The organism is Acinetobacter sp. ANC_7503, assembly GCF_056780035.1.
In genome coordinates, this window is the sequence record NZ_JBWYJA010000001.1 from 1 (window position 1) to 57671 (window position 57671).

Genomic DNA, 57671 nt, shown 5'->3' on the forward strand with positions numbered 1-57671 from the left:
AGTTGGAAGAGTCAGCAAGATATACTGATGAAACACGTGATGCACTTCAACAAGAAATTAATGAAGCTTTACAACTCGTTGCTGATGGTCGTGATCCATCAAAAAATGTAACTAAAGAAGAAGTTAAAAAAGCAACTGATGAATTAGACGCTGCAGATGCTGCATTAAAAACCAATGCACAACAAGAAGCAGCTGAAAATGAGAAATTATTAGCAGAATCAATTGAAGATCTTGAAAAACTCGTTGAACAAGCAGAAAACAAGGTTGTTCAAAACGAAACAGCTCGTGATAAGTATACTGAAAACTCTTTAAGTGAATTAACTAAAGAGATTGCAGATGCTAAGGCTGTAATTTCGCAATATAAAGATCCTAATCAACCGAATCCAAGTCTTGAAGGATCTGTATTGCCAGCGCAAAAAGAACTTCAATCAGCGATTGATGGCTTAGTAACTGTAGTTGAAATTCTAGCTGTTGATAATGATGTGAATATAGTGGCAACAGTTGATCCATCAGTTATATCATTTATTGAGTTGGTTGAAGGTCAACCAGTATTAAAGACAGATGTCGTTCAATTATTTGAAGATACAGGATTCGATGGTAATTCAGCAACAGGATTTGGAGTAGCAAAAGTTGGTATTGGTGGTGCTGCCGATGTCAGTGCGCTAGATTTTGATCAATATTTGTCATTCAATATTAAAGAAAATAACACTGCTGATATTAGTTTAAAAGCTGTTAGCGGTGGGATAAGTCTTGGCAATAAATTTAATCTAATTGTATTGAAAGAAGTAGCACCAGATGTTTGGGAAGTCGATCAGCTGTACACAGATTGGTTAGAAGTTGTTGCATTTGGTGGTTCAAAAACAGGCTCTATAACTTTAGATGAAGGTAATTATCGCGTACTAATCCAAAGTAATAGTGGTGTTGCAATTGCTTCAGGTAATCGTCTCGAAGTTCAAGAGCTTAAAATAAACGACGGCAATAACCCAACGAATCTTAGTGGATCAATTTCAGGTAATATTTTATCTGATGTTAATCAGGTTGAAGGCCAATCTGGTCATGATATGTATTACTTAAATACACAAATTGCTGTAAAACCACAGGATTCAACTTCGCAATTTGTTGAAGTTGGACTTAATGGGACTAAAGAATACGCTGGGCAGTATGGAACGTTGACTGTAAAATTCGATGGTTCATATACTTACGTGATTGACAGCTCGAAGAAACCTTCAATTGGTGCAGTTGAAACTTTCATTTACCAAATAAAGGATCCTGAAACAGGTAAGACATCTGAAGCTAAATTGAATATTACTATCAACAATAAAGATGTTGACTACACCGTTATTGATGAAAATTTTATCGTAGATTTGGTCCCTACAGAATTACCTATTCCTGAAGGTGAAGTACTGTCTAAGATTGATCAAGTTATCGTTGCGAGTGTTGGACTTGGTGGTGTAGCCTCAGTAAATGTTGCTAATTTTGAAGATGCCATTGAAATAAATGTTAGTGAAGGTAATTTAAGAGAAGTAAGTTTTAAAGCCGCAGGTGGTGCCCCAATCGGCTTAGGTGCAATTCCTGTATCGCTTGAAATTTATAGACTTAACGAAGATACTGGGCTTTGGGAGCTCTATTCAAATACTCCTGATTGGTTCACAATCGTTGGTGCTGTAGTTGCTTATGGTGAATCTCAGCAAAATGTTGACGTAGTTTTAGAACCAGGCCAATATAAAGCCATTACGACTGGTAGTACAGTTGGTATTGCTGTTTTACCTACCATTACATTAACACCAGTATCGGATAAGATTATTTCTTACGAAACTGTCGTTGAAGGTCAAAAAATAAATGGCGATGTGACTACTGAAAATTTAGATGATTTCATTGTCATCAAAGTAAATGGTTTCAATACTTCTCAAGATTCAGAAGTTCAAGGAAAGTTTGGTAAGCTAACGGTCAATCCTGACGGCACTTATGTATATACATTGAATAAAGATGTTAAAGTAAGTCAATTAGATGTAGAAACATTCTCAATTCATTTGAAAAATCCTAATACAGGTGAGTTAGCAACTACTACATTAAATATTCGTTTAGATTCATTTTTATCAAACGACGACATTAATGATGTGATTAATGTAGAGGCAGAAATCGCTGAGCGTACTTATAGTGAAAATCTTGGTGCAACTAGTGGCTCATCTGTTTCGAAAGCATTTAAAGTCGAAGGAATAAAATCAGGTGATGTTGTCTACTATGAGAAAGATCTTACAGCTGACGTTACATTCACTGTTGGAACAACATTAGCAATTAATGGTGATGGTCGTAAAATGACTTACATCGTCAAAGATAAAGCTGGGAATCCAGTGGCAAGTGGCGATGTAGAAGTGTCTAAAACTACAACAAACACAATCAAAGTTAATAATCTTCCTGCAGGATCTTATACTTTGGAGTTGAATGTTACAGGTTCTTCATATTTCTCTGGTTCTGTTAAAATGGAACAAGTTATTACTGAATATCTACCTACAGACTCACAATCACTTGAACCTGTTACTGGTAACATTTTCGATAATGATCTTGGTTCTGATTCAGTAACTTCAATTCAAGTTCAAAACCAAACTGCTTATACGAAATTTGGTAATGATAAGATCAAAATTCAAGGTGAGCACGGCGTACTTGAAATAGATCATACCGGCAATTATACATACACACCATCTAAGAATTCTTTTGGTGAGGACAAGTTTACTTATGTGACTACTTCGGTTAATGGAAGTCAAGATACGGCTGAACTTGTCTTTGGCTATACTCAAACTATAAATGGCGATGAAAATGCGAATGTAGTAAGCAGTGGTGGGTTAAATGATACTTTCAACCTTGTTTCTGGTGCGGATAAATTAATCTTCAACTTACTTGATGAAGCCGATGCAACGGGTGGAAATGGTTTTGATACGTGGTCAGATTTCGAAGCAGGTGTCGATGTAATTGATGTATCTCAACTATTTGTTGATGCTAATACTTCAACTACATTCTCAACTGATTCGACTGATCAAGTTGCGGATATCTTAAGTAAATACATCACTGTTAAAGATTCTGTAATTTCAATCGATCGCGATGGTGAAGGTACACAATTTGAAGCTACTCAATTGCTGAATATTGGTCCTCAAAATGCAGATCTGACGTTGGAGCAGTTACTTCAAAACGGTCAAATCATTTATTAATTCTTTAAAAATACGCATACTACGGTATGCGTTTTATCAAAAAAGGCGAAACAATGTTTCGCCTTTTTTATGTCAATTTAATCTTTTAATTCAGGAGGGAAACCATCTTCAGTCAAAACTTCAGCGATTTTTTCAAAGCTATATGTTGTACGAATATCTGCAATTTTGTTGGCAACATCTACATTGACGCTTGCATTAGGATCAAGTGACAATACAGATGCAGTGACACCTTTAGCACAACCCGAACAACTAATATTTTCAATAAATAATTTCATAATAACCTCTTGCGTTAGTTAACATCTATCACTGTCACGATTGAATATGTTCAATTTTATTCAGAATACTGCAGTTTGAAGTCGAATCATTAGAGCACATCTGACTCGCAGCCTTTAATTTTAAAATCATTGATTGCATCGAATGAATTTGTTCTGTCAAAAAGTGGATATGTTGATCTGTAATTTTTTTCACATCAGCACTTTTTCTGTCAGGATTTTTCCAAAGCTCAACTAAACTTTTGATTTGATCGATCGAAAAACCAAGATCTTTAGCATGTTTAATAAAACTTAAAGTCGAAAGGTCTTGCTCTGTGTAAACACGATAACCGCTAGCGCTTCTGAGCGGAACAGAAATGAGATCGATTTTTTCGTAATATCGAATCATTTTAGCAGTTAAGCCTGAACGTCGTGCTAATTCGCCAATATTCATGATCTTTCCTTTGTTTTAAGCTGCTAATTTAATTTCAAAGTTTTGAGTCTTAAGGCATTCGCTAATACAAATACCGAAGAAAGTGCCATTGCGATCGCAGCCAAAACAGGTGAGAGCAGGATACCTGTTAAGGGATAAAGGATACCTGCAGCAATTGGAATCAGACAAATATTGTATAAAAAAGCCCAGAACAGATTTTGATGAATATTTCTAATAGTTATTTCGCTTAATTTGATGGCTTTAGATAAGTTATTCAAATTTGATGACATTAAAATAAGGTCAGCCGTTTCAATGGCGACATCCGTACCTGAACCTATCGCAATACCGACTTGAGCTTGCGCAAGTGCTGGAGCATCATTAATCCCATCACCAACAAAAGCAACATTTCCATATCGCGTTTGAAGGGTCTCAACAATGTTTAACTTTTCATGTGGTTTGACCTGTGCATAAACTGCATTGATATTAAGTTGATTCGCCACATATTGCGCTGCATTTTGATGATCGCCAGTAATCAAAGCAATGTGCTTGTCGTTCTTTTTAAGTTGAGTCATAACCTCGTAGGTTTCAGGTCTTAATTGATCCGTGATTAAAATAATTGATGCAAGCTCACCATCGATGGAGACCGCGATGGGTGTTTGAGCTTCATCTAGTAATCTTTGATGGTGAGAGAGTGCATGAGAAATCTTAGCATTTTCTCGAGTAATGAACTCTACAGATCCAATTTTAATATCCTGACCATTCAATTGTGCTTGAATTCCGAATCCTGAAATACTCTTAAATTCTGAAATTTCGATCATCTTTATATGATGATCGGATGCATATTGAACAATCGCTTTAGCAATTGGGTGCTCGGAATGATATTCAACGGATGCAACAATTTGTAGAACCTGCTGAAGTGTAAGTGGTGCGAAAATCTCGATATGACTAATCGCAGGTTGCCCTATTGTTAATGTTCCAGTTTTATCAAATGCAAATGTTGAAATTTCTCGAAGTTTTTGAAGTGAAGTCGCATTTTTAAATAAAATTCCGTGTTCAGCAGCACGTCCCGTCGCAACCATTATCGACATCGGGGTTGCAAGTCCCATCGCACAAGGGCATGCAATAATCAAAACAGAAACGGCGTTAATCAAAGCATAGCTGAGATTAGGTTCAGGTCCAAGCACAAACCAAGCGATGAAAGTAATCATCGAAATCAAGAGGATAACTGGAACAAACCATAAGGTGATTTTATCGACTAAAGATTGTATGGGGAGCTTTTGTGTCTGAGCATTTTCAACCAACTGAATAATTGAAGATAAAATACTACTTTCAGCAGTATGCTTGGTTTCAATGACAAGAAATCCATTTTGGTTGAAGGTTCCCCCAACAACTTCTGAACCCATCAATTTGTGGATTGGAAAAGATTCTCCACTGATCATTGACTCATCTACAAAGCCTTCACCTGAAATAACCACGCCATCTACAGGAATTTTTTCACCAGGCCGAACTTCAACCTGCATACCGATTGTAATTTTATCAATCGGTATATCTTTAGTCTGGAGGTCAGATACTCTAACTCGCGCTGTTTTAGGTTGTAAGCCAATCAGATGTTGAATCGCTGCAGAAGTTCGACCTTTAGCTCGTGCTTCTAGATATTTGCCTAACAAAATAAATGTAATAATGAGTGTTGCAGGCTCGTAATAGACATGTACTGACTGTTGTGGTAATAAACTTGGAAAGAACGTAGCAACAATAGAATATAAATAGGCAGCTCCTGATCCTAAACTCACTAAAGAATTCATGTCAGGATGTAAATTTATCAGTGACTTGATACCTTGTGTGAAAAAATGCCGTCCAGGTATAAAAATAACTAAAGTCGCAAGAATAAATTGGAATAACCAACTCTGATTCTGACTGATGTAAGTACCTATAAGATGATGAAATGAAGGCAAGAGGTGCGAGCCCATTTCAATGATAAATATAGGTAAACTGAGTACAAGTGCGATAATAAAATGCTTGAGAATTTTTTTTGATTCAAGTTCGCGATTTGGAAGTGCTGTGATCGTTTGCTGTTCAAGTACAGCTTCAAACCCTGATCTTTCAATACGCTCAATAACTTGATCAACAGGAACTTGATAAAGTAGATCAATGCTTGCTATCTCAGTTGCCAAACTTACTTGTGCTGCTAATACACCTGGTATTTTTAGTAAAGAACGTTCAACTCGGCTCACACATGCAGCACAAGTCATGCCTAAAATTTTTAATTTTATTGTTGCCCATTTTTTAATTTTAAAACCTGTTTTATTTACGGCTTGAATGATTTGTTGATCTGTTACGTCTGTTGTTAACACAATTTGAGCTATTTCAGTGGCGAGGTTCACACTGGCATCTTGAATACCATCGACTTTTTTTAATGAGTTTTCAACTCGGCTTACACAAGCAGCACAGGTCATTCCTTCAATTTTGATTTGAATAGATTTAGTTGAAGTAGATGACATACTTAACTCCATATGCTGATTGAAATAAGGTCACGATCATTCTAAACCTTCCCATTGTGGTAAGGTCAATAAGATTTGTTTCTTGTTTCATCATTACTGATTGGAATCCAAATTAGGCGTATGTTCTTTCCTCACTTAAATTAAAAACAATATTCCAAAAATCCATTTAAATTGAATAAATTTTCTTAAATAAAAAATCATCAAAACAAATCAGAATAAAAAATAACCAACAAAAAGAATTATCGATATGATCTAAAGCATTCAATTTAATTGATTAACAATCTTCAAAATTTCAGATATTTATAAAAAATGGGTAATGATATGAATGATAAATTAAGTTTTGGTTTATTCGCGATTTTATTGAGTACCATGGCATTAAGTTCTAATGCGCACAGCGCAGATTATAAATGGAAGATAAGAGGTGCGATTAGCAATATTGATCCCACATCTTCTCCAGGTAGTATTTTTAATCGAACAGCACCCGTCACAATAGATGATGCTTGGGGAGTCACTGGTACGATCTCTTTTTTTTATACACCAAATATCGCATTTGATGTATTAGTCGGTTTGCCACCAGAGCATAAAATTAATGTTGCTGGTAATGAAGTCGCAAAAACAAAACATTTACCTCCAATTTTCAGTGTGCAATATCACTTCTTACCCAATGAAAAGTTACAACCTTATGTGGGTCTGGGCTTAAATTACACCTATTTTTTTAATGACCGATTATATAGTGGTGATAAGTTCGATCTCTCAGATTCTTTTGGTTGGGCTGGTCAAATAGGCGTAGATTACCAATTGAACCCTCAATGGAGTGTTGGTGCTGATATCCGATATGCGGATATCAAAACTGATGTAAAAGTAAATGGAGAAAAGGTAGGAAGTGTGGACGTAGATCCAACGGTGTATAGTTTAAATATCGGATATAGATTCTAAATATTAGGGTTTAAAAAAAGGAGTCAATGATAAGACTCCTTTTTTATAAATATCAACAACAACCTTCAATTAGCCATTGATGATCCCAGTAACACCAGTCACGATCATATCAATGGCAATCGTACCGATAAGCAATGCAGCAACACGACCCACGATATCTACATATAAGTCGATATAATTAGAATATTTATGCTGTAAATTATCATGCAAATATTTCATTAATATCAAAAGACTACAGGTTAAGAATAAGGTCATAAAGATGACTGTGATCGTCTGCCATAAACTTAATTGAATGCCAGTGATTACAGATGCAGAGATTGTTCCTGGACCGATCATAAAAGGCATGGCGATCGTACCAGCCAAATGGTTTGGTGCTCCACGCATGACCCCAATCGTATCAGCACCTTCAAATACATAACGGTATCCAATCACCAAGAAAATGATTCCACCAAAAATTTGGAAAGATTCAAATCGTGCATGAAGTACATCATTAAAGAAGGCTTCACCTGTTTTAGCAAAAATGACAAAAACCACAAAGCTAATCAAACTACCTTGGATCAGCGCCATATTAAAAACTTTTGCATCTGAATTTCGAATAATCCCAAGCATATAAATGCTCATTAAAAAGGGATTAAGCAACGAAAAAAATAGAGCAAAGGCGTTTAGACTTTCTGACATGGTCATTTTCCTTGTTTAGATGAGCTACTACTAACTAAATGTCACGATCAGGAAATTGTGGACGTTTACCTGGACTGATGCGGTTAATATGAAGGTACATCATATGACGTTCATATTTGTCCAAAATGTCGTTAATCACTTGTTCTTTGTTGTAACCGACCAAATCATTACCTTGCGAACCTTCAAATAAGTAACTTTCTAAACGATAGTAATAACGCTTTGTTCGTTTAGCACGGGTACTAAAGTTTGGGGTGTCATAACGAACGGGCCAAATCTCATATACGAAATTTTCTTCTTCATTCAAGTGAATAATCAGATCCAAATGATAAAGCTCAGCATTATCTTCAAGAGGCTTGGTATTCACATCGACTTTGACACCTTTGGATAAAAGTTCCTGTGCCACGGCATCCATTGCAGGTTTACACACATCATCTAACATTTTTAATGTTTGTTCATGGCTTGGATGAAGCATTACGCGACTGAGTCGCTTTTTCCAATTGAGAATATCCACATTGCCCACGACTGGCGCGGCATTTAAGCTAGTACTGGCTTGTCTGAAATCTTCCAATCTCAAGGATTTGTATAAACCCGCCATTACAAAGAATATGACAAAGCTAAAAGGCAGACCCATGATGATGGTTGTGTTCTGTAAGGCAGTAATACCATTTGCCATCAGCATCGCCAAGGTGAGTAAACCAATGGCTATAGCCCAAAATACGCTGAGCCATCTTGGAGAGTCATGCTCGATATTGGTGAATTTTGTCGTGAAATTACCCAATACAAGAGCGCCTGAGTCTGCAGAAGTGACGTAAAATAATAATCCTGTAATTGTTGCGATACCTGCTAAGAAGGTAAAACCAGGATATTGTGCAAGTAGGTCATAGAAACCATGAGCTGGATTTTCTAAAACGGTTGTTGCAAGTTGTGCATTACCATCAAAAATTACATTGTGGAGCGCACTATTTCCAAAGATGGATAGCCAAGTCAATGTAAATAGTAGAGGAATAATCAACGTACCAAATACAAACTCACGAATGGTACGACCACGAGAAATTCGTGCTAAAAACAGACCGACAAATGGCGACCATGCAATCCACCAAGCCCAAAAGAAAAGCGTCCAACTGTTCATCCATTCTTTAGGTTGTTCGAATGGAAAACTCATTAAACTTAATTTCGGGAATTGACTGAGGTAATCACCTAAATTTTGGATTAAGCCTGCGAGTAAGAATTCTGTATTACCAATCAAAAGAATAAAGAGGAGTAATCCAATCGAGACATAGATATTGATTTCGGAAAGTACGCGAATCCCTTTATTCACACCTGCCGTTACTGAAATGACAGTAATGACCACCGCGATCCCGATTAGACCAGCTTGAATCCACAAATTTTCAGGTAGATCGAAAAGAACATGAAGACCATAATTGAGTTGTACGACACCAATACCACAGGTAGTTGCGATACCAAAAATCGTACCTAATACGGCAGCTGTATCTACGGTGTGACCTATAGGGCCGTTAATTTTTTTCCCAAAAATAGGGTAGAGAGCTGAACGGATCGTAAGGGGAAGGTTATAACGATAACTGAAGTAACCTAAGGCTACACCAACCAATGCATACATGCTCCAACCAGTTAAACCATAATGAAACAAGGTCCATACCATGGACTGACGTGCTGCTTCAAAGGTTTGTCCTTCACCCACAGGTGGGTTCATGTAATGCGATAAAGGTTCAGCCACGGAAAAGAACATGAGATCAATACCAATACCCGCAGAAAAGAGCATTGCAGACCAACTCAATAAACTAAATTCAGGCTTAGAGTGTTTAGGTCCTAATTTAATTTCGCCATATCGAGAGCATGCGATAAATACAATAAAGACAAAATAGAGTGTCGCAGCCAACAGGTAATACCAACTAAAGGTTCTGCTTACCCAATCGAGGGTTTGTGTAATGACGTTATTAGCAGCTTCATTAAACAAAATTGTGGTGATCGAAAACAAAAGTATCAATGATGCTGATACATAGAACACGACCTTATTCAAACTATCCTGCTTTTGATCATTTTTGTTATGCATAAATCCGTGACCATTCAATGAGTAATGAAATGATCTACAGCGCAGTTCGATTTATATCCTGATAGAAGCTTGCTTGATCCACAATTACAAACTTTTGCAAATACAAAACAAACTGAGCTGTACATCATGGAAGTAATAGCACTATAATTTTTATTGATTGAACGTTCAATTAAAAAAACGTTTACTAATGTTACAGCGTTCTTATTGATAAACGCTAATTATAATCTCCTGTAAGTTTAGGTCATCTTATGCCAAAAGTTGGTATGCAACCCATTCGTCGTCAACAATTGATTGATGCCACTCTCTCCACTGTAAATGAGCTCGGTTTTGCTGATGCATCCATTCAACAGATCGCGCAAAGAGCAGGTGTCTCCACGGGTATTATTAGTCATTATTTTGGTGGCAAGAATGGATTGATTGAGGCAACCATGCGCTATTTACTACAGCAACTTGGAGAAAGTGTAAGGGATCTAAAATCAGAGGTTGGACATTCTCCAGAAGATCGTTTAATGGCGATTGTTAAAGCGAATTTTGCTACTCCTCAGACCAATCAAGCCGCGATGAAAGTATGGCTCGCGTTTTGGGCTATTAGTTTGCATCAACCCGATCTACACCGATTACAGCAAGTGAATCACTGTCGTCTACATTCAAATTTAAAACATGAGTTTTTAAAACGTTTAAGCCCCCTAAAAGCTGAACAAGCAGCTCAAGGGTTGGCTGCATTAATTGATGGGTTCTGGTTAAGGGGCGCATTAACAAGAAGTGAGATTGATACTGATCTTTCTATCCGTCTTTGCCATGCCTTTATCCAACAGCAACTTACACAATAATTTTTAATATTTACTATATCTGAGGCTAATCGTATGAATAAATTCCCATTACAACGTCCTTATATTCATGGACAATTCGTCGATGCTCAATCAGGTCAAACTTTTGATTCGATTAATCCAGCCACGGGGCAAGTTCTCGCGACCATTCAAGCATGTTCTCAACAGGATGTGGATCAAGCCATTCTATCTGCCAAACAAGGACAGAAAGTTTGGGCTGAAATGACTTATATGCAGCGTTCAAGAATTTTAAATAAAGCTGTAGCTATTTTACGTGAAAGAAATGATGAACTTGCCACCATTGAGTCCTTAGATAGTGGTAAAGCATATAGTGAAACATCGACTGTAGATATTGTGACAGGGGCTGATGTACTCGAATACTACGCTGGAATTTTACCTGTACTCGAGGGTCAACAGATTCCTTTAAGAACAGATTCATTTGTCTATACACGCCGTGAACCTTTGGGAATTGTAGCTGGTATAGGAGCATGGAATTATCCAATTCAAATTGCCTTATGGAAGTCAGCACCTGCTTTGGCGGCGGGGAATGCAATGATTTTCAAAGCCAGCGAGATTACCCCATTAACAGCCTTTAAATTGGCAGAAATTTATACCGAAGCTGGAGTGCCAGATGGGGTATTCAATGTTGTAACAGGGGGCGGTGATATTGGTGCCTATTTAAGCCAGCATGTAGATATTGCGAAAATTTCATTTACTGGTGGTGTGAGCACTGGAAAAAAAGTGATGGCTCAAGCTGCTGAATCGAGTCTTAAAGAAGTCACGATGGAGTTGGGTGGGAAGTCACCATTAATTATTTGTGAAGATGCTGATTTAGACTTAGCTGGAGATATTGCAATGATGGCAAATTTCTATAGTTCTGGACAGGTTTGTACGAATGGGACACGAGTGTTTGTTCCAGAATCATTACAGCCAAAATTTGAAGAAAAGCTATTAGAACGTATTCCTTATATCCGCTTAGGTAATCCGCTCGATCCAGAAACAAATTTTGGACCAGTATCTAGCTTTGCGCATATGAATAAAATTTTGGCATTCATCGATTCTGCTAAAAGGGAGGGAGCACGTTTAGTGTGTGGTGGTTCTAGAGCAACAGATGATCATTTAAAAAATGGTGCTTTTGTACTGCCTACAATCTTCAGTGATTGTCGAGATGAGATGACCATTGTTCAAGAAGAAATCTTCGGTCCTGTGATGAGTATTTTGACATATACATCAGAAGAAGAAGTGATTCGTCGCGCTAATAATACTTCTTATGGATTGGCTGCTGGCGTGGTTACCCCTGATATTGTCAAAGCACATCGAATCATCCACCAAATTGAAGCAGGTATATGTTGGATCAATACGTGGGGTGAATCGCCAGCTGAAATGCCAGTCGGTGGCTATAAGCATTCTGGTGTAGGAAGAGAGAATGGTTTAACAACTTTACAACACTACACGCAAATCAAATCGGTACAAGTGGAATTAAGTACATTTCAATCTGTATTTAAAGCCTAAGGATAACACTATGACATATGATTACATTATCATAGGTGCAGGTTCAGCTGGGAATGTACTTGCAGCGAGACTCACCGAAGATCCAGATATTAAAGTTCTGCTCCTTGAAGCGGGTGGCCCTGACTACCGTTTAGATTTTAGAACTCAAATGCCTGCTGCTTTGTCTTATCCTTTACAAGGTCGACGTTATAATTGGGCATATTTGACCGATCCAGAACCACATATGAATAACCGCCGTATGGAATGTGGACGTGGTAAAGGTTTAGGTGGTTCATCATTAATTAACGGTATGTGTTATATCCGTGGGAATGCCATGGATTTAGAGCAATGGTCTCAAATGAAAGGACTCAGTCATTGGCGCTATGCTGAATGTTTACCTTACTATAAAAAAGCAGAGTCTAGAGATATTGGTGCAAATGAATATCACGGTGATCAAGGCCCAGTAAGTGTTGCTACGCCAAAGTCAGACAATAATGAGTTATTTCATGCAATGGTTGAAGCGGGTGTGCAAGCTGGATATCCACGTACGGATGATTTAAATGGATACCAACAAGAAGGCTTTGGTCCAATGGATCGTACGGTGACACCTCAAGGCAGACGTTCCAGTACCGCTCGTGGCTATTTAGATATGGCTAAAGGTCGTCAGAATTTAACGATTATTACGCATGCCACAACCAATCGAATCTTATTTGAAAAAAAACAAGCTATCGGTGTTGAATACATTCTTGGTCAAGATGCAACTAATTTACACAAGGTCTATGCTGAGCGAGAAGTATTGCTGTGCGCAGGTGCTATTGCATCACCTCAAATTTTACAGCGTTCGGGGGTTGGAGCTAAGTCATTATTAGAGTCACTGGATGTAAAGGTTGTGCAAGATTTACCGGGAGTGGGTGAAAATCTGCAAGATCATTTAGAAATGTATCTTCAATACCAATGTAAGAAGCCCGTCAGTCTTTACCCTGCATTAAAATGGTATAACCAACCTAAAATTGGCGCTGAATGGCTGTTTTTGGGTAAAGGAATTGGTGCAAGCAATCAGTTTGAAGCAGGTGGATTCATTCGCTCTAGTGATGAGTTTGAGTGGCCGAATCTCCAGTATCACTTTTTACCAATTGCAATTAACTACAATGGTACCAATGCAATCAATGAACATGGTTTTCAAGCACATGTTGGATCTATGCGATCGCCGTCAAGAGGAAGAATTCGCTTAACCTCGAAAAATCCTTTTGATCATCCGAGCATTTTATTTAACTACATGAGCACTGAACAAGATTGGCGCGAATTCCGTGATGCAGTGAGAATTACACGAGAAATTATGCATCAGCCTGCATTAGATCAGTATCGAGGTAGAGAAATTAGTCCAGGTTCAGCATTAAAAACAGATCAGCAAATTGATGAATTTGTAAAAAATCATGCAGAAACAGCGTATCATCCTTCGTGTAGCTGTAAAATGGGTGAAGATGATTTAGCTGTTGTAGATGGTTACGGTCGTGTCCATGAAATAGATGGGTTGCGAGTGGTCGATGCTTCTATCATGCCGCTGATTATTACTGGTAATCTCAATGCAACGACGATCATGATGGCCGAGAAGATTGCTGATCACATTCGTAATCGACCTGCTTTAACCCCTTCAGATGCACCATTTTATCGTGCAGAAACTTCACCCTTATTTTCTTAATTATAAATTTTATGATGATTAAAACGACTCAAGCAGTGCTGTTGAGCACTGCTAGCTTTATTATTTTACCCAGTTATGCAAACTCTACGAATCAAGAAACAAATTCACCAATTCAATTTGATGGATATGTCACATTAACCTCCAAATACATTTCACGTGGTTTAACAAATGCACCAGAAAATGATGACCTCGCAATTCAAACAGGTCTAAACCTCAGTTATAACAACTTCTATGTCGGGTATTGGGGGTCTACATTAGGCTACTCTTATGCTGAACTTCAAGGTGATAAGCGCCGTAAAACTGATAAATTAGAGCACGACTTTATTGTCGGCTATAGTTTTGATACTGGTAGGACAAATTGGAATATTTGGAATGCCACTTATTTCTATCCGAACACGTCAAATACAACTTCCAATGAAATGGGGGTAACTGCCACACACCAATTCAATGATAAAAACTCTTTATCAACCAGTTTATCTGCATATATATATGATGTCGTGTATGCAAACCAAGGGGATACTTATCTAAACGTAATATATACCCACCAACTCAATGATAAATTATCTGCTACAGCAAGTGCTGCAGCGAGCTATTTTAATGATAATGGGAAATATGAAGGTCTAGAGCTCGGTGATACAAAACGAGAATTTGCTTATCGCTTCTCATCTATCGGGCTAGATTATGCCTTGACACCAGAACTCGGATTGAGTGGACAATATATTTTTGGTGGTAAGAACCGCTATAACGAAAAACAGAAAAATTTAGGTGTAGTGGCTTTCACCTATAGTTTCTAATTTAAGAAAATCTTCAAATGCTTAGGCTTAAATTTTGAATACCAAAATAGCCTAAGCAAAATGTAATTTTTAAATTAGACTCATCAATAAATAAAATCTCGACACATAAAAGATTATTAAAAAAACTTATCAACTTAGTATTTATTTAATGAGTAATAGAAGTGAGGATTGACCAAAATAAGGTCATGAATGTCACGAGGAGAGTAAAATTTTACGCAAAATTTTTCAAGAATCTATTTAGAAATAGTTGTTGTGAAAAAAGTTCACTAAGGTTTTTTGAGGTTACATAGATGACTATACTCAAATACTCAATCATTTCAGCCAAATTCATAAATCAACTAGATACTCATAACTTATAACTAGTGAAGGGCAATGCATTGAAAAATAGAACTATGAATGTTCATATTAAACATAAGGTTAGAATTTGATTCTCTCCAATATTAAAAAAGGGCTTTTGATTTCTATCTTCAGAGATAAACAACTAAACGTCTAATCTCATTTATTAAGTTTTAATATTTTGAAGAATATTTTTCTCATCCTTAACGGCGCTATCGGAAAAATAGTAAAGATTTATGAAAAATAGTGTTAATTGTTTTTATTTTATTGCTGTCATCAATATTAAAAATATACCTTAGATAAATATCTCCCTAAAATCATTGAACTTATTTCGCTTTTTGAGCCAGTATTAAGAATGCTTTTAACCTGAGTGAGCTGGTTTATCTATGAGTAAAATCTCTAATTTAGATATCAAATTGTACTAAAATTAGTACGAGTCACTCAAAGAAAGCAAAAAAATTAAAATTTCAGCATTAAAATTCAGAGCTTTAAATGCTAAAGCTCTGAATTTAATAAGTTAACGTGTAATTTTCCAGGTTTGATATGAATTATTGCTTTGACATCCAATCATTTGTAGGCGTGCCATACTATTTGCACCATCAGCGGCATCAAGGCATAGACCTGTTTTTAAGTTGATATATTGGCTTGTGTGGCGACTATACATCCATCGTTGACTACTATCATTATTGCACGGCGCAACTTTAACGAAATTATCTGTAACATCGCCCATCAAACACGCATCCCGATGAGTTAAATATAAGCGATGGGTGTGATCCGTACTCAGACGTTGATTGCCGTTGTTGGGATCGCATGAATACAATCCCATTTGTTGACCACCATTCAAGCTATCTGCACAAAAACCTCGTGCACCATTTTTCAAAATGAAAGGTTTTTGCTGGGTGTAATTGGCATTATTCACAGTAGAAATGCAAGTAGAATCATCCGTGCAATGCGCTGATGCCACTTGTACACAATTTCCATAAGTTTTAGTCGTTTGTGATTTAGACTTAATTGAAGAGTTTGCTATTGCAGAATAGGTGGCAGAAACAGATGTATGAACATCATTACAACTGTTATAGCCATAAATACCGTTGGGTTGTTGGTGCTGTCTGAAATTTTCGGTAAATGTAGCTAAACTATCAAAACCACCCCAGGTCTGAGGCACATTGATTTTTGCAATTTCAAGTTGTTTACCAGTACCCATGTCTTTAACAAAAGCTGAGACTGTACTGTCATTATTTTTCACAATCTTAAAATTATATTTCGTGCCTTCTTTCCATTCATAAGGTAAGTCACATTGAACGCCATCACCTTCATGATCAAATTGTCTGCAATAGGCAGGGTATCCTGATTTCCAAGATGTCGTTTTCCAGATTGAGAAATTTAAATACTTCTCATCATTGCTTCGTTGCTGTAATCCAACATAACCGATATTTCCATTTTTTAATGAAAATTGATTGGCCCAAAATGTATTACCATCATTTCCTGGCTCATTGGTAATGATGATTTGATTTTCAAGTGTTGCAAAGCCATTAGCAGGAATATTGTTCCAATGGTAGTCAGTAGAAACCATTCCGCCTGCAACCACGGCATACGTATTCGAAACTCCAAGTAACAGGTAAGTACTTAAAGTGGTACGAATAATAAGATTGATTAAATTCATTGTTATATGCTCATATGATTATAAAAATTAAGTCACAGATTCTTTAGTTTTACTTATGATTATATAGTGATGAATACAACTTATAACCACTATAAATAAATTTTATTAAAGTTTAACTAAATAATAAACATATTGAAATGTTATAACATAACAATTATGATTTAGGTTATTTCAAAAATCAAGATCATTCATTGATTGCAATAAGCGATCAAATGATGTGGTTGAACATGAAAACGAGTAACTCACCATGAATATTGATTCTTCACAACCGTATAAATTACCTGTCACTGTGCTATCTGGATTTCTTGGTGCAGGAAAAACCACACTTTTAAATCATATTTTAAATAATAGAGAAGGAAAACGTGTCGCAGTAATTGTGAACGATATGTCAGAAGTCAATATTGATGCGGCTTTAGTCAGAGAAGGTGGGGCGGAATTATCACGAACGGAAGAAAAACTCGTTGAAATGAGTAATGGATGTATTTGCTGTACTTTGAGAGAAGATTTATTAGTAGAAGTAAGACGATTAGCGGAAGAGAAAAAATTTGATCAACTCGTCATTGAATCTACCGGAATATCAGAGCCTCTACCTGTAGCCGAAACATTTACCTTTGAAGATGAAGACGGCGTATCTCTAAATGAGTACGCTCGTTTAGATACCATGGTGACCGTAGTCGATGCATTCAATTTTTTACGTGATTATCGTTCATATGATCTTCTTCATGATCGTGGCGAATCACTTGGAGAATTTGACCAACGTACTGTTGTGGATTTACTGATAGATCAAATCGAATTTTGTGATGTTATTATTCTAAACAAAACTGATTTAATCGATGAGCATCAGAAGTCCCAGCTTTATGCGATTCTCAAAAAGCTTAACCCTAGAGCAAAAATTGAGTCATCTACATTTGGTCAGGTTGAACTCGATAAAATACTCAACACACAGCTTTTTAATTTTGATGAAGCCTCACAAGCACCTGGTTGGTTAAAAGAGTTGAGAGGAGAGCATAAGCCTGAAACTGAAGAATATGGAATCGAAAGTTTCGTATATAGAGCAAGAAGACCCTTTCACCCACAACGTTTTTACAATTTTATCCATTCAGAATGGAAAGGTGTTATACGCTCAAAAGGATTTTTTTGGCTTGCTGCGGAACCAACAATGGCTATGTCTTGGTCACAAGCTGGAGGTATGGCTCGGCATGGTCAAGCAGGATATTGGTGGGCTTCGGTACCACAAGAGGAATGGCCACAAGATACGCAATCTATTCAGGCAATTGAATCGAGTTGGCATCCGGAAACGGGTGATGCCAGACAGGAAATTGTTTTAATTGGTCAAGAGATGGATAAAGAGCAATTAATCCAAAATTTTGATCAATGTTTACTTACTGATTCGGAGATGAGTTTAGGACCAATCGTTTGGTGTAATTTCTTTAACCCATTTGAAACTGAAAAAGAATTACTCGCCTAAATTGAGCAAGGAATTCCTTAACATATTAAGAGTAATCTGAGTTGTCCTGCATTATCTTTTGGAGCACGGTGAACACAAGGAAGTACTTTCTGATCAGGATGATCTACAGCCAAACGCCAGAGATGACCAATTCCTAAATTTAAAGGTGTTGCACCATTTTTAGGTTGATAGTGAAGATCCATATAGGTCTCTGCAAGAAAATCGTCAAACTCATGGTCTTCGCCATCAAACAATGATTTAATTTTTTGACGGATTTCTGGGATATGAATTTTTTGTTCAACCTGATCATTGGAAATAATATCGCTAGCCGCCCCGTAATAGGTACACAGATATGTATCCGTTGCTAATGGCGATCGATCTACATGAAAAGAATATACATCAGTGCTGATAAAATCCAATTCTTCATCACGCTGATATTCTTTGATTAAGTTTAAAGACGGCGATGCACCCAATTCGGTGAGCAACATTATATCATTAATAATAACGTCTCTCGCTTTGCTTGCAGAGTCTGAAAGTTTGAGTTGCTCTAATTGTGCGATGGAAATTTCAGTAATATCTTCTATGAGTGTAAGTTTTTCAACGATTTCTTTGAAATTGTAATCTAAATGCCTATACCAACATAAAGCATTGACATGGTCTTCAAAAACTTCATTCGCTAATGCTTGGAAAGTATTCACCAATTTGGCTTGAGGATATGAGTGAATGAGTTCGAGCATATGATCTAAAACTTTTTAAAAACATATTATAGCTTTTAGCTCTAGACTTGATAAGACTGGATTTAGATGATTGATCGTCGTTCAATGTAGTAGGAGAGTGGGGCTTCCACCCATAACTACACGATGTGAACAAAAACGATAGATACTCATTAAGGCTATTCTACAATTGGGTATAAAAAGTTAAACATAGCTTAAGTTTTTTGTTGGCTAGAATTTATGTTTAGCTCTTTGACGGAGAACATACAAATATAAGCTTTCTACTTTTTCACGTGCCCATGGTGTAGTCCGTAGAAATCGTAAAGATGATTTAACACTCGGGTCGATGCAAAAACAACGAATTTCAATTTTACGACTTAATCCTTCAAAGCCTCCGTAGTAATCCAATAACTCATCTAAAATGTCAGCAAGTTTTTTGCCATGTAAAGGGTCATTGGAGGTGTTCATAGTAGATCAACTGAATTGTGTAAGATGAGCATTATAACCTGAGCTAGACAAAAATTGAGAACGTTGCTGTATATACTCAATGGTCCATCAAAAATTACAGATTGTGTTTTAGTTTTTTTAATTTTTCAAATTGAATTCTAATCATTCGTTGTTTTATGCAATGTAACAAGACATTAGCTAGTATTGGTGCGCTGTTAAAGATATCCTATTTAACATAAAATGAAGTTATGCGACTTCAGAATGACAAAAGAGAATTATTATATGAAATTAGATGGTCTGGTTCCTTTATTTAATAGTATGAGAAGCCAAGGCATTCAACGATATAAATTTAATTTTAGAAAAAATAATGTAATTTTTGATGTGTTCTTTTTTATTGATGAATCACCGTTTATTCTCTTATTTGGTGTTCGTATAAAAAATTTTAGTTTTGTTGTTGAAGTCCAAAATGGCTTTTTAATCAATGATAAACTTCCTAGAGAGACTTATAAAAAACTTTGTGAAGTTTTAGGTATTAAATACGATCCTTTAAATAAGTTTTCCCCATTTGCTTTTTTTAATGAGTTCAATAAGGCTATTCCAGCAATTGCTTTAGAAACACAACGTGTATCATCTCAAGACATAGCTATATATAAAAGGGATGTAGAAGATGCAGATAAAATTTACTTTTATGGTTGGAATGATAATACCAAAGATGGTGGGCAAGTTACAGAAAAAAATCTTTTAAAGACACGAGAGTATTTGGGTTATAAAGCCTATGAATGGTGTCGAAAGAAAAATATTAGCAGTCGATGGACTGACCGAGAAGAATATGCAAAAGAAGCAGTATTCAGATTGTAAATATTATAAAATTCAACTAGGAAATCATTTGTTACAAAAAAAATAATTTTAGGCATATAGATAGCAAACTGGTTAAATTTAAATCAAAATATCTTAAATGTCATGTTTTTATCTCATTATTCCCGCTTATTTCTGCATATTCAAGTGAATTTGACCCAAGGTATAGGGTTGCAGTAATACTCTCTTAGACGCTCTCTGCGTCACATCTAGACGCTACAAACTTCCACTGTCATAGCTTTTATAATAAAATCATCCCAATGCTCAACATATAGTGGTTGAGCGGTTACCTGTGTACTAGATATAGAAAAAGAACTAGGTGGCCGCCTAGTTCCCTTTCATTCAAATCTAGAACACAACAAACCTTTAAGTGAGAGACGGAGATCAAAAATGTCACTCTTAAAAGCGTTAAACGAAGTGTTGAAGTTTAGAATTACATCTTATTCAAAATTTAGTCAAGCTGAATTTCGTTCGAGATGCTCATTCAAAAAGCCTCGTGATTATAGCGAAAAGCAAATCGAATTGAAATGCTTTACCTATATTAATGCTAGTTTAATTTCACGAGTATGACACTATAGTGATCAAAGTCTCTCTGTAATAAGAGGATTCCATTATGGAATTTTTAGACTTTGGTGATATGCCAAAAATGACTCCAATTATCGGGAAACTCCCGAAATTGGGTACAAATAAAGCTGAAATCTTAATGTTTTTATTGTCTGGTGATCAGCCGACAAATAAACAAATGGGTAACAAGCTTGATTGTGTTAGTTCAGCAGCCCGTATTTGTGAATTAAGGCAAGATGGGTGGTTAATTGAAGCACACAAAATCCCTTATCGAACAGAAATGGGGAAAGATGTTTATTATTGCAAATACTATATTATGAATTTGCAAGATGTTTTAACACATCCAAGGGTGCAACAATTTATTGAATGGCATCGTAAACGTAAGCAATAATTTAGGTAAAAAGCATCGTAAGATGCTTTTTATTTGTCTAAAAAAAAGAGTCCACGCTATCTAATGGTGGACTCTAGTCTTAAATTTAAGAATAAAAGGGTAGTTAGTCTTCCTTACCCAAAACTTCTTCTCGGTATTTTACAACTTCTTCTGCTTTTAGATTCTTCAAGTGATATTTGATCAGAGCATGTAGTACATCTAATTCTTTCATCAAAAGTTTTTTTCAAAGACGAGTTTTATCTAAGATTTCTTGATACTGAATTTTTAGCCATCACAAATTATATAAACCCATATTCAGGGTTGTTGTTCTAGATATCCTATTTAACATAATATACATTATGCGAAATTGTGGCAAATCCATCTCTGGTCAATCGACAAATCAATATTTCATGTGTATACATATGCTTAGTCAATTTTAAAGAAAATCGATTATGGATAATCAAAAAAGAATTCATGCTTTCACGGATGATATATTAGGTACAAGTGATGCAATTGAGCTCTCAAACAGAATTCAATCTAAAGACATCTCAATTGATGAAGTTTTAAGAGCTACGATTGAACGCGCAAAATTCGTAAATCCTCTGCTAAATGCAATTGAATTCGAAAACTTCGAACAAATACTTAAATCGCCTACTTTTAAACCAAATCAGATTTTTTCTGCAATCCCTACATTTATTAAGGATAATCTGGATCTTATTGGTTTTCCTACGCAACAAGGATCAACATCGTTCAAATCCAAGGAAAAGATCAAAAATTCTAAAATTACTCAACAAATGTTAGATACAGGCTTAATTGCACTGGGTAAATCCAAAATGCCTGAATTTGGCTTAAATGCTTCAACAGAATTTAAGTCTGGGGATTACACACGCAATCCTTGGCATACTGATTATTCGTGTGGAGCTTCTTCAGGTGGAGCTGCGGCACTCGTTGCATCAGGCGTAGTACCAATTGCACATGCAAATGATGGTGGTGGTTCGATACGAATTCCTGCAGCAAATTGCGGTTTAGTCGGTTTAAAGCCGACACGTGGTCGTTGGTATCCAAATGAAGGTTCGCAGTATTTACCAATTGACCTTGTTTCAGATGGTGTTTTAACACGTTCTGTGCGTGATACCGCGTTTTTCTTTGCTGAAATGGAAAAACAATATAAGCCAAAAAAATTACCCGAAATTGGCTTAATCCAGCATCCATCCAGCAAACCTTTACGGATTGGTCTTGTTTATGATTCATTGCAAACCAATACTGATGCTAAGACCCGTCAAACTGTTGAGTCTACTGCTCAATTACTCAGGAATTTAGGTCATCATATTGAAGAATTTTCACTTCCTATTCCAGATTCGTTTGTAGATGATTTCAGCCACTATTGGGGTTTTTTATCATTTATGATTCAACAGTTTGGAAAACCGCTACTTAGCAAAGATTTTAACGTGAATGAGTTAGATCATCTAACAGTTGGGCTTGCAAACTTGTACAAGAAAAATTTCTATAAAACCCCTTTATTTTTATACCGTTTAAAGCAAATCCAACGCATCTATCAACAAATCTTCCAACAATATGATGTCATCCTTTCGCCAGTTTTAGCGCATGTTTCGCCTCAAATTGGATATCTTTCACCTCACCTCGAATTTGATGTTTTATTTGAGCGTTTAAGGAATTATGTGGCATTCACACCTATTCAAAATATCGCAGGTGCTCCAGCGATATCATTGCCGATGGGTATGACCAAATTAGATTCAAGACCGATAGGTATTCAGCTTTCTGCTGATTTGGGACAAGAACGTTTACTGATAGATCTCGCTTATCAGCTTGAACAGATACAACCTTTTAAAAAAATATTCGATTAAATTCATACGCTAAGGATCATTAATCAAATTCTTGATGATCCTTATCAACAATACTCAGTGCTTGTTTATCACTTTTTATGCATAATATATATATAAATGTGATTTAGAGATTTGTATGGATTTAACGAAGCATTCTGTGGAACGAATCATCCCAGCTTGGAAATGGTTAAAAAAATACAATACTCAAGATTTTAAATCTGATCTTCTTGCATCTGTGATCGTGCTTGCAATGCTTGTACCACAAGGCATGGCATATGCCATGATTGCAGGATTACCTCCAATTATGGGGTTATATGCCAGTATTATCCCTATGATTGCTTATGCATTGATTGGAGGGAGTACTACCCTTTCAATTGGTCCAGTTGCATTAATCTCTATGATGACTTTTGCCACGCTACAGCCATTATATGAAGTGGGTTCACCAGTCTATATTCAAGCTGCGTATTTGCTAGCAGTAATGGTTGGCATAATTTCATTTTTATTGGGATTATTCAGATTTGGTTTTTTGATTCGTCTCATTAGCCATCCTGTGATTAAGAGTTTTATCATTGCTTCAGCCGTCTTAATTGCATTAGGTCAAATAAAATTTATTCTTAATATTCCATTGCAATCCAGTAATTTAATCGAATTTTTTACGAGTTTGGCTCAATATATTTCTTTATATGATTTGGCCAGCTTATCTTTGGGTTTAGCTTCAATTTTAGCGCTCATTTATTTACCACAATTACTTAAAATTCCAGCATTTTCAAATCATCAAAAATTAATGCAATTAGTACAAAAAGCATTACCGTTATGCTTAGTGCTATTTTCAATCTTACTGGTTCAATCCTTTGATTTAACTGTCTATGGAATTAAAACAGTAGGTGAAATTCCAAGTGGATTACCTCCTATTCAAATGCCGTACTGGACATGGGACATGGTGAAAATACTGCTTCCTGGTGCAGCAATGATCGCTATGGTGAGTTTCGTTGAATCTATTTCGATCGCGCAAGCTACGGCTTTTCAATCACGTAGCAATTTGAACAGTAATCAAGAGCTTGTTGCACTCGGTGTTGCAAATTTTGGCGCTGGAATCAGTGGCGCATTTCCTGTCACTGGTAGCTTATCACGCACAGTGGTCAATGCTGATGCTGGTGCTAAAACACCTATGGCTGGCGTTTTATCCTCCCTACTTATTATTGTGGTCAGTCTATATTTTACAAGCCTATTTGAATATTTACCTTTAGGAGTATTGGCTGCAACAATCATTGTGTCGATATGGAAACTTGTTGAAATTAAACCCTTTATAGAGGCTTGGAAATATTCCAAAGCAGATGGTTTAGCAATGGCTCTTACATTTTTAGGGGTGCTGTGTGTAGATATTACAACAGGCTTAATGGTGGGTATTATTTCAACATTTGTGTTGCTGTTATGGAGAATTAGTCGTCCACATATTGCAGTGATTGGTCTCGTTGAAGGTACGCAGCATTTTAGAAATATTTCAAGACACCAGGTTATTACCAGTAAAAGGCTCGTTTCGGTGAGAATTGATGAAAATTTGAGTTTTCTCAATGCAAACACCCTGAAGGAATTTATTATTTCAGAAGTTAGCGAACATGATGAGCTTCAACATGTTGTCATTAACTGTTCCAGTATCAGTAATATTGACTACTCAGCTTTAGAGACTCTTGAGGAAATGAATTCTGAGTTATCTAAACTCAATATTCAACTACACTTAAGCGAAGTCAAAGGTCCTGTTATGGATCGCTTAAATTCAACCAACTGGATACAACATCTGACAGGTAAAATATACCTCACTCATTTCCAAGCAGTATATGAATTAGACCCGCATTTCAGTGAAAATAAATCATCTTTTGCATAAGAATTTGATATTCTTAAGTAAGAATTATCAAAAAAAATCCAGTGATTTGATTCACTTAATTTTTATTATGAATAAGTTTTATATTTAAAATCATTTTTAAGTATAGAATACCCGACTTATTTATCCGATTTTAAGCCAGACTCGGCATTATTAGGTTCAGTTATGTTCACTGCTCTAGCACGTTTGAGTTTAGTCACCAAAATCCTTATCGCCATTATTCTGGGCGTTTTGGTGGCTATATTTTTCCCTCAAGTTGCACCACAATTAAGTTTGCTGGGTGATTTATTTATTAAAGCCCTTAAATCTGTTGCACCAATCCTTGTTTTTGTTTTGGTCCTTTCTTCGATTGCAAACTTTAAAGTTGGTGATAGCAGCAGTGCGAAAATCAAACCCATTATGATGATGTATGCCGTAGGTATGTTTTTATCTGCGTTAACTGCTGTCGTTGTGAGTAATTTATTTCCAAGCACTCTTTTCCTAGATGTCGCTGCGCAAGCTGATTTACAGCCACCTGGCAGCTTGACTGAAATTCTTAAAAATTTATTACTCAGTTTTGTTGCGAATCCTATCGTTGCATTAAGTGAAGCAAACTTTATTGGGATTTTGGGTTGGGCTGTTGCACTTGGTATAGCATTTCGTCATGCCACAGACACCACAAAACAGTGTCTGACGGATGCTGCGAATGCCGTGAATCACGTGATTCGTCTTGTCATCAGTTTTGCACCTTTCGGTATTTTTGGACTTGTTGCAGTGACTTTTGCAGATGCAGGTCTTAAAACCTTAGCAAGTTATGCACAATTATTGTCTGTTCTATTAGGGACTATGTTCTTTGTTGCACTTGTAATTAACCCAATTATGGTGGCATTTGTTACGCGTTCAAATCCTTATCCATTGGTTATTCAATGTCTACGTGAAAGTGGGATCACCGCATTTTTCACCCGTAGTTCAGCAGCAAATATTCCGGTGAACTTGGATCTTGCCAAGCGTTTGGGCGTGAATGAATCGACAGCGAGTGTAGCAATCCCGTTGGGAGCTGCAATTAATATGGCGGGCGCATCAGTAACGATTACTGTATTAACATTAGCAGCGGTGAATACACTTGGTATTTCCGTTGACTTTACTACAATGCTTGTTCTTTCTGTTGTGGCTACTGTTTCTGCCTGCGGTGCTTCAGGTGTAGCGGGTGGTTCACTGTTATTGATTCCTGTCGCTTGTGGGCTCTTCAATATCTCACCTGATGTGGCTATGCAAGTCGTAGCAATAGGTATGGTGATCAGTGTTCTACAAGATTCAACTGAAACAGCCCTCAACTCATCTACAGATGTATTGTTTACTGCTGCGGTTGATCGCGCTCCTTCAAAATAATATATTCATGGCATAAACTTTTAGAATGAAAGATATGCCATTTCAATTCCTTCCAAACTGGGTACAATTTGGGGCTTTCATGCTTGCAGTAAATGCAGGCATGATCAACGTTTTGGGTCTCATTTCTCTATTACATCAGTCAGTTTCACATATGACAGGCAATGCAAGTCTGCTTGCGATCGGTCTTATTGACCATGATTTCAAAGCTGTATTTTTTCTGATTCTTATTATCCTGAGTTATGTTTTAGGCTCTAGTTTTAGCGGTCTGATATTGGGGAATAGTCAATTTAAACTCGGACGCAGATATGGTCTACCATTGAGTTTAGTGACTTTTTTTATTCTGCTCTGTTGGGTATTTATTCCCTACTATCCTCATTATGCGCTGCTATGGGCATGTTGTGCGATGGGTGTACAAAATGCCATGGTAAGTCATTATAAAGGTGCGATTATTCGCACGACTCACCTTTCTGGTGTCTTAACCGATCTTGGTTTAGCATTTGGATATTTTGTAAGAGGTCTTACAACGGAATCCAGAAAAGTTATTTTGCATTTAGTGATTTTATTTGGTTTTATTATTGGCAGTACTGTTGCGGCATTCAGCTATCCTTATTTACAATTAGAAGCATTTTTAATTCCTACAGGTTTAAGTTTTTTACTGACCCTGATCTATTGGATTTTATATTTCCGTCATTGTTATTTTCAAAAATCGTAGTTGGTATTACTCATGGTAAAAAATGCCTTGCAAGCACAATTGCTCAAAGCTGGTTTAGTCGATCAAAAAAAGGCTAAAAAACTTTCTAAACAAGCTGTGCATGAGCAACGCACGGGTCAAAGCAACGAAGCTGAGATTAAAGCTAAAATTGAACAAGATTTAAAGCAAAAACTAGAAAAAGATCAGAATCTTAATCTTGAAATCAAACGCCAGCAAGATGAAAAAGCATTACGTGCAGCAGTAGTGCAAATGATTGGTCAACATAAAATCAAAGATATTGATGGTGAAATCAGCTACCAGTTCGTTGATGAAAATAAAATCAAGAAAATTTATATTAATCAACAAGTTTACAATGCACTCGTGGCAGGCACATTAGTCATCGCTAAAGATCAAGCCGGTTATGCAGTTCTACCAAGAGCGCTATCTGAGCGGATTAATGAAAAAGTCGAAGGATTTATTATTGTGAATAATGCTGAGAAAAATGAAGCTATTACAGATGAGGAAGATCCATATGCAGCTTATGTTATTCCAGATGATTTAATGTGGTAAATTACTCTAAAGCCTAATTTATTAGGCTTTTTTTACGCTTAATGTGTGATTCAGATTGCGGTGTAGCAGGTATAAATTCACGATTAAGATGCTTTAAGTCATATTGCTGCTTCCAACCATCACGAGATGAGTCTATCAATTTTCTGCGCTCGCCTTCTATTCTCTAATTCGATTTTTTTTCAATTGATGGTATTTGGGGGAGCTCAAAAAAATAATGGATTGATTTTCTCATATTATTTTTTCATTTTCAAAATGCTGAAAAATGAAAAAGCTCAATAATGCTTCTTTCAGGACCTTTCGTGTAGGTTAAGAATACAGTGAGATTGAGAATGAAAAAAAATCTGGTTACAAGATAAGCTTTATAATTTAAAAATGTAATGACGATAATCTAGGAAATTTTATAGTGTGACTTAATTCACATTAATTTTATTTAAAATAGAAGTTCATAAAATTTATTTCAAGTAATTAATTTAATCTATTCTGTTTGATAAACGTTAACTCTAATAAATTTAATAACTTAAACCATTAAGCTAATACCAATTCATTTAGAGGTGATCAAGTTGGACAGATTAAATTTTGTAACTCAAATCCAAGAATGGTCAGATCAATTTCCTTGGTTAGAGATGTTGACCTCTCTGAGCATTCTTATTCTCATTGCATTTATCGCAAATTTTATTGCTAAACAAGTGGTCGTCCGTGGTATTCGCAAAATTATTAGCAAACTACGTTTTAGTTATAGTGATGTCTTAGCGGAACATAGCGTTATTCGAAGAATTGCAAACATTGTCCCAGCATTGGTGATTATGAATGGAATTGTGACGGTTCCTCACCTGTCTGAAAAAGTCATTACATTGATTCAGATGTTTGCACAAGCCTTCATTTTCTTAACCATTGCCTTGGCAATTAGTCAGCTTCTCACCATTTTTAATATTATTTATCAACGTAATCCTAAATCTCACAATAAGCCAATTAAGGGTTATTTACAGTTAGTTAAACTCATTATTTTTGTTGTTTGTGCACTGATGGTCATAGGAACATTTCTTAAAAAAGATGTTTTCACGCTTTTGGCAGGTTTCGGGGCAATGGCAGCAGTGCTCATGCTGGTTTTCCAAAATACAATTCTATCTCTAGTGGCTTCAGTTCAAATCTCTTCATATGACATGGTTCGGATTGGTGATTGGATTGAAATGCCAACCTTAAATGCGGATGGCGATGTCATTGATATGTCATTACATACGGTGACCGTACAAAACTTTGATAAGACCTATACCACTATTCCGACCAATCGTTTGGTGACAGATACTTTTAAGAACTGGCGAGGTATGCAAGAGCAAGGTGTTCGTCGTATTAAACGTGCACTCTATATCGATCAAAATAGTGTTCACTTCTTATCTGCAATGGAATACAGCAAACTTAAAGAATTTCTGATTTTAGAAAAGTATCTGGATGAGAAACAAACTGAGTTAAAAAACTTTAATCAGCAATACGCAAATAATGGGGTCAATAACCAACGTCGTTTAACCAATTTAGGAACATTCCGCGCATATATTGAATACTATTTAAAAAATCATCCAGGTATTGCACAAAATCAGTCCTTAATCGTTCGTCAATTACAACCGACAGGTGAAGGTTTGCCTATAGAAATTTATGCTTTTACAAATACGACAGCATGGGTGGCTTATGAGGCGATCCAATCCGATATTTTTGATCATCTTTTGGCGATTCTTCCTGAGTTTGGATTAAAAATATTCCAGATTCCTTCTGGGAATGATTTCAAGATTCCTCAAGACACAGTAAACTGAGTTTTGATTAGATGAATTAAGATTAGTCGTATGCTGCAGTGGTTTGAAAGACTCGTTGATCCATATCCATCCAAAGATTTAAATCAGCCCTTGCCGAAGAAATTTTTTCCATTTGTTTGGCAAGCAGCATCAGGAGTTAAGCGCTATCTCTTGGTGTTGGTGTTATTTACTGCAGCAACAGCTTCATTTGAAGCTATTTTCTTCTCTCAAATTGGTCATTTAGTTGATTGGTTGTCCGCATCGACGCCTCAAAATTTTCTCGAAAATAACCAAACAAATCTGATGATTTTGTCTGGTTTTCTACTTGCTAATATTTTCTTTGCAAGTTTGCAATCAATCATAAGGCATCAGATATTATTCAGCAGCTTTCCAATGCGCTTGCGTTGGCGTTTTCACAATTTATTACTTCTTCAAGGCTTGGACTTTTTTCATAATGATTTTGCAGGTCGATTGTCAGCTAAAGTCATGCAAACTTCACTTGCAGTTCGTGAATTTTGGGTAATTTTGGGGGATATCGTTACTTATGTGGTGATTTATTTTATTACCATCAGTGTGGTTTTAGGAAACGTCTCCCCTCTTCTCCTTATTCCCCTGATGGCATGGCTGATTTTATTCATTGGCGCGGCATCCTTCTTTATCCCGCGACTTGGAAAAATTTCAAAAAAGCAGGCTGATGCACGCGCGGTGATGACTGGTCGTGTGACTGATGCTTATACAAATATACAAACAGTAAAATTGTTTGCACATGCTGGTCGTGAAAGCCAATATGCCAAAGAGTCTATGCAACTTTTTATGAAGACGGTGTATACCCAGATGCGTCTGGGAACTGCTTATGAAATTAGCATTAATCTACTGACCGCAATTTTATTCTTTGGCGTTTTAGGTACAGCAGTTTGGCTTTGGTTTATTGGTGAAGCAAACATCGGTGTGATCGCCGCAACGACAGCCATGATTTTAAAGCTGAATAGTATGGCTTCTTTTATGATGTGGCAAACTTCAGCCTTATTTGAAAATATTGGTACCATCCAAGATGGGATGACCACGCTAGCCAAACCAATAGCAATTCAAGACAAAGAAGCTGCACTGCCACTCGAGGTACACTCTGGTGCGATTAAATTTGATAATGTGAGCTTTGCATATAATCAAAAAAATGTTATTAATCACTTGAATTTAGAAATTAAACCGGGTGAAAAAATTGGAATTGTCGGTCGGTCTGGTGCTGGAAAATCGACACTGATCCAACTACTACTTCATTTTTATCAAACCCAACAAGGTAAAATTTATATCGATGGCCAAGCGATTGATGAAGTCACCCAAGATAGTTTAAGAAAAAACATTGCTCTCGTGACGCAGGATACTTCTTTGCTGCATCGAAGTGTTGCTGAGAATATTAAATATGGTCGACCTGAAGCGACTGATGAAGAAATGTATGAAGCTGTCCGTAAAGCTCGAGCAGAAGAGTTTATCCCTCAGCTTACAGATCTACGTGGTCAGACAGGATATGACGCTTATGTGGGTGAACGTGGTGTAAAATTATCTGGTGGGCAAAGACAGCGTATAGCAATTGCACGGGTATTCCTAAAAGATGCTCCAATTTTGATTTTAGATGAAGCAACCAGCGCACTCGATTCAGAAGTGGAGGCTGCGATTCAGGCAAGCCTTGATGACTTGATGGAAGGTAAAACGGTAATTGCAATTGCACACCGCCTTTCAACAATTGCTCAAATGGATCGATTAATTGTTTTGGATCAAGGAAATATCGTAGAACAAGGATCTCACGATGAGCTGATTCAACAGAATGGAATTTATGCCCAACTTTGGCAACGCCAAACGGGTGGATTTTTAGTTGAACAAAAAGTGAAAGACAAGGAATTAGACGAAGATGCTTTATCTTGATGATTTAAAAGTGGGTGATCAGTTTAAAAGTCGTGAATATGAGTTAACACTCGAAGAAATTAAAGAATTTGCACAAAAATACGACCCTCAAGTCTTTCATACTGATGAAGAGGCTGCGAAAGATCATCCTATTTTTCAAGGTATCGCAGCCAGTGGTTGGCAAACGTCAGCCATTACCATGCGTCTTTGGACTGAATGTTTTCCAATTGCCAAGGGGCTTATCGGTTCAGAGTCAAGCTTAAGATGGCCAAAACCAGCTCGTGCTGGTGATCGTTTGCATGTGGAAGTTGAAATTGTTGCTATCAATCCTTCAAAAACAAAGCTAGATCGCGGAATTGTGAGTTATGTCACACAAACAAAAAATCAGCATGGTGATGTTTTGTTGATTTCAACCACAAAAATTGTCGTTTTTAAGGCTTAAACATCGGTTTCACACTAGATTTGTCCGACAAAATTGGTATTTTCTATCTGGAATTTATGTCAGTATTATTTTCACCAAAAATTATGAAAAAAATTGTGTAAAGCAATGGATCGCACATGAAAACAGTTTCAGTTCGCCCAGATTTAGGCATTCCAGGTGTTTACGGACTCTTACTTTTAGATGTTGTTTCTCGTTGGGGTTATAGTGCTGAGTCGCTATTCGCTCCCTTTGGATTCACCAACGAGCAACTTGCCGATCCTGAATTTAGAATTCCACTACATGTAGCGAATGAGATGATTATTCTCGCGCGCAAAATGACAGGTGAAAGTTCTCTTGGTTATCATCTTGGAAACCAAATGCGGATTTCTATCCATGGTTTTATTGGCTATGCCATTATGACCTCGAATGAGATTACTGATGCACTTATTTTAGCCAATCGCTTTATACAACTGCGTATGCCTTTTCTGCAATTTCATTTCTCGACATTTACAGAACAAGTTTCTTTGCAGTTACAATGTGATATTGATCTTGAACCGCTGAGAACTGAAATTGTCATGGCTTTAACTTTTGGTGTCATTACAATGGCAAAAGCACTTACAGGCATTAATGATTTGTATGGCGAAATTAATTTTGACTTCCCGAAACCTGAAGGCTTTGACAAATACATCAGTCGTCTACATCCCAAAACGATTATTCATTTTGACCAGACTCATTTTCTTGCCAGTTTCGATAAAAGTTATTTAGGCCTGAAGATGGTTAACGCAGATCCGATTGCCAGTCAAATTGCAATTAATCAGTGTGAAGCAGAACTATCAGAGCTTGGAGAACGCCGTCGAATTTCAATGCGTGTTCGCGATATTTTGACACATTCTGAACAGCACTATTTAAGTATTGAAAATGTGGCAGATCGCCTGCATATGTCTGATCGTACACTGAAACGTCAGTTGGCTGCAGAAGGAACTTCTTTTTCAACCTTAGTGGATGAAGTTCGATATCGTCATGCAACCTCCCTACTGTCACGTACTGACTATTCACTTGAACAAATCGCAGATGAACTCGGTTATTCAGATGTTGCGAATTTCAGTCGTGCATTTAAACGTTGGAGTGGTCGAAGTCCAAGCAGTTGGCGTAAAGATCCATATTTATAGAACTTTCGTTTTTAAATAAAACACTGTATAACACAAGAAAATTTTTCAAATCGAATTGAGGAGTCGTGATGAATCATCCTTCAGAGCTTAAATATGCTCGCACACACGAATGGGTACGTATTGAAGGTGATCTCGTTGTTACTGGGATCTCAGATCACGCACAAGATGCATTGGGTGATCTTGTCTATGTAGAAGCACCTGAAGTAGGTCGTGAATTGACTGCTGGTGAACAAGCGGGTGTAGTTGAGTCTGTGAAAACAGCTTCTGATATTCATGCTCCTGTAAGTGGTGTAGTTGTAGAAATTAATGAAAATCTAGAAGATGATCCAGATTTTGTAAATGATGATCCCTATGGCAAAGGCTGGATCTACAAAATTAAACCATCTAATTTGGCAGATGTAGAACAACTTCTCTCAAATACAGATTATGAATCAGGTTTGTGATATTTATGACCAGTCTACGGACTGGTTTTTTATTTATACATTTTCGGATGAATGGCTCACTTTTTGATGTAATTTTCATGTAATTTGATTATAATTAATTCAACTTCTCTCCCTACTTCATTGCTGACCAAAACCAAAAATAATTTTATTTGGCACAGATTGAAGCTTTTAATGGTTCAATATTTCAAGGTTGTCTATGTCTTCTATACATGCTGAGCATCTATGGAATAAATCTTTTATTCTGTGTCTAATTAATAACTTATTTATTTTCATCTTCTATTTTGCTCAGACAACGATATTGCCAATTTATATTCTTAATGATTTAAATGGTAATATTACCCAAGCTGGGCTTGCACTGACTTTATTTCTAGCTTCATCGATCGCAATACGACCGTTTACCGGTCTCATTATCGAGAAGATTGGGCTTAAAAAAGCACTTTATATCTCTGAGTCATTTTTTGTACTGCTCTCTTTCGCTTATATCTTTGCTGATAATCTAACCCTATTACTGGTCATTCGGTTACTACAAGGAATTTGGTTCAGTATTTTGACCACTGCCATGATACCAATCGTCAATGACTTCATTCCAAATCAGCGTAAAGGTGAAGGCATGGGCTATTTTGTCATGTCAGTCAATCTTGCCATTGTACTAGGACCCATGTTGGGCTTGATTCTCATTCAACCATGGGGATATATTCCAGTGGCTACACTTTTAGCTGCAATTGTTTTTATTGGTTATTTGTTCTGCTTTTTGATTCCGATCCAGACACAATTTCAAACTGTTAAGCGCAAAACAAAAATTAGTGTTCATGATTTTGTTGAGATTAAAGCTTTACCTGTTGCGATGATGGCGATGCTCATCTCATTTTCTTATGCAAGTATCATGTCTTTTATCTCGACATATGCTGAATCAAAAAATTTATTGACCTATGCGAGCTTATTCTTTGCTGTTTTTGCAATTTCCATGATGATTCTAAGACCCTTCACAGGAAAGTTATATGACTCTAAGGGTCCTGCCTACGTTGTCTATCCAGCGATTGTGAGCTTTAGCATTGGGCTATTCATTCTAAGCCAAATTCATTCTGCTGCCGGATTATTGATATCTGCTGTCTTTATTGGTATAGGCTTTGGGTCTGCTCAGCCATGTCTCCAAACGCAAGCCATTCAAGCTGTAGCACGTGAACGAGTTGGACATGCGAGTTCAACTTTTTACACCTTTTACGATATTGGCATCGCATTAGGTTCTTTTATTCTAGGTATTGTGATCACACACTATCAGTATTCGATTGCATATATATTATGCGCGATATTGACGCTTTTGAGCTTGCTGTTTTACCGCTTCGTTGTTCAAACTAAAGTTAAAGCGGTCTAGATAGCTAAAAATTTGTCCAAAAAAAAGCCTTCAGATGAAGGCTTTTTTATTTAATTAGCTCTCTGCATCTTCATCAAACATACTGAAGGTTTGTGAAGAGGTTTCAGCATTCTCTCGGACGCGTGTACTTTTTAGCTTAATCTGTAGACGTAATTCATTTTTAGAGTCAGCATTACGAATGGCTTCATCATAACTGATCGCACCTTCGTTATATAAATCAAATAATGCTTGGTCAAATGTTTGCATACCAAGTTCTCGCGACTTGGTCATAATTTCTTTCAACTCATGAAAGTTACCTTTCAAAATCAAATCAGAAACTAAAGGTGTATTTAGCATGACTTCTACAGCAGCTCTACGTCCGACACCATCTTCAGTTCGAACTAAACGTTGAGAAATAATGGCTTTCATATTTGATGAAAGATCCATAAGCAACTGATTGCGCCGTTCTTCAGGAAAAAAGTTGATAATTCGATCCAAGGTTTGATTGGCATTATTCGAATGTAACGTGCCTAAGCACAGATGACCAGTCTCTGCAAAAGCGATCGCATGCTCCATGGTCTCCGTATCACGGATTTCGCCAATTAAAATTACATCTGGTGCCTGACGAAGTGTATTTTTAAGCGCATTATGCCATGAGTGACAGTCCACTCCGACTTCTCGGTGAGTGACCATTGATTTTTTATGTTTATGCACGTATTCAACTGGATCTTCTACAGTAATGATGTGCCCTGCTGAGTTCTCATTACGGTAATCAATCATGGCAGCAAGTGAAGTAGATTTACCCGATCCAGTGCCACCAACCACTAGAATTAAACCTCGCTTTTCCATTACCACATCTTTCAATGTTTCTGGTAATTTCAACTTTTCAAAGTTTGGAATTTCAGAGGTAATGGTACGAATGACCATCCCTACATTAAGTTGCTGTTGAAAAACATTCACGCGAAAGCGCGATACATCTGGGACATTAATGGCAAAATTACATTCTAATTCACTCTCAAATTCTGCTCTTTGTTTTTCATTCATTAAGCTATAAGCGAATAGTTTTGTTTTTTCTGCAGTCAAAGCTTGAGAACTTAAAGGCTTCATTGAACCTTGATGTTTCATACTTGGAGGAAAATCAGCTGAAATAAATAAATCTGATCCCTCATGGTCAAAAACGCTTTTAAGCAATCTGAACATGAATTGCCGAGCTTCGCTAAGTAATTCATTACTGAACATTAATTTCCCCAAGTTATAAATATTAAATACTTAAAATACTAATAGAAATATAAGGTTATTTCAGCTGTTTCATCAAATATTTAATGCTTTAAACAAACATTCAAATCTTAAAGGCAAAAAAAAAGAACCCATATTTCATGGGTTCTTTTTTACGAATTATATTAGGAGAGTTGTTGAGCAACATCCAAAATCAATTGCTCTGTACTTAACCAACCCAAGCATCCATCAGTCACTGATTGACCATAAGTCATGTGATCAGAAATTTTCTGATTGCCATCGACTAAAAAGCTTTCTAGCATGACGCCACGGACTTGTGTTTGAGGTCGTTCATTCACAATACGCTTTAATACAGCAGGTTGATTCAATGGATTTTTAGCACTATTCCCATGGCTACAATCAATAATCAAAGCTGGTAATACATGGTTATTGTTTTCTTGAATCTTTTTAATTTCAGCGAATTGGTAATTTGTACCCTGATTCGATCCACGTAAGATCAAATGTGCGTGCGGATTACCCTTTGAAGATAAAATGCTTGGACCACCATCTTGACTTAAACCAAGAAATTGATGCGGTTGTGAAGCGGACTGAATGGCATCCAATGCAATTTGGATTGATCCATCTGTACCATTTTTGAACCCAATGCTATAAGGCATATGGCTAGATATTTCACGGTGAATTTGCGATTCGCTTGTTCTCGCCCCAATCGCGCCCCATGAAATCAAATCATCAAAATATCCTGTTGCCATTGGGCTTAAGATTTCTGTGGCCAACGGCAAACCCATTTCAGCAATTTGAATGAAGAGTGATCTAGACTGTTCAAGTCCTTTTTGCATATCTGCTGAACCATTTAAATCTGGATCATACAAGAAGCCTTTCCATCCTACAGTGGTGCGAGGTTTTTCAATATAAGTACGCATCACGATGAAAATCTGATCTTTGACTTGTTCTTGCAGTTGTTTTAATTTTTGTGCGTATTCGAGGGTTGCTTTAGGATCATGAATCGAACATGGACCAGTAATGACCAATAAACGTGGATCATGACCCGCTAAAATGTCTTGTATTGTTTGGCGATGTTGACGAATTTGAAGTGAAACTATCGGACTAACAGGTAAAGTTGATTTTAGTTCTAATGGTAAGCTTAATTTTTTTTCTAAAGTATGTTGAGCCGTGGTTATAAGCTGAGAATTAATTGCATTCATCTTGAATTCCTTTGGGCAGCAATTGCCCTATCTTTTATTTGAGCGTGAGGTGTCTATTGGCTGGGTTTTGTTCTTGACTAAAATAGAACCAATAACCGTTGCTAAAATAAAAAGTATTCAATGTTTTCATGAGATGCTCCTATATTTGTTGAGATGAAAAAAAACCTGATTGGTGTTGCCAATCAGGTATAAACTTGATGGGCAACATTTTTGTTGCCCGAACACGTCTAGGCAACTAGATGTTAAATTGCCAAAAATAATAATAAGCGTTAGTAATCAAGTGTGTCGTTTTCATCAAATTATCTAAAATATAACCCTTAAAAGTAAAATACGCATAAATAAACTGATTGACAAGCAATTTATATAAAAAATATCGTTATATCAATCATAACTCAAATATATCAATGGTTTATTGCTTATCTGTAGGAAGCCAATCTTTTATAGCACATACTTGTTTGAGCATCAGTTGCTCAGCCTCAGACTTACAAATCGCTTGGCTAAATAAAAAGCCTTGACCATATGCACAGCCAACATCCTGAAGACTTAAGAGCTGTTGGCATGTTTCGACACCTTCTGCGATCACATCCAATGACAGAATAGGTCCGAGCTTAGCAATGCCCTCTACAATTGAATTGATTGACTTCTCCTCATTCATTCGATTCACAAAAGCATAATCAATCTTGAGACAGTCGACAGGATAATCTCTTAAATGCGTCATTGAAGAATGACCGGTTCCGAAATCATCCAATGAGATTCGAAGACCATAATTTTTGAGCTTTTGTAGTGCTCGAATCACAAATTCTACTCCACGCTCAGACAGAATATGTTCTGTAATCTCAACCTCGATTAAATGAGCAGGAATTTGATGTCGTTCTAAACGTTGAATTAACAATTCTGCATAATTGTCACGCATGAATTCAACTGGAGAGGCATTAATTGAGATCGGTACAAGTTGAACGCCCTTAGACATCCAATCTGCCATGTCACTGAAAATCTTTTGATGCATGATTTCACTGATTTTACTGGCCAGCTCATAATCGTTAAACGCTTCTGAGATTGAAGCTGGATAATGAAGTTGCTGCTGTGTATCATGCCAACGCATCAAAGCCTCAAATCCGATTAGCTGACAGTTATCTAAGCGAACCTTAGGTTGATAATACGGTTCGATTAAATTGTCCTGTATGATATAGCGAGCAGTATCAAGTTGTTGCATCTTCTTTTCAGCAAGTGCAAACATTTCGTCATCATACATACGATACCCACCACGACCTTTTTCTTTAAGATCATTTAGAGCGGTATCCGCACATTTCATCAATCCGAATACATCTTGAGCATCTTTAGGATAAATGGCACATCCAATACTCATCCCACTATTAATCACTTTTCCTGCATAAGTGATGGGGGCAATATTTTGTTTAAGCACTTTCTGTGTGGTTTGATGTAATTCTTCTTCTGAGGTCATCCCTGGGACAATAATTGCAAATTCATCTCCACCTAAACGTGAAACAATACACTTGCGATCCAAACTCTTTTGCAGACGTTTAGATAAGACTTTAAGTAGATGATCTCCAGCAGGATGACCTAAAGTATCGTTAATGTTTTTAAAATGATCGAGATCAATAAACATCATACCAATAAGTGTTTTTTCACGATTTGCTTGTGAAATCGCCGCTTTTAATTTATTTTTGAAGGCACGACGATTCATCAGACCAGTCAGATCATCATATTCACTGCTGATTTTTAGTTTAGCTTCGGCAACACGTTGACGGGTAATATCACGTGATACACAGAGAATACTGGTCGTATTTCCTTGTTCATCATGCACAGGTGTTAAAATATTATCCCAATACATCACGGTATCGCCGTGTGTGCTCATCCCCGCAAAACGGGCATTCTTCCCTCGAGCTGCTGTTTTAATCGCTTTTGCCCCCTGTTCACGTACTTCAGGTGGTAACAGCGTTAACCAATCCATTCCAAATTTCTTAACACGCTCTTGACCCAGTAATGCCATGCATCCAGATTTGTTCATGTGTTCAAGCTTGCCATCTGGTGTGATAATTTTTATACAGTCTACGCTGACATCGAGCATATCTGTATTGGCACGCAAGGCCTCAGCAGTTTCACGCATTTTGATTGTACGATCATGGATATTTGTGCAACTTATCATCCAATTTTGCTGGTTGGATTGAATCACCTTAGGTTCAGCAAGCATTAAGAACCAAAGATATTCACCTGATTTATTTTTTATACGACACTCTTTTTCAAATTTCTGACCGTTTTTTTGAGCATCATTCCAAATCTGATAAAGATGTTCAGCATCATCAGGATGAACAAATTTAAGCCAGTCTACGTCACGTAAGATTTGCGTATCCGCACCGATATATTGTTTAAGTGCGAGATTACAATACCCTGAGTTGGTGTGACTGACCCAAATCAAATTGGGCAGTAAATCGAGTGCAAATTTAAAGTCATCTGACAGTGTTAGATGCAAAGGCACAGCTTTGGACTGTAAATGATCAGCTCTATTCAGATCCAGAATGCTCATAGTTCACCTATTCGAAAATAACAACCCATCAAAATGACGAATACAAAAATCAGCGTAAAAATTTAGAATTTAATTAATCAGTATTTAAATTTAGTTAATAATGATTATTAATCATCATTAATTTTAAAATACGTGATAATAATAACACTTAAATGGACTAAATTAATACAAATACCATTTCTGCATGATACATAATTTTTATCACTTGTGAATATTAAATAGACAAAATGCATAAAAAATAATGAAATACGACACAATAATGAATTTATTTGATAATTCGACATCTTAGAATTAAATAATTCCGATTTTAATTAAAAAAACACCTACTTATATTAAGTAGGTATCGACTAATATAAAAATAATCTAAACTTATAATTAATTTATTATAAAAAATCTTTAATGTTTTTGATAACCTCACTTGGTTTTTCTGCATGTAACCAATGTCCAGTGCCATCAATCGTCACAAATTTAGCTTTAGGATATTGGAACCGAATAAGATCGTTATCACGCTCGAGATTAATATAATCGGATAATTCTCCTTTTAAAAACAAAGTTTCATTCGATTGTGGATTAAGACGTTCCCATGACAAAATCTGAAAATATTGTTGTTTAAGTGCATCTAAGTTGAATAGCCACTGTCCATTGCGGAAAGATTTAAGCAGAAATTGAATAACGCCAATTTCATTAATATATTTCTGCATCAACTCGGTTGCCTCTTTTCTTGAAACAACTTGAGCTTTTTGAACTTCTTCTAAAGCTTTGAAAATTTGATCATGATGAGATTTTTGATAAGCGACGGGTGCCATATCAAGTACAATCAACTTAACTACTCGATGTGGTACAAGGTTTGCTAAGTGCATGGCAACTTTCCCCCCCATCGAATGACCAATGACGTGAAATTGTTGCACATTCATATCATCTAAAGTTTCTATAACATCTTGCGCCATAAGTTGATAACTCATTTGATTAGAATGAGGTGATAAACCGTGATTACGCAAATCAATTTGTATGACATCATGCGTTTCCTGAAATGCTCTCGCGAGCATGCCTAGGTTCGATAAACTACCAAAAAGACCATGAATCAGAACAAGAGCAGGTTGACGTTGATTCATATTTGATTTGGTGATCTCAGCATTTAGTCGCATGTATATACTCAAATAGCTTTAAAAATGTGATTCAAATTCTAACAGTTGAGTTTGTATTTTAGTGTTAATTTAATTTTTATTTATATAATTCAGCATATTAAAGACAATTAAAAAATTTCGGTTATAAGTAAAAGTATTGAGTTTTATAAAAATTAGTCCTGTAATTCGATCTTGTGATCGTGCGGAAATTATATATATTATCCGATTAAACTTTTTACTTTGAACATTTTAGGAAATTTAGACCATGTTTCATCATGTAGATGCTTATGCAGGTGACCCTATTCTTTCACTTATGGAAGAATATAGTAAAGATGAGCGTACTCAAAAAGTGAATTTGAGTATTGGTCTATATTATAACGAAGACAGTATTGTACCTCAGTTAAATGCGGTCAAAGCTGCGTACAAAAACATTGAACCGAGCAACGATAAAGTTAAACTTTATTTACCAATGGATGGTTTGAAATCTTATAACGAAGCGACTCAAGCATTAGTTTTAGGTCCTGATAGTCAAGCACGTAAAGATGGACGTGCTGTCACGATTCAGACACTTGGTGGCTCAGGCGCACTTAAAGTCGGTGCTGATTTTTTGAAAAAATATTTCCCTGAATCAGATATCTGGGTAAGTCAACCAACTTGGGATAACCATATCGCAATTTTTAATGGCGCTGGTATCCAATCTCATTTCTATCCTTATTTTGATGCTGATACAAATGGCGTTAACGTTCCAGCAATGCTTGAGGAATTAAAAACACTAAAAGCAAAAAGTATTGTATTACTTCATCCTTGCTGCCATAACCCAACTGGTGCAGATTTAACGCCAGCAGAATGGGATCAAGTGATCGAAGTGCTTAAGGCGAATGACCTTATTCCATTCCTTGACATTGCTTACCAAGGTTTTGGTAAAGGTCTTGAAGAAGATGCATACCTTATTCGTGCTTTAGATAAATCAGGTATGAATTTCATTGTGAGTAATTCATTCTCAAAAATCTTCTCACTGTACGGTGAGCGTGTCGGCGGCTTAACATTTGTCTGTGATGATCAAGCTACTGCTCAAAAAGTCCTTGGACAATTAAAAGCAACTGTACGCCGTATTTATTCTAGTCCAGCAAGCACAGGTGCATTGTTGGTTGAGAACGTGTTAAACAACGCAGATCTAACTGCTCAATGGCAAGCTGAATTACAAGAAATGCGTGAACGTATTATTAAAATGCGTGAATTGTTAAATGCTAAATTGAGTGCGGCTCTGCCTGAACGTGACTTTAGCTATCTAGTAAAACAACAAGGTATGTTCAGTTATACAGGTTTGACTGGCGAACAAGTGGATATTTTGAAAGATAAATATGGTATTTATTTAGTCCGTAGTGGCCGTATGTGCGCAGCAGGATTAAACTTGAATAATATTGATTATGTGGCTGAATCAATTGCAGAAGTTTTGAAAGCTACCGCTTAAAAACAAAAAAACGGGCATATCGCCCGTTTTTTATTGCCCAATTAAAAATGTACAACTGTACGGATTGATTTACCTTCGTGCATTAAGTCAAAGGCTTTATTAATGTCTTCTAGCCCCATAGTATGAGTAACAAAAGGTTCTAATTGAATGTCACCCTTCATCGCATCTTCAACCATTTTTGGTAATTGAGTACGACCTTTTACACCACCAAATGCTGTACCCATCCATTTACGTCCAGTCACTAATTGGAATGGACGAGTTGAGATTTCTTGACCTGCACCAGCCACACCGATAATGACAGATTGCCCCCAACCACGGTGTGCACATTCAAGCGCTGAACGCATTACGTTTGTATTACCGATACACTCAAATGAATGATCAACACCCCAGCCAGTCATCTCTACAATGACTTGTTGAATAGGTTGATCATAGTCCTTAGGATTGAGGAAATCTGTAGCACCAAACTGCTCAGCCAATTTAAATTTTTCTGGATTAGTATCCACTACAATAATTCGGCCAGCTTTGGCTTGTTTAGCACCTTGAACAACTGCTAAACCAATACCACCTAAACCGAACACAGCAACGGTATCACCTTCCTGTACTTTTGCAGTATTGTGAACCGCACCAATACCAGTCGTCACGCCACAACCCAATAAACAAACGTGTTCAGGGTTTGCTTCAGGATTAATTTTTGCTAACGATACTTCGGCAACAACTGTGTATTCACTGAATGTTGAACACCCCATATAATGGTAAATAGGTTCGCCTTTATAAGAGAATCGAGTCGTTCCATCAGGCATAACACCTTTACCTTGAGTGGCACGTACAGAGACACATAAGTTTGTTTTATTTGATTTACAGAACAAACATTCGCCACATTCTGCAGTATAAAGTGGAATGACATGATCACCTGGTTTTACACTGGTCACGCCTTCACCAACTTCAACCACAATACCTGCACCTTCGTGACCAAGTACCGCAGGGAATACGCCCTCTGGGTCTTCACCAGAAAGTGTAAATGCATCAGTATGACAAACACCTGTATGCGTAATTTTCACCAATACTTCACCAGCTTGTGGTGGAGCAACATCTAATTCAACAATTTGTAATGGCTGACCTGGACCGAATGCCACCGCTGCACGAGATTTCATGATGAAAACTTCCTTTGTAAATTAAGATTTAACAGATAAGTTACAGTAACCGCTTTTGATAAAAACATTCAACTATTTGATTGATGATATTATAGCCATACAACTGAACAATAAGATTTAGGAACGACAGCTTTGATGCATATGTTGCGACATATATTATGTTTACTCACATTCTTTATTTTAACTGGATGTAATTTGGCGATGAATACAAGTATAAAACAAGCCCCAATCCAACCTCATACCACACATTGGCTCAGCAATACACCAGAAACAAGACGCAATATTGAACAAGGTTTAACTGCATTTTTACCACTTCATGATCCTTTTATGAGTATGGCTTCACGTGTTCATTTAATACGTGAAGCAAAACATACGATCGATTTACAGTACTATATCTGGGAAAATGATGTGATAGGTCAGCATTTATTGTCTGACCTACTCAAAGCAGCTGATCGTAATGTTAAGGTTCGACTGTTAATTGATGATCAAAATGGCACTCAACTAGACTCGACCTTAAGCGCATTGTCTGAACATCCTAATATCGAAATTAAGCTATTCAATCCCTACAAATTTCGCAGCTTTAGAGTTTTGGATTATGTGTTTCGCTTTAATAAAGTCAATCATAGAATGCATAACAAACTGATTATTGCTGACGGAGCGATTGCTGTTACTGGGGGGCGTAATATTAGTAATGAATATTTTGATGCCAGTGACAATTTTCAATTCGCGGATATGGATATTTTATTTGCAGGTCAATCAGTTTCAGCCGCAAACACGGTGTTTCACCAATTTTGGAATGATGAGCTGAGTTATGATATTAAGCAAATAATTCCTGAGTCTCAAAAAGAATTAGCGTATTTAAGATCGCATTATTCAACCAAGCAAAATTTTCAAGGTGCTGAAACTAAAAAACGTATTGATCAAGCAGAACGTTTTTTAGAAGAAAATTTAAAAAAACATCCTATTCGTTGGTCTAAAGCTCATTTTGTTGCAGACAGCCCCAATAAAATCAGAGCGAAAGCTCAATCTCATGAACTGCTGTTTAATCAGTTCAAATCCATTATGGGGAAACCTGCTCAAGAAATAAACTTGGTGTCTGCCTATTTTGTTCCTACTGTTCATGGTGAGTCTTTCCTCAAACAATTGAGTGAGCAGAATGTCAAAGTTCGAGTTTTAACAAACTCATATTTGGCAAATGATGTCCCGATTGTTCATGCATTTTATCAAAAATATCGAACCCCACTCTTAAGGTCAGATGTAAAACTTTACGAGTTTAAACCTTATATTGAACGGTCTGATCGGACTTGGTATGAAATTATGACGGGTAATGTTATTCCTGCGAAAGGAAAAAATGCGTCGCGTCTTCATGCTAAATTTTTTACTGTAGATGATAAAGTTTTTATTGGAACATTCAATTTTGATCCACGTTCAGCGTATTTGAATACTGAACTTGGACTGATCATTGAGTCAGCCGATTTTAAAACAGAGATATCTCAATCTTTAGATGAAAATCTTCCCAAAGTTGCCTATCAACTACATTTGGATGCACATCAAAACTTAAGATGGGAAGAACAACGAGGTGAAGAAAAGTTAATACATGATCATGACCCTGAAACGACTCGTTTTCAGAGATTTATGTTCAAGTCTTTGTCCTATCTCCCAATCGAATGGATGATGTAAATTCTTTGTTGTGACTGGTTTGTACAACCAGGATAAATTGCATTATTATTCACGTTTTATTTTTTGAACCCTTGGTTCTACTCTACTCCCATGCAATTTTTTGACCTTAGTCGACAGTATAATCTGAACGACATACTCACCCCTTTTTTATCACTTGAAGATTTATCTCAGCATGAATGGTATTTAGCTAAAATTAGTGTTGATTATGATTGCCTTACTGATGAAGACTTAGTTGAAGGTTCTATCACGTTAAAATCTAACCATAATGTTCAAATTGAATTGGCTTGGTTAATTTTAGACAATGGTCATGAGTTACAAGTTTTTTTCAAAGGCATTGAAACCTCTGTCTCAGAACAAACGCTCGTGATTGTGAAGGGTGCCCGCTTAGTTGATGAAGAAGGACAAGAATTATCTGCTCAAGCATTATCTTTATGGATTGATGGTACTCTACTCAATATGCTTCCACATATTCGTAAAGAAATTAAATCACGTTTAAACTTGTGGGATTATGTAGATTATGATGTGTAATAAGCATCTCGATTGACTTTAACAGGTTGTTAAATTAATCCAATTGACTGGAAAAGTTCACGATAGTATTCGGCTTTCTTTTCAAGAGCTAAAGGATAAGCTCTTGAAGAAGATGGCATACGATGAATTCGGATATCTTTGTTATCAAATTGCAGATCCACGACTGTACCCATTTTAACTTTAGTGTGTACAGACGCATTCATTGACTTTAATAAGGTCTCAGTTGCTTTATCACCTGTGGTCATAATATCTCGACAATATGGAATTTTTTTAAGCAATAGAAACATATCTGTCGGTGTAACGATTTCTAGAAATTGATCTGAGGCATTGTCTTTCAAACGCCGTACTTGATAGGCTGTATCAAATATTGCAATGCCCAACTCATTTAGAAAATCTTTCAGCATTTGCTCTTTGAATTGTTTATTTTCACGGTCTAGAAAATAATGAGAGTCTTGAAAAAAGATCAACCCATATATTTTCCACATATCATTTTGAAAATTCGGATAATAAAAATCCATTTTCCATCTTGCTTTCGGCGGAGGAAAACTGCCAAGCATGAGCAATTTGGCTTGTTGAGGTACAAATGGCTCAAGTGGATGTGTTTCGATATCACTCATATCAAATTTCGGTCTAACTTTTCGATCTACAGTGATTTTGAATAATCGAACTAATTTTTTTTGCCCAAAGCTGATAGATTTCTTTACTTGGATGAAATCCATCCTCAGCCATCTTCAAATTGAGTTGTTTATACTCATCCAAATCATATTTAACCAATTCAAATTTTGGTTGTGGTTCAATCCAATTTTCCAATTCAACATTCATTTGATGGGCATATTTTCCAAACAACCAAGCTAAAGGATTTGGTAATGCAGGAAACTCATTCATCGGTGGAACTCCAGTCGCGATAATGAGCTTGGGTGAAAATTTCTCAGCGATCAGTGAATATAATTGTTCTTGTAGGCAGATCCATTTTTGTGGTGAGATGAGCTGTGTTACATCATTGACCCCTATCGAAGTTACTACAATATCAAACTGATCGTTATTAATAGCCTGTATAGTTCGAATTACATCTGAAGTACGATTTCCAGTTTTTGCAATTAATGACCAGCGAATTTGAAAATGATCTCTTAATTCTTGTAACAATGTTCCGCTTAGCGCATCTTCTTGAAATTGCACACCCACACCAGCAGCAGCTGAATCACCTAAAATTAAAATTGATATTTGAGGGCCATTACCAACCAAACCATTTCTTTCCCCCAAAGCTTCTGCTAAACGAGGTGTATTTTTCTTGACTTGGTAACCTTGCACAAGTAAAGCTGGAATGAGTGCGATTGTCGCTAATTTAAGAAACATGTATTTGATTTTAGGTTTTGATATTTCCTATTTTAAACGATTTTTTGATATTTTCATTGCTATTTATTATTGAAAATAATTATCATTTACATAATTAATTCAAAGCTAAAATCCATGAATCATCCTATCAAATTTTTTTGTATATTGATGTTAGTGAGTTCCGCAGTAAGTGCTGATCTCTCTGTAAATCATTCATTACAAGTCAGCACTCAATCCTATGCCCCTGTATGTGAGGATATGGATGCTAAAAGTAAGGTGCTTCAACAAATCCAAAAACAGATTCAGATGTATCCTGATCAAAAAAATCATCTCCTCGATCAATTTTGGTCGGAAATTCGTAAAAATCGAACCCCAATAATTGAAGATTTTAATGAAACACACCAACGTGTCATTTATTTATATCGTGGTGCAAAACACAATGTGCGATTAATCGGTGGTCCGAGTAATGATCATGAGTGGTTAACTCGACTTAAAGGTACTGATATTTGGTTTAAAGAAAGTATTGTCGATTCAAGATTTATCGGAAGTTATAGTTTTGCTGTGGATTCACCGAATATCGATGGATATTTATCAAATTACTGTCCACATTTAAACCCAAATTTAAAAGAATCACGAGATCAGCGTCGATCTATTTTAAAGGTACAACAACTCGACCCTTTCAATCCTCATAAGTGGTTTGATTCTAAAAACATTGCCTTAAAAACGAATACCACGCTGAGGAATGAAAATATCGCAAAACTCAGTCGAGCGCCCAATTTTATTGATCCAACTCAAATGGCTGAAAAAAGTGAAAAACAATTAACTTCTTCCGTGTTGAAAAGTAAAGTTTTGGGAAATGATCGTCTTATTCAGATTTATGCAACTCCACCTCAAGTCGGAAAATCATATATCACTCTGATTTTTTTTGATGGTGAACAATATGCGCATTTAGTTAAAGTTCCCCAGATATTAGATCAGTTGGTTGAACAACAGCAACTCCCACCTATACAGGCTGTTTTTGTTGGACACCCAAATGATCAATTACGTGCTAAAGAACTTAGCCCCAATCCAGAATACACACAGTTTTTTCAAGAAGAATTATTGCCTTGGATGAGTCAACATTTGCCCAACCAACGTGATCACAACAAAACAGTCTTATTGGGTTCAAGTTTAGGTGGTCTGAGTTCTGCTTATTTGGCGTTAAAAACATCCAATGATATTAGTCACGTCGTGTCACTTTCTGGTTCATTTTGGTGGAAATCTGATCCAAACGATACAATCAATGGTATGAGTAAACTGATCAGAGCTTCAACATTAGACAATACAAAGAAACTCAATTGGTATATTTCAGCCAATAGCTATGAATATTCGAGACAAAATAATAGCTTAAGCATTCTAGAAACCTCTCCGATTGTCGCTCAGGATTTAATCGATCAGGGACACAATGTTCACTATCAAGAATATATAGGCGGACATTCATATGCCGTTTGGCAAATCGTCATACAAGATGCTTTGAAATATTTCTTTAAAAATAAATCCCACTAAATGTGGGATTTATAAGACGTTCTTTTAACTCAGCTTATTGACGAGCTGAAGCGGTAAAACCTTCATTGCAAAACCCAATGGCAACCATGGCCACTTTGGTACATATGCTTTGACTGGTTGCTTTTCGATTGCTTCAGCTAATAGTCGTGATCCTGTGGCTTGATCGACCTCAAAAGGTAATTTTCCAGCACCTTCATTAATTTCAGTTCGAATGTAACCAGGATAAATCGTTGAAACTTTAATTGGTGTTCCAAGAAGTTCAGCCCGAATCCCTTCGGCTAAATGCGCAATTCCCGCTTTACTGGCAGCATAAGCTGTAAGATGTTTTGGCATACCACGCAAAGCACTCATCGACGAAATTACAACTAAATGTCCTGAATTTTGAGATCTAAAAATTTCGACCGCTGCTTCACATTGTGCCATCGCAGAAATAAAATTAGTTTCAACTGTTGCTTTATTAATCGCGAAATTACCTTTACCGATACGACGTCCTTCGCCCACACCAGCGTTGACTATCACTCGATCGATAGTGCCTAGCTCATCTTTAAACTCTTTAAATACACGGAAGACTTGCTCATCATCCGTGACATCCAATACCTTCGCACTTACTTTTACCTGATAGCGTTGTTCTATTTCATCTTTTAAAGCATACAACCTTTCTAAACGACGTGCACAGATCGCTAGGTTATATCCTTTTTTTGCAAACTCTTGTGCCATCCCAGCACCGATACCTGAGCTTGCACCTGTAATTAATATAGTTTTGTTCATTCCATTTTCTCTCTATGGCATATAGCCTTGATCAAATCCAAGTGAGCAAATCACGATCTTGTTCTTTTAAATAATGATGTTCATTTAAACTGAGTAATTGTGGTTCTGTACCAACCAATCTCAAGGTGGTAAAACTGGTATTAGTGATTGCCCAGTTCAATGCAAAAGTTTTGTCTGCACTTAAACCAAGTAAATGCCCTGCAACGACAGATATCACACCACCAGACGTATAAACTACGGCATAGCGAGGTTTTTCTGTTTCAAGTTGTATACATAGTTTGTTCAAGCCTTGAAGTACTCTTTGCTGAAATTGAGGCCAGCTTTCATCATAATCATGATGATAATCCCCCTTAGTCCAACGTTGAATTGCACCTTCAAAAATTTTTCCTAAATAGGCACGAGGATCTACCGCTTGACCAACATCTTTTTTAAGTAATGCAGGATCTGCAAAACGTGGTTCATATTTTGCAAACACTTGTTGATGATTGAACTCGTTCCAATGTGGATCGATATCAATCTGACTGTCAGGAAAACACTCTTTCAAAGAGATATCCGCCGTCTGCTGATGACGTTTCATCGAGCCAGCTAATACATAGGGCTGCTCTTGTATTAACTTTTGAAAATATTGTCCCAACACACGTGCTTGAACTTCACCTTTCTGAGAAAGCTGATCATAACTTTCAGCACCAAATGAAGCTTGACCATGTCTGACCAAATATATTGTCGTCATCTTGGCAGAATATCCTGTAATTTTGCGAGATAAGTTTTTGCAATTTCATTCGCTTCAAGCTTTTGTATACCTATGAGTTTTAAAGCACGAATATGTAATGCATGAATCACAATCCAAAAATCCTTAAATGCAGGATTATCCGTTTGTTTATGGTAATAACGATAATAAATTTGTTGTGCTATGACCGCTAATCTAAAGATCCCAAAAACTTCATAGAACGTCCAGTTAGATGGCTTTAGTCCTGTTTTTTCTAGGTAATAATCCACAACTTCTTTACGTGTAAACATGCCTTTAAGATGTGTAGGTTGTCGACGTGTCGATTTAAAGATCATATTGTCGTTTTCTTCAACCCAATATGCTAAGGCTGATCCTAAATCCATAAGTGGATCACCAATTGTCGCCATTTCCCAATCCAACACCCCGATGACCTCAGTAGGCTGTTGAGGATTCAAAATGACATTATCAAAACGCCAATCGTTGTGAATAATACAGTTGGTTGAATCCTCAGGAATATTGTCTTTAAGCCAATTTCGTACAAACTTAAAGGTCGGCACATTGATGGTATGGGCTTTGTCGTAGCGACTGTCCCAACCTTCGACCTGACGACGGCAGTAACCCTCACCTTTTCCAATTTGCTCAAGTGCTGTTCCTTGATAAGGAACTTGGTGCAATTCAATCAATTTGTCTAAAACATTTATACAAAGCTGATGCACATCAAATTCAGTGAGTTTTAGTTCTGGTGGAAGCTTTGCCCTTGGTATAATTCCCTCAATTCGCTGCATCACATAAAAATCGCATCCGAGTACAGATTCATCCTGACATAATGCCAGCATTTTGGGCACGACTGGATATAGATCTTTTAAAGCTTTCTGAACATTATGTTCTCGAACCATATCATGAGCAGATTTGGCTTTGGTTCCTGCGGGTGGTCTTCTTAATATCAGATCTGCATTGCTATATTTTAGCCGGTATGTCCAGTTTGAAGCTCCACCAGAATATTGTGTAACTTCTACAGGCTCAATCACTTCCACACCATTTTGATTTAACCAGTTTGTGACTGAAACGATATCGAGCTCTTCACCACGTCTGACTTGCCCTGCTGTATCTATAACTGACATATTTCTTCCTTAAATCGAGTGCTCATCTTATTGAGAATGACGAGTTGAAAAACCACGTTTCGCAAGTTCCAATTTTGCAATCATGCCTTTATGCACCTCATCTGGCCCATCTGCCAAACGTAATGCACGCGCTTGTGCAAAAAAACCTGTCAATGGCGTATCTCTAGATAGACCTGCACCGCCGTGAATTTGCATTGCCATATCGACAACTTTTTCCAAAACACTAGGTGCAACGACTTTAATTGCAGAGATTTCAGTGAGTGCAGCCATATTGCCCAGTTTATCCATTTTATATGCCGCATATAAGGTCAAAAGACGTGCTTGATCGATGGCAACACGCGCTTCCGCGACTCTTTCCAAATTACCACCAAGTTTCAAAATTTCCTTACCGAATGCTTTTCTTTGCATTCCACGATCAATCATTAATTCCAATGATTTCTCAGCAGCACCGATACAACGCATGCAATGATGAATACGTCCTGGACCAAGTCGCCCCTGTGCAATCTCAAACCCTTGACCTGCTCCACCAATAAAATGAGTGACTGGAACACGAACATTATTAAAGGTTACTTCTCCATGACCGTGTGGCGCATCATAATCACCAAATACAGGTAACATTCTTTCAATTTTTACGCCCTCAGTTTCAACTGGAACTAAAACCATTGAATGTTGTTGATGTCGACCTTTATTTGCGTCTGGTGTATGTGCCATAAATATAATGATTTTTGCATTAGGATCGCCTAAACCCGAAGACCACCATTTGCGTCCATTTAAAACAATTTCGTCTCCCTCAATTACAGCAGTGGCTTGCATGTTCGTCGCATCTGAAGAAGCAACTTCTGGTTCAGTCATGCAAAATACGGATCGAATTTTTCCGTCTAAGAGAGGTTTTAACCATTGCTCTTTTTGTTGTTCTGAGCCATAGCGCCAAATTAACTCCATATTACCGCTATCTGGCGCATTACAATTGAAAACCGTAGGAGCCAATAAACTACGGCCAGTTAACTCAGCAATGTGTGCATATTCTTGAACTGTTAAACCTTGACCAAATTCTGGGTCTGGTAAAAAAAGATTCCACAAATTTTGCGATTTAGCTTTTTGTTTGAGTACTTCAAGTTCTGCTGGCCACATCCATGATGTCCAATCATCACTTGAATTTAATTGATGAGCTTTATGCCAAAATTCTTGTTCTATAGGCTCTATTTCGTCTTGAATAAAGTGTTGTGCTAAATCATAAAAGTGTTTAGCTTTTTCCGTTAATTGAAACATTAATCCCTCGAACTATATTCTCATCACGCTTTACATCAACATAGCTTGAAACCTACTATGAATGAAATGATTTATTTAAATATTACTTTATGAATAGAATTCATCAGGAATCTGTGGATCTGAGCGCTTTTTCACACATTGATATCAATCTATATCCATTATTTATTGCGATATACGAACATCAAAGTATCAGTAAAGCCGCAAATTTGATGTGTATTACACAATCTGCAGCCAGTCACGCTTTACAGCGATTAAGATTACAATTGAAAGATGATCTTTTTATCCGAAGTGGTATAAAGATGGTTGCGACACCCTTTTCACATCAAATTTATCCACGAATAAAAGAAACATTAATCGCAATTCAGCATATCTCGACTCATCATATATCTTTTGATCCACTGACGATTCAATCTATTCGTATAGCAATTCATGATGAAATTGAGCCTTTAATTTTTCCGCAGTTAATTCGTCATTTTCGTGATCTTGGACTGGCGACACGGTTTCAAAGTATCAAATTAGACCGAACTAATTGGGCAAAAGATTTATTGTCACAGCAACTTGATTTAGTGGTCGATCTTCAACAGAAAGTTGATGAGAAAATTTATTTTAACCCTTTAGTGAATGATCGCTTTGTCATATGTGGTTTGACAACCATCGAAAATTTAGAACAATACAAACATGCCCAACATATTGGTGTTTCATCAAGGCATTCTGGTGTGCTTATTGAAGATTTACATTTTAAAAAGTTGAATATTCAACGTGATATTTTTTTACGCTGTCAACACTATTCAACAGCACTACAAATTTTGAAGGAGTATCCTGACACATTGCTAACCTTACCTTTTAGTATTTTAAAAAATTTGAAATTACCTCAAGATTTAAAAATTTCTGAACTTCCTGTTGAATTTCCTTTAATGAAAATGGGAATTTATTGGAACTCACAATTAGCATCACATCAAAAGTTTGAATATTTAATTTCAGAAATTAATAAAATTTTTGCTTAGGCTATTTAGTTGAAAATCTGTGTGAACACCATCTGTTCAATATTGAATCAAACACTCACTTCGAGTTGATTTATCATATTAAGGCTTGTTTTCTCTTGTGTTTTCTATGTTTGATCAACTCCCTGCATCATGGCTTATTGGGCTAGGTGCGATTTTATGCTTATTACTTCTTATCATTTTTAGACAAGTAAGAATTTATCTTCTTCAAGTATTTAAACCTTTTAAAAAAGGAAAAACTTATTGGTGCCGTGTTACAGCGGTGAGTGATGGTGACACCCTCTCCTGCCATCGTTTGAATTTGAGACGTTCTAAAACTAAATTACGCTTTGCTTTTGTAGATGCGCCTGAATCTAATCAAAGTTATGGGCTTGAATCTCAACGTTTAGTTAAGAAAATGGTTCAAGGTAAAATTGTTCGTGTAAAAATCACTGATATTGATCGTTATGGACGTTGCGTAGGTGTGGTCTACCTCTATCGCAAGAATATGAATGAAGAATTAGTGAGGCGTGGTGGTGCGTGGGTTTACGAAGAATACATACGTGATCCAAAGCAATTAAAATATATGATCTCGCTGCAAGATAATGCAAAACGCAATAAACGTGGTCTATGGCGCGGGACCCGTCCTATTCGACCAAGTACTTTTAGAAAACAAAAAAACTAATATTTTCAATACCCTGATTATCAATAAGTTCATTACGCTTGATTCGTCTAATAATTGAGCGTAAATTCAAGCCAACAAACTAGTTAGCTTGGTTAACTATATGCAAAACTCTCCCAAATTCCGTGTCGTATTGCTGCGAAGTGCGCGACTCTTTAGTGACCGTTTAAATGATATCTTGGCTCAATACCAACTGAACTATTCAATGTGGCAGTTGATTTATCATATCTATGATCATGACTCCATCACTTCAATTGATTTGGCTCATGAACTCAATGTTTCGAAACCATCAATTGCAAAACGCATTAATACTTTACATAAATTAGATGTTATTCAGTTTTTAGAATCATCTGATAAACGCCAAAAATTAATTCAATTAACCGAAAAAGGTAGAGATCTTTATCAAATTTGTACAATTCAGATTGATCAATTTGAACAACAGTTTTTGAATCAAGTAAATCCTGAAGACATTGCTCAAAGTGCTGAGACACTTCAACTGTTTTTGTCTATTTTAGAGCGTTATAAAAGCTTAAATATCGTGGAGGAGTTATGAGTACTTCCTCAAATCAAGTTAATCAGCCTCTTTGGACACGTAACTTTATTTTGGTCAGTTTAATTAACTTTCAATTGGTACTGACTTTTTATCTTCTCGTCATTGTCATTGTGGGATTTTCGATAGCAGAACTTGGAGCGACGACGGCGCAGGCTGGTTTAGTATCAGGATTTTTTATTGTGGGTACACTGATTGGTCGTTTATTGGTGGCTAAATTCCTCGTTAAATTCGGTTCTAAAGTCACCATGCTGGTCGGACTCACTGGATTTCTCATATTTTCAGGCTTTTATTTTCTCCATTTAGAGGTTGGAACTTTATTAATCGTTCGATTCTTGCATGGCTTTATGATGGGGGTTGCCTCCACCGTATTTGGCACAATTATCGCTCAAATTATTCCAGCTACTCGTCGTGGTGAAGGTATAGGTTACTACAGTATGAGTAGTACTTTAGGAACTGCAATTGGACCATTTTTGGCAATCTGGCTAATGCTTCATGTCAGTTACAACATTATTTTTGCCCTATCTTCAATCCTTGCAGTTTTATGTTTAATTACAGCTTTATTTATTCAAGTTCCTCAATTGCAACAGGTTTCGTCTATACCTGATCAGGCCCATACTCAAAATAGTTTTCTATCTCAATATATTGAAAAGAGCGCCTTACCCATTGCTCTGATCATGTTGGTAAGCTCCCTCTTTTACTCTGGTGTTCTATCGTTTATTAATTTTTATGCCAAAGAAATTGATCTGGTTGAAGCAGCATCATTTTTCTTTCTCATTTATGCGTTGACGATTCTGCTCTCTCGTCCTATTACGGGACCACTGATGGATAAAAAAGGCGAAAATATAATTATGTATCCGGCCTTTCTCATTATGGCACTTGCATTCTTCTTGTTGAGCCAAGCTAACAGTTCGGGCCTTTTGTTGATTTGCGCAGGATTATTAGGTTTAGGCTACGGTAATATCCAGTCAATTTGCCAAACGATTGCAGTGAAAAGTACTAGTTTGGAACGAATGGGATTTGCAACCTCAACTTATTTTATCTTTTTAGATGCAGGTTTGGGATTCGGTCCTTATTTCTTAGGTTTAGCTTTAGATTTGATCAGTTACCAACAACTCTATTTATATAGTGCTATTGGTACTTTATTTTGCATTGTCTTATATTATGTATTACATGGGAATAAAGTTAGAAATATGAGTATTGCTTAGGCTATTTATGGGTTTAAAAAAAGCACTCCAATGAGTGCTTTTCCATATTTTATTTAAACATTTTAAAACGTGTGGCGTCATCAATACAGCCTTTATCGAAAGCCTCTCCTTCTTTAGATCCAAATACTAATTGTGCGCGTAGTTTCCACGAAGCCGGTACAGCCCATTCAGATTGGACTTGATCATCTACAATCGGATTATAATGTTGAAGGTTTGCACCTAAACCTTCTGTATGCAAAGCTGTCCAAACCGCAAACTGTGCCATTGCTGTTGAATGTTCCGCCCAAATTGGGAAGTTTTCCGCATACGAAGGATATTTCTCTTGTAAGTCAGTGATCGTATCCATTTCTTCGAAAAATAATACAGTGCCTACGCCTGCAGCAAAGCTATCCATTTTTGCAGAAGTTTTTGCTGCACTCGCCTCGTCCTTCGCATATGACTTTAGCTTCTCTTTCACAAAGCCCCAAAACTTTTCATGTTCAGCGTTAAATAAAATTACCGCACGTGAAGATTGAGAGTTAAAAGATGATGGGCTTTGTTTAATCGCATTCTGAATAAGATCTGTTAAGTACTCAGGAGATTGTTCAACTGCTTTTCCTAAAGCATAAATCGTACGGCGTTTTTGAATTAAATCTAAAAATTGATTCGACATTTTCTGAAATCCTTTGGTATTTCCTCGGGGAAATACGATACTCTGACTTTTAATTCATTAGAAATACTTAACATGAGATTAAATATTCAACAAATCAAATATGTTGTAGTGTTACATTAAGCATTTATCAGACCAACATCTATCCATTTTGAACCCTAATTAGAAGATCTGATTTTATTCGTATTTTTTTTACCCAACAGTAAAAAGCCCTCCATAATAGAGGGCTTGTCTTGGCATATGTAAGCTTAAAATTTAGCTTCAAGAACCTGAGCCGATACTTGGTTTTTCCATAGGGAGCGTAAGGTTGGCAAATAGAATTTTTCACCTAACTCCACTAATTCAGCATCAATCGCCGTATGGACTTCATGCATGAACAAATAGTCTAAATCTACCGTATTGAGCTTAGGTTGTTCTTTAGAAAACTTCGCTCTTTTTTGTTGAGCAGTTTTTACTAGCTGATCTGCAAATTCACGATTTTTGAATTGTGTAATGGCATTCAGACGCAGTTCAATCACACCCCAACCTGTCAGTAGCAGTTTGAAGGTTTCAAAATCTTTTGTTGTTGATTCCCATGTCATGTCTTCTAGATTTTCATCTTTAGGTAGAACAGGAAGGAGTAATTCCATAATACTTGGGAAGATTTTTTTAAAGTTAAGAATAAATTTAACAGGATGTTCACCTGGATAATCTTGAAATTGAACATTTTTTTGAACATCTGTTAAATATATATCGAGCATTGAAAATTTCCGTAGATTGGCTGTCTTAAGTCTAAGATAAGAACTTTGATACAACAGCAATTAAAAGCAATGTGTATTTTAACAATTGTGACGAGTTAATCAATCTCATAATAATTACATGACTATGTGATGAAGTTTTTACTTATTTTTTTAATGTTTTGCAGTTATCGCATAATAAATCTTCCTCTGTTGTATATTTCGTTAATTTCTCTATTAATCTCATGATAGCTATCATTATTAGCCACCCTGAGCCCGTTAAAATTGTTAATGTAATGTTCCGAAGATTATTAAATTTATGTTTCTTTCTATTATGAACTTCATCATCAATACCTTGCTTACAATTGATACATTCTGGTTTTTTGTTCTCTTCCCACCTTTTATGCAAAATTTCGAGTTGATTGTAAATTTTAGGACTATCAATCTCTCTTAAATATTCAATTACAGGTTGGAAGAGGTTGTAATTAGCTTTAAGTA

General features: G+C 36.6%; 50 protein-coding genes (1 of these 50 running past the window's edge). 28 read left to right on the forward strand and 22 right to left on the reverse strand.

Features of this window, described 5'->3' with window-relative positions:
* On the forward strand, window positions 1-3203 hold a 3203-nt coding region (locus tag AC1M9M_RS00005), incomplete at its 5' end, for a BapA/Bap/LapF family large adhesin (protein WP_481595250.1).
* A 77-nt stretch (window positions 3204-3280) separates the two neighbouring features.
* On the opposite strand, the gene AC1M9M_RS00010 is transcribed toward AC1M9M_RS00005, so the two are convergent.
* Genes AC1M9M_RS00010 through AC1M9M_RS00020 form a run of 3 tightly spaced genes read right to left on the reverse strand, consistent with a single transcriptional unit; the run spans window position 3281 to window position 6397 of the window.
* Window positions 3281-3478, reverse strand: a complete 198-nt coding sequence (locus AC1M9M_RS00010; protein ID WP_035268662.1) for a heavy-metal-associated domain-containing protein — start codon at window positions 3476-3478, stop codon at window positions 3281-3283.
* A gap of 34 nt (window positions 3479-3512) precedes the next feature.
* Window positions 3513-3908, reverse strand: a complete 396-nt coding sequence (cueR, locus tag AC1M9M_RS00015; protein WP_481595251.1) for a Cu(I)-responsive transcriptional regulator — start codon at window positions 3906-3908, stop codon at window positions 3513-3515.
* Between the two features lie 23 nt (window positions 3909-3931).
* The gene (locus tag AC1M9M_RS00020) at window positions 3932-6397 is read right to left on the reverse strand and encodes a heavy metal translocating P-type ATPase (protein ID WP_481595252.1); all 2466 of its coding nucleotides are present in this window, start codon (window positions 6395-6397) and stop codon (window positions 3932-3934) included.
* Between the two features lie 309 nt (window positions 6398-6706).
* Between AC1M9M_RS00020 and AC1M9M_RS00025 the strand changes: the two genes are divergently transcribed.
* The gene (locus AC1M9M_RS00025) at window positions 6707-7321 is read left to right on the forward strand and encodes an OmpW/AlkL family protein (protein WP_481595253.1); all 615 of its coding nucleotides are present in this window, start codon (window positions 6707-6709) and stop codon (window positions 7319-7321) included.
* Window positions 7322-7390: 69 nt separating this feature from the next.
* Here the strand turns inward: AC1M9M_RS00025 and AC1M9M_RS00030 are convergent, their stop codons facing one another.
* Both AC1M9M_RS00030 and AC1M9M_RS00035 read right to left on the reverse strand, forming a co-directional pair.
* Window positions 7391-7999 (reverse strand): MarC family protein, encoded by a 609-nt coding sequence (locus tag AC1M9M_RS00030; RefSeq protein WP_035268656.1) that lies wholly within the window; start codon window positions 7997-7999, stop codon window positions 7391-7393.
* A gap of 34 nt (window positions 8000-8033) precedes the next feature.
* Entirely contained in the window at window positions 8034-10070 is a 2037-nt protein-coding gene (locus AC1M9M_RS00035) for a choline transporter (RefSeq protein WP_481595254.1), read from the reverse strand.
* Window positions 10071-10318: 248 nt separating this feature from the next.
* On the opposite strand from AC1M9M_RS00035, the gene betI reads away from it, so the two are divergent.
* From betI to AC1M9M_RS00055, 4 genes are read left to right on the forward strand one after another with little or no spacing between them, the layout of a single operon-like run.
* Window positions 10319-10900, forward strand: a complete 582-nt coding sequence (betI, locus tag AC1M9M_RS00040) for a transcriptional regulator BetI (RefSeq protein WP_035268653.1) — start codon at window positions 10319-10321, stop codon at window positions 10898-10900.
* A gap of 33 nt (window positions 10901-10933) precedes the next feature.
* Window positions 10934-12409 (forward strand): betaine-aldehyde dehydrogenase, encoded by a 1476-nt coding sequence (gene betB, locus AC1M9M_RS00045; protein ID WP_481595255.1) that lies wholly within the window; start codon window positions 10934-10936, stop codon window positions 12407-12409.
* A gap of 10 nt (window positions 12410-12419) precedes the next feature.
* Window positions 12420-14087 carry a choline dehydrogenase gene (gene betA, locus AC1M9M_RS00050; RefSeq protein WP_481595256.1) on the forward strand — a complete coding sequence of 556 codons (1668 nt, stop codon included), beginning with the start codon at window positions 12420-12422 and terminating at the stop codon, window positions 14085-14087.
* A 14-nt stretch (window positions 14088-14101) separates the two neighbouring features.
* A complete protein-coding gene (locus AC1M9M_RS00055) occupies window positions 14102-14881 on the forward strand; it encodes a TorF family putative porin (RefSeq protein WP_481595257.1) in 780 nt (259 codons plus the stop codon).
* Window positions 14882-15734: 853 nt separating this feature from the next.
* Here AC1M9M_RS00055 and AC1M9M_RS00060 read toward each other — a convergent pair.
* Window positions 15735-16880 carry an RICIN domain-containing protein gene (locus AC1M9M_RS00060; RefSeq protein WP_481595258.1) on the reverse strand — a complete coding sequence of 382 codons (1146 nt, stop codon included), beginning with the start codon at window positions 16878-16880 and terminating at the stop codon, window positions 15735-15737.
* 247 nt (window positions 16881-17127) lie between these two features.
* Between AC1M9M_RS00060 and zigA the strand changes: the two genes are divergently transcribed.
* Complete coding sequence (zigA, locus tag AC1M9M_RS00065) at window positions 17128-18348, forward strand: zinc metallochaperone GTPase ZigA (RefSeq protein WP_481595259.1); 1221 nt, start codon at window positions 17128-17130, stop codon at window positions 18346-18348.
* Between the two features lie 17 nt (window positions 18349-18365).
* On the opposite strand, the gene AC1M9M_RS00070 is transcribed toward zigA, so the two are convergent.
* Both AC1M9M_RS00070 and AC1M9M_RS00075 read right to left on the reverse strand, forming a co-directional pair.
* On the reverse strand, window positions 18366-19064 hold the full coding sequence (locus AC1M9M_RS00070) for a DUF1826 domain-containing protein (RefSeq protein WP_481595260.1): 699 nt from the start codon (window positions 19062-19064) through the stop codon (window positions 18366-18368).
* Between the two features lie 207 nt (window positions 19065-19271).
* Window positions 19272-19508, reverse strand: coding sequence for a VF530 family protein (locus AC1M9M_RS00075; RefSeq protein ID WP_481595261.1), 237 nt, complete (start codon window positions 19506-19508; stop codon window positions 19272-19274).
* A 261-nt stretch (window positions 19509-19769) separates the two neighbouring features.
* Between AC1M9M_RS00075 and AC1M9M_RS00080 the strand changes: the two genes are divergently transcribed.
* The 13 genes from AC1M9M_RS00080 (at window position 19770) to AC1M9M_RS00140 (ending at window position 34710) form a co-directional block, all read left to right on the forward strand.
* The gene (locus tag AC1M9M_RS00080) at window positions 19770-20345 is read left to right on the forward strand and encodes a DUF6037 family protein (RefSeq protein ID WP_481595262.1); all 576 of its coding nucleotides are present in this window, start codon (window positions 19770-19772) and stop codon (window positions 20343-20345) included.
* 610 nt (window positions 20346-20955) lie between these two features.
* Window positions 20956-21297: a helix-turn-helix domain-containing protein gene (locus tag AC1M9M_RS00085; protein ID WP_481595263.1), complete on the forward strand. Its 342-nt coding sequence runs from the start codon at window positions 20956-20958 to the stop codon at window positions 21295-21297.
* A gap of 431 nt (window positions 21298-21728) precedes the next feature.
* Complete coding sequence (locus AC1M9M_RS00090; protein ID WP_481595264.1) at window positions 21729-23141, forward strand: amidase; 1413 nt, start codon at window positions 21729-21731, stop codon at window positions 23139-23141.
* Window positions 23142-23256: 115 nt separating this feature from the next.
* Window positions 23257-25002: a SulP family inorganic anion transporter gene (locus tag AC1M9M_RS00095; RefSeq protein WP_481595265.1), complete on the forward strand. Its 1746-nt coding sequence runs from the start codon at window positions 23257-23259 to the stop codon at window positions 25000-25002.
* A gap of 162 nt (window positions 25003-25164) precedes the next feature.
* Window positions 25165-26367, forward strand: a complete 1203-nt coding sequence (gene sstT, locus AC1M9M_RS00100) for a serine/threonine transporter SstT (protein WP_481592583.1) — start codon at window positions 25165-25167, stop codon at window positions 26365-26367.
* Window positions 26368-26401: 34 nt separating this feature from the next.
* Complete coding sequence (locus tag AC1M9M_RS00105; protein ID WP_481595266.1) at window positions 26402-27079, forward strand: YoaK family protein; 678 nt, start codon at window positions 26402-26404, stop codon at window positions 27077-27079.
* Between the two features lie 12 nt (window positions 27080-27091).
* Window positions 27092-27628, forward strand: coding sequence for a DUF2058 domain-containing protein (locus tag AC1M9M_RS00110; protein WP_481595267.1), 537 nt, complete (start codon window positions 27092-27094; stop codon window positions 27626-27628).
* A gap of 560 nt (window positions 27629-28188) precedes the next feature.
* Complete coding sequence (locus AC1M9M_RS00115; RefSeq protein WP_228143075.1) at window positions 28189-29430, forward strand: mechanosensitive ion channel family protein; 1242 nt, start codon at window positions 28189-28191, stop codon at window positions 29428-29430.
* 30 nt (window positions 29431-29460) lie between these two features.
* Entirely contained in the window at window positions 29461-31326 is a 1866-nt protein-coding gene (locus AC1M9M_RS00120; RefSeq protein ID WP_481595268.1) for an ABC transporter ATP-binding protein, read from the forward strand.
* Window positions 31313-31747, forward strand: a complete 435-nt coding sequence (locus AC1M9M_RS00125; protein ID WP_035267505.1) for a MaoC family dehydratase — start codon at window positions 31313-31315, stop codon at window positions 31745-31747. The genes AC1M9M_RS00120 and AC1M9M_RS00125 overlap by 14 nt, the downstream gene beginning before the upstream one ends.
* A gap of 116 nt (window positions 31748-31863) precedes the next feature.
* On the forward strand, window positions 31864-32895 hold the full coding sequence (locus AC1M9M_RS00130; RefSeq protein ID WP_179997980.1) for an AraC family transcriptional regulator: 1032 nt from the start codon (window positions 31864-31866) through the stop codon (window positions 32893-32895).
* A 68-nt stretch (window positions 32896-32963) separates the two neighbouring features.
* Complete coding sequence (gene gcvH, locus AC1M9M_RS00135; RefSeq protein WP_035267502.1) at window positions 32964-33338, forward strand: glycine cleavage system protein GcvH; 375 nt, start codon at window positions 32964-32966, stop codon at window positions 33336-33338.
* 196 nt (window positions 33339-33534) lie between these two features.
* On the forward strand, window positions 33535-34710 hold the full coding sequence (locus AC1M9M_RS00140; RefSeq protein ID WP_481595269.1) for an MFS transporter: 1176 nt from the start codon (window positions 33535-33537) through the stop codon (window positions 34708-34710).
* Window positions 34711-34764: 54 nt separating this feature from the next.
* Here the strand turns inward: AC1M9M_RS00140 and AC1M9M_RS00145 are convergent, their stop codons facing one another.
* From AC1M9M_RS00145 to AC1M9M_RS00160, 4 genes are all read right to left on the reverse strand, one after another.
* Window positions 34765-35928: a PilT/PilU family type 4a pilus ATPase gene (locus AC1M9M_RS00145; RefSeq protein ID WP_179997983.1), complete on the reverse strand. Its 1164-nt coding sequence runs from the start codon at window positions 35926-35928 to the stop codon at window positions 34765-34767.
* A 161-nt stretch (window positions 35929-36089) separates the two neighbouring features.
* The gene (locus AC1M9M_RS00150; RefSeq protein WP_481595270.1) at window positions 36090-37127 is read right to left on the reverse strand and encodes a 3-deoxy-7-phosphoheptulonate synthase; all 1038 of its coding nucleotides are present in this window, start codon (window positions 37125-37127) and stop codon (window positions 36090-36092) included.
* 409 nt (window positions 37128-37536) lie between these two features.
* On the reverse strand, window positions 37537-39672 hold the full coding sequence (locus AC1M9M_RS00155) for a sensor domain-containing protein (protein WP_481595271.1): 2136 nt from the start codon (window positions 39670-39672) through the stop codon (window positions 37537-37539).
* Window positions 39673-40055: 383 nt separating this feature from the next.
* Entirely contained in the window at window positions 40056-40817 is a 762-nt protein-coding gene (locus AC1M9M_RS00160) for an alpha/beta fold hydrolase (RefSeq protein ID WP_481595272.1), read from the reverse strand.
* Between the two features lie 244 nt (window positions 40818-41061).
* On the opposite strand from AC1M9M_RS00160, the gene AC1M9M_RS00165 reads away from it, so the two are divergent.
* Window positions 41062-42267, forward strand: a complete 1206-nt coding sequence (locus AC1M9M_RS00165) for an amino acid aminotransferase (protein ID WP_481595273.1) — start codon at window positions 41062-41064, stop codon at window positions 42265-42267.
* Window positions 42268-42308: 41 nt separating this feature from the next.
* On the opposite strand, the gene AC1M9M_RS00170 is transcribed toward AC1M9M_RS00165, so the two are convergent.
* Window positions 42309-43418 (reverse strand): S-(hydroxymethyl)glutathione dehydrogenase/class III alcohol dehydrogenase, encoded by a 1110-nt coding sequence (locus tag AC1M9M_RS00170; RefSeq protein WP_481595274.1) that lies wholly within the window; start codon window positions 43416-43418, stop codon window positions 42309-42311.
* Window positions 43419-43619: 201 nt separating this feature from the next.
* On the opposite strand from AC1M9M_RS00170, the gene AC1M9M_RS00175 reads away from it, so the two are divergent.
* Entirely contained in the window at window positions 43620-45098 is a 1479-nt protein-coding gene (locus AC1M9M_RS00175) for a phospholipase D family protein (protein ID WP_481595275.1), read from the forward strand.
* A 90-nt stretch (window positions 45099-45188) separates the two neighbouring features.
* Complete coding sequence (locus AC1M9M_RS00180; protein WP_481595276.1) at window positions 45189-45626, forward strand: hypothetical protein; 438 nt, start codon at window positions 45189-45191, stop codon at window positions 45624-45626.
* A gap of 29 nt (window positions 45627-45655) precedes the next feature.
* Here AC1M9M_RS00180 and AC1M9M_RS00185 read toward each other — a convergent pair whose 3' ends face one another.
* The gene (locus tag AC1M9M_RS00185) at window positions 45656-46243 is read right to left on the reverse strand and encodes a uracil-DNA glycosylase family protein (RefSeq protein ID WP_481587908.1); all 588 of its coding nucleotides are present in this window, start codon (window positions 46241-46243) and stop codon (window positions 45656-45658) included.
* 13 nt (window positions 46244-46256) lie between these two features.
* Window positions 46257-46979, reverse strand: coding sequence for an SGNH/GDSL hydrolase family protein (locus AC1M9M_RS00190; RefSeq protein WP_481587907.1), 723 nt, complete (start codon window positions 46977-46979; stop codon window positions 46257-46259).
* Window positions 46980-47126: 147 nt separating this feature from the next.
* On the opposite strand from AC1M9M_RS00190, the gene AC1M9M_RS00195 reads away from it, so the two are divergent.
* Window positions 47127-48503 (forward strand): alpha/beta hydrolase-fold protein, encoded by a 1377-nt coding sequence (locus AC1M9M_RS00195; protein ID WP_481595277.1) that lies wholly within the window; start codon window positions 47127-47129, stop codon window positions 48501-48503.
* A 24-nt stretch (window positions 48504-48527) separates the two neighbouring features.
* Here AC1M9M_RS00195 and AC1M9M_RS00200 read toward each other — a convergent pair whose 3' ends face one another.
* The 4 genes from AC1M9M_RS00200 to AC1M9M_RS00215 are packed head-to-tail and all read right to left on the reverse strand — an operon-like array spanning window position 48528 to window position 52388.
* Window positions 48528-49271, reverse strand: a complete 744-nt coding sequence (locus AC1M9M_RS00200) for an SDR family oxidoreductase (RefSeq protein WP_179997992.1) — start codon at window positions 49269-49271, stop codon at window positions 48528-48530.
* Window positions 49272-49302: 31 nt separating this feature from the next.
* Window positions 49303-50001, reverse strand: coding sequence for a histidine phosphatase family protein (locus tag AC1M9M_RS00205; protein WP_481595278.1), 699 nt, complete (start codon window positions 49999-50001; stop codon window positions 49303-49305).
* Complete coding sequence (locus AC1M9M_RS00210) at window positions 49998-51119, reverse strand: phosphotransferase family protein (RefSeq protein ID WP_180027838.1); 1122 nt, start codon at window positions 51117-51119, stop codon at window positions 49998-50000. The genes AC1M9M_RS00205 and AC1M9M_RS00210 overlap by 4 nt, the downstream gene beginning before the upstream one ends.
* Before the next feature lie 27 nt (window positions 51120-51146).
* Window positions 51147-52388: an acyl-CoA dehydrogenase family protein gene (locus tag AC1M9M_RS00215; RefSeq protein WP_481595279.1), complete on the reverse strand. Its 1242-nt coding sequence runs from the start codon at window positions 52386-52388 to the stop codon at window positions 51147-51149.
* An 89-nt stretch (window positions 52389-52477) separates the two neighbouring features.
* Here AC1M9M_RS00215 and AC1M9M_RS00220 point away from each other — a divergent pair, with 89 nt between their 5' ends.
* From AC1M9M_RS00220 to AC1M9M_RS00235, 4 genes are all read left to right on the forward strand, one after another.
* Window positions 52478-53392 carry a LysR family transcriptional regulator gene (locus AC1M9M_RS00220; protein ID WP_481588128.1) on the forward strand — a complete coding sequence of 305 codons (915 nt, stop codon included), beginning with the start codon at window positions 52478-52480 and terminating at the stop codon, window positions 53390-53392.
* A 106-nt stretch (window positions 53393-53498) separates the two neighbouring features.
* Window positions 53499-54053, forward strand: a complete 555-nt coding sequence (locus tag AC1M9M_RS00225; protein ID WP_481595280.1) for a thermonuclease family protein — start codon at window positions 53499-53501, stop codon at window positions 54051-54053.
* A gap of 100 nt (window positions 54054-54153) precedes the next feature.
* On the forward strand, window positions 54154-54603 hold the full coding sequence (locus tag AC1M9M_RS00230) for a MarR family winged helix-turn-helix transcriptional regulator (protein ID WP_179997997.1): 450 nt from the start codon (window positions 54154-54156) through the stop codon (window positions 54601-54603).
* A complete protein-coding gene (locus AC1M9M_RS00235; protein ID WP_481595281.1) occupies window positions 54600-55808 on the forward strand; it encodes an MFS transporter in 1209 nt (402 codons plus the stop codon). Before AC1M9M_RS00230 ends, AC1M9M_RS00235 begins: the two co-directional genes overlap by 4 nt.
* A gap of 49 nt (window positions 55809-55857) precedes the next feature.
* On the opposite strand, the gene AC1M9M_RS00240 is transcribed toward AC1M9M_RS00235, so the two are convergent.
* From AC1M9M_RS00240 to AC1M9M_RS00250, 3 genes are all read right to left on the reverse strand, one after another.
* Window positions 55858-56460 (reverse strand): nitroreductase family protein, encoded by a 603-nt coding sequence (locus AC1M9M_RS00240; protein WP_481595282.1) that lies wholly within the window; start codon window positions 56458-56460, stop codon window positions 55858-55860.
* A gap of 245 nt (window positions 56461-56705) precedes the next feature.
* Window positions 56706-57197, reverse strand: coding sequence for a hypothetical protein (locus AC1M9M_RS00245; protein WP_481595283.1), 492 nt, complete (start codon window positions 57195-57197; stop codon window positions 56706-56708).
* A 142-nt stretch (window positions 57198-57339) separates the two neighbouring features.
* Window positions 57340-57671, reverse strand: partial view of a DUF4760 domain-containing protein gene (locus AC1M9M_RS00250; RefSeq protein ID WP_481595284.1) — the final stretch only. 607 nt of this gene lie beyond the right edge of the window; only the last 332 of its 939 coding nucleotides appear in the window; its start codon lies beyond the right edge, outside the window — the gene reads right to left on this strand; it ends in the stop codon at window positions 57340-57342.

Excerpts from the sequence above, each read along its gene's own strand:
- AC1M9M_RS00220 (WP_481588128.1), top strand. The coding sequence starts at position 52,478 with ATGAATAGAATTCATCAGGAATCTGTGGATCTGAGCGCTTTTTCACAC.
- betA (WP_481595256.1), top strand. The coding sequence starts at position 12,420 with ATGACATATGATTACATTATCATAGGTGCAGGTTCAGCTGGGAATGTA.
- sstT (WP_481592583.1), top strand. The coding sequence starts at position 25,165 with ATGTTCACTGCTCTAGCACGTTTGAGTTTAGTCACCAAAATCCTTATC.
- AC1M9M_RS00105 (WP_481595266.1), top strand. The coding sequence starts at position 26,402 with ATGCCATTTCAATTCCTTCCAAACTGGGTACAATTTGGGGCTTTCATG.
- AC1M9M_RS00170 (WP_481595274.1), bottom strand. The coding sequence starts at position 43,418 with ATGAAATCTCGTGCAGCGGTGGCATTCGGTCCAGGTCAGCCATTACAA.
- AC1M9M_RS00245 (WP_481595283.1), bottom strand. The coding sequence starts at position 57,197 with ATGCTCGATATATATTTAACAGATGTTCAAAAAAATGTTCAATTTCAA.
- AC1M9M_RS00095 (WP_481595265.1), top strand. The coding sequence starts at position 23,257 with ATGGATTTAACGAAGCATTCTGTGGAACGAATCATCCCAGCTTGGAAA.
- AC1M9M_RS00145 (WP_179997983.1), bottom strand. The coding sequence starts at position 35,928 with ATGTTCAGTAATGAATTACTTAGCGAAGCTCGGCAATTCATGTTCAGA.
- AC1M9M_RS00030 (WP_035268656.1), bottom strand. The coding sequence starts at position 7,999 with ATGTCAGAAAGTCTAAACGCCTTTGCTCTATTTTTTTCGTTGCTTAAT.
- AC1M9M_RS00155 (WP_481595271.1), bottom strand. The coding sequence starts at position 39,672 with ATGAGCATTCTGGATCTGAATAGAGCTGATCATTTACAGTCCAAAGCT.
- AC1M9M_RS00190 (WP_481587907.1), bottom strand. The coding sequence starts at position 46,979 with ATGTTTCTTAAATTAGCGACAATCGCACTCATTCCAGCTTTACTTGTG.
- AC1M9M_RS00160 (WP_481595272.1), bottom strand. The coding sequence starts at position 40,817 with ATGCGACTAAATGCTGAGATCACCAAATCAAATATGAATCAACGTCAA.
- AC1M9M_RS00230 (WP_179997997.1), top strand. The coding sequence starts at position 54,154 with ATGCAAAACTCTCCCAAATTCCGTGTCGTATTGCTGCGAAGTGCGCGA.
- AC1M9M_RS00020 (WP_481595252.1), bottom strand. The coding sequence starts at position 6,397 with ATGGAGTTAAGTATGTCATCTACTTCAACTAAATCTATTCAAATCAAA.
- AC1M9M_RS00210 (WP_180027838.1), bottom strand. The coding sequence starts at position 51,119 with ATGTCAGTTATAGATACAGCAGGGCAAGTCAGACGTGGTGAAGAGCTC.
- AC1M9M_RS00110 (WP_481595267.1), top strand. The coding sequence starts at position 27,092 with ATGGTAAAAAATGCCTTGCAAGCACAATTGCTCAAAGCTGGTTTAGTC.
- AC1M9M_RS00080 (WP_481595262.1), top strand. The coding sequence starts at position 19,770 with ATGAAATTAGATGGTCTGGTTCCTTTATTTAATAGTATGAGAAGCCAA.
- AC1M9M_RS00180 (WP_481595276.1), top strand. The coding sequence starts at position 45,189 with ATGCAATTTTTTGACCTTAGTCGACAGTATAATCTGAACGACATACTC.
- AC1M9M_RS00055 (WP_481595257.1), top strand. The coding sequence starts at position 14,102 with ATGATTAAAACGACTCAAGCAGTGCTGTTGAGCACTGCTAGCTTTATT.
- AC1M9M_RS00175 (WP_481595275.1), top strand. The coding sequence starts at position 43,620 with ATGAATACAAGTATAAAACAAGCCCCAATCCAACCTCATACCACACAT.
- AC1M9M_RS00165 (WP_481595273.1), top strand. The coding sequence starts at position 41,062 with ATGTTTCATCATGTAGATGCTTATGCAGGTGACCCTATTCTTTCACTT.
- AC1M9M_RS00140 (WP_481595269.1), top strand. The coding sequence starts at position 33,535 with ATGTCTTCTATACATGCTGAGCATCTATGGAATAAATCTTTTATTCTG.
- AC1M9M_RS00235 (WP_481595281.1), top strand. The coding sequence starts at position 54,600 with ATGAGTACTTCCTCAAATCAAGTTAATCAGCCTCTTTGGACACGTAAC.
- AC1M9M_RS00090 (WP_481595264.1), top strand. The coding sequence starts at position 21,729 with ATGGATAATCAAAAAAGAATTCATGCTTTCACGGATGATATATTAGGT.
- betB (WP_481595255.1), top strand. The coding sequence starts at position 10,934 with ATGAATAAATTCCCATTACAACGTCCTTATATTCATGGACAATTCGTC.
- AC1M9M_RS00150 (WP_481595270.1), bottom strand. The coding sequence starts at position 37,127 with ATGAATGCAATTAATTCTCAGCTTATAACCACGGCTCAACATACTTTA.
- AC1M9M_RS00200 (WP_179997992.1), bottom strand. The coding sequence starts at position 49,271 with ATGAACAAAACTATATTAATTACAGGTGCAAGCTCAGGTATCGGTGCT.
- AC1M9M_RS00060 (WP_481595258.1), bottom strand. The coding sequence starts at position 16,880 with ATGAATTTAATCAATCTTATTATTCGTACCACTTTAAGTACTTACCTG.
- AC1M9M_RS00225 (WP_481595280.1), top strand. The coding sequence starts at position 53,499 with ATGTTTGATCAACTCCCTGCATCATGGCTTATTGGGCTAGGTGCGATT.
- AC1M9M_RS00075 (WP_481595261.1), bottom strand. The coding sequence starts at position 19,508 with ATGAACACCTCCAATGACCCTTTACATGGCAAAAAACTTGCTGACATT.
- AC1M9M_RS00240 (WP_481595282.1), bottom strand. The coding sequence starts at position 56,460 with ATGTCGAATCAATTTTTAGATTTAATTCAAAAACGCCGTACGATTTAT.
- AC1M9M_RS00185 (WP_481587908.1), bottom strand. The coding sequence starts at position 46,243 with ATGAGTGATATCGAAACACATCCACTTGAGCCATTTGTACCTCAACAA.
- AC1M9M_RS00025 (WP_481595253.1), top strand. The coding sequence starts at position 6,707 with ATGAATGATAAATTAAGTTTTGGTTTATTCGCGATTTTATTGAGTACC.
- AC1M9M_RS00125 (WP_035267505.1), top strand. The coding sequence starts at position 31,313 with ATGCTTTATCTTGATGATTTAAAAGTGGGTGATCAGTTTAAAAGTCGT.
- AC1M9M_RS00120 (WP_481595268.1), top strand. The coding sequence starts at position 29,461 with ATGCTGCAGTGGTTTGAAAGACTCGTTGATCCATATCCATCCAAAGAT.
- AC1M9M_RS00130 (WP_179997980.1), top strand. The coding sequence starts at position 31,864 with ATGAAAACAGTTTCAGTTCGCCCAGATTTAGGCATTCCAGGTGTTTAC.
- AC1M9M_RS00215 (WP_481595279.1), bottom strand. The coding sequence starts at position 52,388 with ATGTTTCAATTAACGGAAAAAGCTAAACACTTTTATGATTTAGCACAA.
- betI (WP_035268653.1), top strand. The coding sequence starts at position 10,319 with ATGCCAAAAGTTGGTATGCAACCCATTCGTCGTCAACAATTGATTGAT.
- gcvH (WP_035267502.1), top strand. The coding sequence starts at position 32,964 with ATGAATCATCCTTCAGAGCTTAAATATGCTCGCACACACGAATGGGTA.
- AC1M9M_RS00070 (WP_481595260.1), bottom strand. The coding sequence starts at position 19,064 with ATGCTCGAACTCATTCACTCATATCCTCAAGCCAAATTGGTGAATACT.
- AC1M9M_RS00205 (WP_481595278.1), bottom strand. The coding sequence starts at position 50,001 with ATGACGACAATATATTTGGTCAGACATGGTCAAGCTTCATTTGGTGCT.
- cueR (WP_481595251.1), bottom strand. The coding sequence starts at position 3,908 with ATGAATATTGGCGAATTAGCACGACGTTCAGGCTTAACTGCTAAAATG.
- AC1M9M_RS00035 (WP_481595254.1), bottom strand. The coding sequence starts at position 10,070 with ATGCATAACAAAAATGATCAAAAGCAGGATAGTTTGAATAAGGTCGTG.
- AC1M9M_RS00195 (WP_481595277.1), top strand. The coding sequence starts at position 47,127 with ATGTTAGTGAGTTCCGCAGTAAGTGCTGATCTCTCTGTAAATCATTCA.
- AC1M9M_RS00085 (WP_481595263.1), top strand. The coding sequence starts at position 20,956 with ATGGAATTTTTAGACTTTGGTGATATGCCAAAAATGACTCCAATTATC.
- AC1M9M_RS00010 (WP_035268662.1), bottom strand. The coding sequence starts at position 3,478 with ATGAAATTATTTATTGAAAATATTAGTTGTTCGGGTTGTGCTAAAGGT.
- zigA (WP_481595259.1), top strand. The coding sequence starts at position 17,128 with ATGAATATTGATTCTTCACAACCGTATAAATTACCTGTCACTGTGCTA.